The sequence below is a fragment of the Neobacillus cucumis genome (assembly GCF_016908975.1).
GTDB classification, from domain to species: Bacteria; Bacillota; Bacilli; order Bacillales; family Cytobacillaceae; genus Neobacillus; species Neobacillus cucumis.
Genome location: NZ_JAFBEX010000002.1, coordinates 346,028 through 403,698, shown reverse-complemented (window position 1 = coordinate 403,698; position 57,671 = coordinate 346,028). Strand labels below are relative to the sequence as shown.

Below are 57,671 nucleotides of genomic sequence, written 5' to 3'. Positions count from 1 at the left end.
TTGTTTGAAGGCACGGTAATAATCGGTCCTTCTCTTCCCTATGTTTTATTCGAACAAAAAATCAATGGGTTAATCAATGATTTTCATGTTTTTGCTCAGAGGGAACAGGTATTCCATTACTATAAATCCACTCCTGTTATATCCAATGAAAAGCTATTAAAAGTAAGTGTTATGGCATTCTACCTTATCACTCATACTCTGATTTCTGCAGAAACGGTAACAAAGGAAAACTCGAAACATATACAACTAGGAGAAAGTAAGGATACTGAACTATTTACGAACACAAAAAGGGAACAGCCAGCAGCGGTCCACCACGATCCACTACTAGAAAAACAGCTGTTAACGATTATTAGAGAAGGACGGCTAGAGGAGCTAAAAGGATTTACTCAAATGGAAGAAGAAAGTACTGGGGTTTTATCAAGGTTCAGCTATATTCGTTCGAAAAAAAACATCGCGATTGCTGGAATCACTTTAGCTACACGAGCTTCAATAGAAGGTGGCCTCCATCCAGAGATTGCATTTTCCTTAAGCGATGTATACATTCAGCGTCTAGAGGACTTAAAAACAATAAAGGAAATTGACCAATTATCAGGGGAAGCATTCTTTACCTTTACAGAAAAAGTTCAACAGGTAAAAGGAGAGCAATTCTCTAAAACGATTACCAACTGTCAAAACTATATTTATAACAATCGATATGAAAAAATTACCCATGACGATGTAGCAAAGCAGGCAGACTTAAGCCATAGCTACTTATCCATTTTGTTTAAAAAGGAAGTTGGCATTTCAGTTACCGACTACATTCAATTAGTTAAAATAGATGAGGCTAAAAATTTAATCGAATTTACCCAAACCCCTCTCTCGGAAATAGGTTCGTTGTTAAACTTCTCTGACCAAAGCTACTTTACGAAGGTTTTCAAAAAACATACAGGCATGACGCCAAAACAATATAAAGAAAAGTATCATTTACTAGACCAATAACCCGGCATCTGCCGGGTTATTTCCTTTCGATTTAATTTGATTTATTCACAGCTTGCAGGATTCCTTGCAACGTTTCTTCAGTAAATTGTCCATTGCTCATGATCGATGCATTATGAAGTGTGGTGCCTAATATCATCTCCTGCATACCAGCCCCTAGACTGCTTTCCCCTTCAAATTGCCCCTGCCCCATAGCTTTCATGATTTCCGCTCCAATCGGATGTTCTAGCAAATCTCCGAACGTAGAATTTCTTGTTAATACTTTTTTTATAATGACAGTAGATTCTACCTCCACAGTTTCTTTAAGAAGAATATCTCTCGATGATTTTCCAACTAAGAGTTCAAAAGTTCCAGTTTCCACATGCCAATCCTTCAACTTCACATTGTAATAAGCAAATGCACGTTTAGCTAATTCAAATGTAACGGTCGTTTCTTCACCGGGTTGAAGAGAAACTTTTTCAAATCCTTTCAGTTCCTTTTCTGGACGTGGCATTGTACTCTCTACATCTCTTATATAAAGCTGTACAACTTCTTTACCTGCCATACTGCCTGTATTTTTAATTTTGACTGTAACCATAATGGTATCATCGTCCTTGATTTGTTTCTTATCCACCTGTAAACCACTGTATTTAAAACTGGTATAACTCAACCCATAACCAAAAGGAAATAAGGGCTCCACATCCCTAGTATCGTAATGTCTATACCCTACAAAAATTCCTTCCCTATATTCAACGCTTTCTCCATCTCCTGGAAAATGTAAATAAGAAGGATTATGGACAATCTTTTTAGGGAAAGTCTCTGCGAGCTTGCCGCTTGGGCTTACGGATCCAAATAAAATATCGGCAATTGCTCCACCTAATGCTTGACCGCCAAGATAACCCTCCAATACACCTTTCACTTTATCCAGCCACGGCATTTCGATTGGAGCTCCATTACTTAGCACCACAATTACATTGCTTTGCACTTCTGCCACCGCTTCAATTAAAAATCTATGATTATCCGGGATAAGGAGATGCTTACGATCAAATCCTTCCGATTCATATCGTTCCGGTAGTCCAGCAAATATGACAGCCACACTAGCCTGTTTTGCAGCTTGAACGGCTTCCTCTATTAAACTATCATTTACTTCATCACTTTCGAGGTCATATCCCTCAGAATAAGTGAAAGATGTTGTTTTTCCTGCCATTTTTGTAAGATCTTCATATATATTATCCACCTTAGTAGGATTGATATGAGAGCTACCTCCCCCTTGATATCTTGGAGACTGAGCAAAAGCACCAATAACGGCAACTGATTCTACTTCCTTAATAGGCAATATATGGTCTTCATTTTTAAGGAGAACCATGCTTTCCCTTGCTACTTCCCTTGCCAAAGCATGATGATCCTCCTTACTATAATAAGCATTTTCCTGTTTATACTCTGCTGACTTAAACAAAATCTTTAATATTCTTTCTACCGCTTGATCGAGTACCTTCTCAGAGAGCTTACCCTGTCTGACTGCCTCGATAATCTTGTTCTCTCCGATGTCGCCGCTCGTTGGCATTTCAAGTTCAAGACCAGCTGCAAGCCCTAGGTCTCTTTCGTTGACAGCTCCCCAGTCAGAAACCACCAAGCCATTAAATCCCCATTCATCCTTTAATATTTCTGTTAATAGTTTTTTGTTTTCAGAGCAATACTCCCCATTTACCTTATTATATGCAGCCATAACGGTCCACGGCTGTCCCTCTTTAACTGCTTCTTCAAAACTGGCTAAATATATTTCTCTTAACGTCCGTTCATCGACTACTGCATCAATGGACATTCTTTTATATTCTTGATTGTTTACAGCAAAATGTTTAAGGGACGTTCCTATACCCTTACATTGAACTCCCTTGATATAGTTCGCTGCTAGTTTGCTTGAGAGATAAGGATCTTCTGAAAAATATTCAAAATTTCTTCCACATAACGGAGATCTCTTAATATTGGCTCCTGGACCAAGAATAATCGACACATTCTCCGCCTGGCACTCCTCACCAATGGCAGCTCCCACTTTATATAACATAACTTTATCCCATGAACAGGCAAGTCCCGCAGCTGAAGGAAAACATGTTGAAGGTATGCTTTTTTTTATACCGAGGTGATCAGCATCTCCTTCTTGTTTTCTAAGTCCATGAGGGCCGTCCGTCATCATGATGGACGGAATCCCTAATCTTTCAATTCCCTTTGTATTCCAAAAATCTAAACCTGAACAAAGACCTGCCTTTTCTTCCAGGGTCATTTCATTTATTAGTTCTTTAATATTTGCACTCATCCTCTTCTCTTCCTCCTTAAGCTTTACAAAAAAAGATACCGTTTTCTACTTCATCTTAAGGAAGTTTTGAATATTTTTATGGTAATATCATCTTATTTTTTGTAATTTTAATTAAAAATCAGTATTTATTATAAAATAATCCTTTATTTTGAATTCAATCACCAATCACTTATTTATTTCTTCCGACAATAATATAATAAAGTCTTTACTTACATTGCATTCAATAGCTTCTTTATATATTTTAAGCAATTGTTCTGTACTAAGTTTATGCATAAATTCCCCACTCCAATTAATCTAAATACTTTATAAAATCAATTTACCATCTATCTACAAGGAATATTTCAAAGGCTCCAATAGGTTTATCTAAATCAAACCTTCTACTAAAAATGTTACTTTTTCCCCCTTCTTGCCTTATTGATTAACAACAGACAAACCTATTTTCCTACTTCTAATTCAAATATAAGATTAAAATCAATTTGAATATGGTAATATGATTAGAAAATTTGTATTTTAATAATCAAATAGTAATAAAAGATGCTCCCATTAAAGAAGACAGATGTAAATTCTACTTGATGATTAGAGTTATTTTTTTCAAAAATCTAAAAAAGTTTACTAGTGTATCTCCATAACAAAATTAAAGCAGGCTCACTAACTAAAAGCTCTGTTTATAAAACCACCTAGATCCTGACTGGACATTCCCTCCAATCACATGAAAAAGGAACTAGCGTGAAAGAAACTTCAAAATATTCAGTATAACATTATGAATTCCGCGTATTCTTAAATTAGAAATCTAATATGTAAAGGATGAGTAATATAGTACAGGATTTTGGAAGTTTAATTTCAAAATTAAATGAATTGACCTTTTCCATATTATTAGCAGGTTACAAAACATTTCCGCCTAGTTGGAGTAAAAGAGGAAAAAAAAACCTTTACCATTCACTTTGGTTTATTACAAAAGGTACTGGTGATATCGTCATAAATGGAAAAAAGTGCAAGCTTTCCCCAGGAAAACTCGTAGTTTTTACTCCCGGTATGACATGCGACAATAAAACTAATTCCTCCGAATCCCTTGAGTTTTACTTTATCCGTTTCACTCATGCTGGCGCATTTGAAAAGAAGGAACAATGGCACTTTATAAATCCGGAGGAAATCAGTTTTCCACTGCAAGGAGTGTATACAATCAAAAACAGCCCAGGAGTTGCTTTTTTATTAGAAAAAATCATTTCTCTATCAAAACGAAGAGGGGCAGTCATTGCCTTTAAGAAAAAAATCTTATTCCAAGAACTGCTGTTAATGTTTATTCAAGACTTTCATACGCAAACCATTTCTAAGGACACCAAACAAGTAATTGAAGAAACGATTGACTACATTAGTCATCACTATCAACGGACTATCACTCTAACAGATTTGGCAAAGATGGCCGGTCTAAGCAATAGTCATTACTCGAGGCTCTTTAAGAAATATACTGGCTATAGTCCAATCGAATACTTAACGCATCTGCGGATCGATCTTGCTAAAGAACTTCTCGCCCATTCTGATATACGAATCAAAGAAGTGAGTCAAAGTGTTGGGTATGAAGATGAACTTTATTTCAGCCGAATTTTTAAAAAATTCGTGGGGGTCTCTCCTACTCAGTTTAGTAATGAAAATAAGATGGCTAATCAATAAGATTACCCATCTTTTAAACTTTCTCCCTTACACCTTTTTCTTTGTTTTGATTCAAACACAATTGAAAGTAAAAGGAATGGTTCCTTATGAGCTGCTGATGATTTCCCATTTCTACTATTCTTCCCTTATCTAAGACAATGATTTTATCCGCATGTTGGATGGTGGAAAGCCGGTGAGCAATGATAATTGTTGTCCGGTCCTTTGACATTTCCCTTAAAACTTCTTGTACCGCTTGCTCTGTTTCTGTATCGATGTTGGCTGTCGCTTCATCTAGAATCAGAACATCTTGATTGGTCATCATCGCTCTTAAAAAAGACAGCAGCTGTCTTTGTCCAGCCGACAATACCGTTCCTTCCTCGCCTAGCATTGTTTCATATCCCCTCGGCAGCATTCGAAAAAAAGCATCAATCTTTAAAGATTTGGCTGCTTTTACGATTTCATCATCCGTCACATGATGATGATTTAAACGAATATTATCCAAAACAGTACCTGTAAACATAAATGGATCTTGTTGAATGATGCCAATGTGCTTCCTGAGGTCGTTTAAATGAACCTCTTTTATATTGATTCCATCGAGAGTAATCGTCCCCTTTTGGTTATCATAAAACCGGTTCAACAGTTGAATGATCGAGCTTTTACCCGCCCCGGTTGCTCCTACAATTCCAACTGTTTCCCTTTGATTGATCCTAAAATGAAGATCTTTTAGAACCCACTTTTCCTGATGGTAGGAAAACCAAACGTGTTGAAAAACAATGTCACCGCGAACTTTTTCAGGAAGCTGCTTTGGTTGTTCAGGGTTTAAGATAGTTGGTTCTGTTTCCAAGGTCTCAAAAATCCGTTCAGCTGATGTCAGCGCAGCCTGGATTTGATTGAACCTGTCTGCGAGGCCCCTAAGTGGTTCAAAAAATTGCCTAACATAACTGGTAAAGGCATAAACGGTACCAAAGGTAAGCGTACTGTCCAGGACACTTCTTCCTCCATACCAAACCAAAAGTGCCAACGAAATATTTCCAAAGAAACCAATAGACGGGTTAAAAATTGAATTGATGACGGTTTGCTTCATTCCCGCCCGGTAATGCTCTTCGTTTAACTCATTGAACTGCTCAAGCTGCTTTCTTTCCCGTGCAAATAATTGAATCACACTCATTCCGGAAAGATTTTCCGCCAGATTAGAAAGAAGCTTAGATAGAATCGTCCGAAGATGCCTTTGTGTTTTTCGCAACACACTTTTAAAATAAAAGGTCACTACGGCGATGACAGGTATGACTAAGAAGCACACCAAAGTGAGCTTTATGCTCATGTAAAGCATGAGAAAAATGATTCCCATGAGAATCAGAACTTCTTTTATCAAGTTGACAATCACTTGGGAATATAGTTGGTTGAGTGATTCAACATCATAGGTAATCCTTGTGACTAATCTTCCAGTCGGGTTTTGCCGGTAAAACGACATCTCCATCTTGGCAAAATGCTGAAAGATGGCCTGCCGGAAATCATATATGACATACTGACCCGTGAATTGAAGAGTATTATTTTGAAAATAAGTACTGACTGAAGAAACCAAAATCAAGAGGAAATATACAATACCTAAATTCATTAATCCTTGATAATCGTTCTTCATGATGTGGGAATCAATGGCGAGTTTGATGATATAAGGCTGAGCCAGGCTTGATATCACAATAAAACCGGTTAAAGCGAGCGAAAATAAAATGAGCTTCCAGTAAGGTTTGGCAAATGTAAGCATTCCCTTGGCCAGTTGACAATCAACGATTTTGGGAAGTTTCCCCGCTGTTCCCTTTTGAATTATGTCCTCCTCCTTCTTTTTATGAGGATATTTTGTCGATGTATGTATCGCAATGGTTGTAGCTCCAAAGAATGTTGCGTGGTCTGTTGTTCAAGCATTTTTTTATAAATCCCATTTTTGTTTATCAGTTCTTGATGTGTGCCTCTTTCCACGATTTTCCCTTCATTAAGTACGATAATTTGGTCCGCATGTTGGATGGTGGAAATCCGGTGACTAATCATGATGGTCGTTCGACTTTTCATCTCGCTTCTAAGTGTTTGTAATATACCAGTTTCTGTCTTGGAATCAACCGCTGAAAGGCTGTCATCAAAAATGATAATCGGCGAAGGTTTCATCAAGGCCCTGGCAATACAGACACGTTGCTGCTGTCCCCCTGATAAGGAAAGTCCCTTCTCCATCAACACGGTATCAAATTTTTGAGGAAGTTCGGTAATATCATGATAAACATGTGCCTGCGTTGCCGCGTGAAAGATTTGTGGATCCTCATATGGATTTGGGTCAAAGGCAATATTTTCTTTAATCGTGGTGGAAAATAAAAAATTTTCTTGCGGTACGTAAGCAATTGAGGTACGAAGTGTTTTTAATGGAATATCCCTTATATCTTGATGATTAATAAAGATTGTATTTTTTGGAGGATTATATAACCTAAGAAGTAAGTTAACCAAGGTTGATTTTCCGCTTCCTATTTTCCCGACAATCGCCAAACTGGTTCCTTTGGGGATTGAAAGATTAATATTTTGCAAGGCGTATCGTTTGCTTTTGTCATACTTGAAGGAGAGATTTTTGATTTCAATATCACCGGTAATGGATGTAATCGGTCTAACGCCTTCCTCGTCTTGAATTTCCGGTTCGGTCGTTAATACATCACGAATCCGGTTATCAGCCGCTTTTCCCTGTTGAAGTAGATTGATCACCTTTCCAATGTTCTCAATCGGGGTAATCAGCAAGGACAAATATGTGTTAAAGGCAACGAAATCCCCGAGCGAAATGGTGTTACGCATGACTAAAATGGAGCCCAGTACGATGGAGAGTAGATAACTAAGACCAACAATGCCTTGACTTAACGAAGTGAACAACGAGTTGGTACGTATTAAATGTTTATTCACCTCCACATTCGAATCATTTTCTTCCGTAAACTTTTTCAGTTGTTCTTCTTCTTGTACATATGTTTTGAAGACACCGATGCCCGAGCAAAATTCCTGGACCCTACTGGTCAAAACTCCGATGGCTTCTTGTACTTGTAACGAATAGGCTTGAGTCTTTGCCCGAAAACGATAGGCAATATAGGTTAATCCGGGCAGGGGTAATAAGACGAGTAACGTTAATGAGAGGTTAATCGTGCTGGCCATCATGAAAATGGCGATGGTAATCAGAACAACTGCTTCCACCGTTTGAAAATATCCCTGCATGACAATCTGCCTCATGATGTTGACATCGTTGACGGCATGGGCCATCAAATTGCCAATCCGCTGATTGTGAAAATAATTTGTCTGCATTTGCTCCCAATGAGAAAACAATGACGTCCTTAAGTCCCGCTCCAGGATTCTGGACATTTTGAAGATGTAGATGCGCCCGGATGACCGGAATACAAAGGTCCCGAATCCTGTGATGATAAACCATAGAGCCAATTTCCATAAACCAGCTGCAGTGATACTATCGTTTTGAAGTCCATCTGTGAACTCCTTTAATAAACCAGGGACCACTAATTGCAACAGGAGTGAAATCGCTAATAGGCCAGTTCCAAAAAAATAACTCCATTTATGTAAGTAGAAATGCTCTCGAAAAATAGATCGATTCCTCATCAGATCCCCCTCCCTCATAAAGGAATATGCTTAGAATACCTTACCGATTATCCAATAACAATGGATTTACCCATCATCTTTCATGGATTATCTTGCTTTAATCCAAATTATGTGAAAGAAGATTTCACTTTTAAGAAGATAGCTGCTAAGAAACCATTCCAAAGGTTCCCCATCAAACAGTATTTATGAAAAAAATGCTGGAATATTTCTATCATGGTTAGATATTCGGTAAACTTTTAGTTGTTAAAATGAGGATGGAATAGTGTACCTTCTTAAACTCTAGCCTCCTTTAGTATAAGGAAATGATTTCACAATCTAAAATATAAAAGACATGAGAATTTCCCATGCCTTTTATAAGCTATTTCCTTAAATGATAAGGTACTGTTGTAATAACAACATCTTTATGTCTATATAACCATAATCCAAGTAATAAAGCCGTTTGATTGTACAGTATGTTATGCCACCCCTTCTTAGGTATAAATTGAGGTATAATAATCTGGATCTGTGATTTAAATTCTTCTTTTTCATCAATCATTTTAATTAACCTGACAAATGGCTCTAAAACGGACCTATATCTTTTTTTAAAAGTCACCAATCTACATGGGTTTCCCCATTCCTCCCATTTTCCCTCCATCTTTTTTATCGAGTCATCATTAAAACCTACATAGACCGCTAATAAGTTTTCCTGACCTATACCTAAGGCAAAAAGATAAGGTGTTATGGACAACTCGATGGACGCCTGAAACTAGGACAATGGTGATAACCTTGTTTACAACAGCTGACTTGATATGGCTAATCCCATAATGGTTTACTTACCCTAACTGCCGTTTAAATGCTTGACTGGCGAAGAAGTAAGCGATGGCCATGATGCCGACACACCAGGCAAGCGCGATCCAGATATCGTTGCCAACAGACCCTTCATACAAGAGGGCACGAATCGCATTCACGATTGAAGTCACGGGCTGGTTCTCAGCAAAAGCACGGACAATTTTAGGCATGGTTTCGGTTGGGACAAATGCCGAACTGATAAACGGCAGGAAAATCAGCGGGTACGAGTAGGCTGTCGCCCCTTCCATAGACCCCGCTGTCAACCCGGGAATGACCGCCAGCCATGTCAGCGCCAGCGTAAACAGCCCGAGTATCCCAGCTACCGCGAGCCAATCCAGGATATCAGCGCTGGATCGGAAGCCTATTAAGAGTGCGACAAGGATAACAACCACGATAGTTAGTGCATTGGATACAAGTGAGGTCAATACGTGAGCCCACAATACCGATGAGCGCTTGATGGGCATGGTAATGAACCGCGCCATTAGACCACTTTTTACATCCGTAAACAGCCGCACGGAGGTGTAAGCGACGCCGGATGCGATAGCCATCAGCAAGATTCCCGGCAATAAATAATTGACGTAGTTTGCTGTGCCTGTTTCTATGGCGCCACCAAATACGTAGACAAACAGCAGCATCATCATAATCGGCGTAATTGCCACCGTAATAATCGTATCCGGGCTGCGCATGATGTTGCGCATTAACCGTCCTAGTAATACCCCTGTTTTGCTTTTCATTTACATCTCCTCCTTTTTGCCGATGATCGCTAGGAAAATTTCCTCCAATGTCGGCTGCTTCTCGGTGTACTCCACTTTGGCTGGCGGGAACATCTCTTTGAGTTCTTTTAAGGAACCGGTTGTGATGATTTTTCCGCCATGCAGGATGGCGATCCGGTCCGCCAGCTGTTCGGCTTCCTCCAGATACTGGGTCGTCAGCAAGATGGTCGTGCCTCCGCCGGCAAGCTCCTTGACCTTACCCCAGACTTCAATCCGGGCTTCGGGGTCAAGCCCTGTCGTCGGTTCGTCGAGAAAAATGACTGCGGGCGTCCCGATCAGGCTCATGGCGATGTCAAGCCGGCGTTTCATCCCACCGGAATATTGGTCCGCCCGGCGGTTGCCCACATCGGTCAGGCTGAATCTTGCAAGCAGATTGTCAGCTACTTGAGCGGGATTGGAAACTCCCCGCAACTTGGCGATCATCTTCAGGTTTTCCCTTCCTGTGAGAATGCCGTCTAAAGCTGCGAACTGTCCTGTCAGGCTGATGCTCTGACGAACATGATCCGGTTGACGCCGGACGTCAAAACCGCAAATACCTGCTTCACCGCCATCGGGCTTCATCAGCGTTGAGAGGATGTTGACCGTCGTCGTCTTGCCCGCTCCATTTGAGCCCAGCAAGGCGAAAATTTCGCCACGCCCCACCTCAAAATCCACCCCCTTTAAGACTTCCTTATCTTTAAAGGATTTTTTTAACCCTTTTACAGAAATCGCTGCATTGCTCATACTTTCTTCCTCCTTATCATAAGCGCAGCAAGGCGCTAGATTGGCTATACCTCACTACTCTGTCTGACTGATATTCTGTATTACTTACTACTGGGTTAAAAATATAACTGAATAGTGAAGGAGACACATTTCATTTGTAACCAGCTATTCAGTCGATATTATCTATTGAATTTACTTTTTTCCAATCGTTTCATGATATGGTGATTCAAATCTTCACCATACTTGTCGACATTGGTTTTAGGTAACCACTAGTTCGACGGAAAGGAATCCAAGTCGTCCCCAGAGACGGTTTGCGCGGTTATTGTCGGTGCTAGGCGACAAGCCACTAGGATTTCGTCGTTAGCCACGATCAATGGTATCGTTCAACTTCTTACGATATTTGTCCTTCCACGTTTGCTCATCCTTCACTAGCTCGTCGCAGAAAGCAGCTACGTCTTCGCCCGTAAGGTCAGTGACTTTCTTGCCTTCCGCTGCTCCTTCCTCGAAGAGGTCGAGAATGCCGACAAAGATACGGCTGCTGTCCTTCCAGTCGGTGGGACCACCACCAGCAGTCCACATATATTTTTGCATAGCTTTGTAAGCGTTGCGGTACTCACTTGGAAGTGCCTTCGCTCGGGCCTCCATCGCCCTCCATTCCCGCTTGTCATCCAGACTTCCGATAATTTTTTCAAATATATTCATTTTACTTCTCCCCCTGATCTTGTTTTGAGTTCGTTAATTTTGCTTGAGACGAAATCCCATTTTTCCCAAAAAACCCTAAGTTTCTCTTGACCTGCTGCGTTGAGTGTGTAAAATTTTCTCGGCGGTCCCATAGTGGAAGGCTTTTTCTCGATGTCCACCAGATTGTTTTTCTCAAGCCTCATTGTTATCGTATAAACTGTGCCTTCAACCACATCAGTGAAGCCAAGTTCTCGCAGATGTTGCGTGATTTCATAGCCGTAAGTTTCGCCACGGCCGATGATCTCAAGCACACAACCTTCAAGCACCCCTTTCAACATTTCCGTGATATTTTCCAAATTTTTTCCTCCATTTGTATTTCGTTTTAATTTTTTCAGTACTCTGTATTACAGGTATTTTGTGTTGCTGATATTCAGTATTACTGACTACTAGTATATAGTATTACCAAATAGCTTCAATTGTCAATAAAACTTTTCGTCAAAATTTTTACTCAATGGTCTTTCGTTTATTAGAATTCAAAAAGGCACTAATGCTAGTGCCTTTTCTTTATATAAGTGCAATGCTGCCAACTCCTAGTTCGTACAATAAACAAAATACTCCTTTATCCACGTATAATCAGCGTACATATAGTTTTTCGAATAATTTCATCTATACATCCTTCATCAATGTCCAGTATTTATTTCGTCTTCAGCCGTTTTGCCCCAATGGCTTGTCAGTTGATCTAGGTGTTCCATACAAGTTTAAATTCGATGAACCTCAGCATGTCTTTCCACAATCGCCCGCCTATTTCCTCTGGTGCTGGTCCGCCAGGCAGTGTCCGAATTTTAACAAAGTGTTCGGGGTCCATAGCTTCTCCTTCTCCCCTTGGGTGATCCCCTTAAGTTATCCCTATCCTTCAGCAAACACTTGGAAGATTCAATTTATTTATTCCAATATATCCAAGATTCAAGATGATTTAGACTCCCAATTTGATCAAACTCGCTTATGTGCCAAAAAACCTTGGTTGACTATCTTTTTATTATTTAAGAAACGTGATAATCCAAATGTTGTAATACTTGCAAACACAACACTTAACAAACTGAACCATGTAATTGAGGATAATGATACTTGCCCCACAATTACTCCGCCTAAACCTGCCCCAACAGCAAAACCTAATTGCATTATCGATTGGTTCAAACCTAGCAACACATCTGAGGATTCAGGCGCTATCGTTGCTAAATTATATTGCTGAGTTGCACCTGATGACCATCCTGCAAATGACCAGACGGTCAATATAATAAATACTGCTATAATTGAATGTGATATGAATGAAAGCACGACTAAAGATGTTCCGTTTACAAGTAACCCTCTTTTTAATGTAAAAATTACGCCTTTTTTATCTGCACTTATACCACCTAGTTTAGAACCAAATAAGCTTGCAACTCCAAGAACAAGTAAAGTAATGCTCAAAAGATGATCACTCATTCCTACGGTAGTTACAAGGAATGGAGATAAATAAGTAAAAATAATCCCGTACCCTGTCATTAAAAAGAAGGTGATTGATAATGCTAAAGCAATTTTTGGTTTTTTGAACATTGCAATTTGTTTCGTTAAAGGAATTGAAGCATCACCATTCATTTTTGGTATTGTATTTAAAACAATAAAAATGACAAGTAAAACTAATAATGCGATACCGATAAATACAAATTTCCAGCCATACGTAGATGTAATAAAACGGCCAATAGGAACACCAATGATTAATGATGCGGTAAATCCCATGACAACAGTTGCAATTGAACTTGCCTTTTTATTAGCCGGTGCAATCTTTGCTGCGATACTTAAAACTGTCACGACCGCTACACCTGCACTTAAAGCCATAATAATACGAGCAATCATAAATAATCCATACCCTGGAACAATGACTGAAAGTAAATTTCCTATAATAAAAACAAATAACGTATAGATCAGTAATTTACGTCTTTCCATTTTAGCCGTTAATACCATTAATATAGGTGTACCGATTGCATAAGATAATGAAAAGACTGTAATTAATTGACCAGCCGCTCCAATTGACACTCCTAGGGCATCTGCCATTTTATCCAAAATACCTGAGATGATGTACTGTGAAGTACCAACTAAAAAACTTATCAATGCTAAAATATAAATCTTTGCTGTATTTGACATGTGAAATTTCCTCCTCAATATCACTATTAATTTCTATATTTCTATAAACACTGAAATAATATATAAAATGAAAGAAGCTATATAAGCTTCTTTCTATTCTAGTGCTTTAAATTAATGTATTAAGATGCTTCTTAACATTGTACTCTTCCAATTCTTCACCATTTTTTAAACGATGAATAAAATCAGGATTAGAAATTAATGGACGTCCGAAAGCAGCGACATCAATTATTCCTTCTTCAATCGCCTGATTCGCCATTACTGGATTTAATGTACCTACCCCAATAATGACACCATCCCAGTATTTTCGGACTAATTGATGCATCGTTTTTCCATTTGCAAGTACTCGATCAAATTGCATAATCGATGGGTGAATCATGGTTGCACCCGCTTCCTTAAATGCCTCAACAAATGTACGAATAGCCTTTTCTGGTTCTTCCCACATGTAATTTGGTATATCTGCTTTATGAGCAGAGAATCGAATCATTGTTCGTTCTGTACCAATTGCGTCGATAACTGCTTTAATTACTTCCTTCATGAACGTTAATCTTTGAGCAAGGTCACCACCATATTTGTCTGTTCGATGATTTGTTATATCTGAATTAAATTGGTCAATCAAGTATCCATGGGCACCGTGAATTTCCACACCATCAAAACCTGCTGCTATTGCATTTTTCGCAGCTTGCGCATATAAATTGATTACTTCATTAATATCTTTAATCGTCATTTCTTCAGGAACATCATATGGCTTACGGAAACGAGAAACAAGGCCTTCAGCTGGAATAGCTGATGGTGCTTGAGGAGGCAGATTTCCAGCAAGCTCGTGATGAGATAAACGACCAACATGCCATATTTGAGCAATCATTGTTCCTCTCTCTTTATGCACAGCATCAGTTACTTTTTTCCATCCCTTAATTTGTTCATCTGAATAAATGCCAGGAATTCCAGGATAGCCTTTTCCACGAGGACTAATGACGGTACCCTCTGAAATGATTAAACCAACTCCATCGGCAGCACGCTTTCGATAATATTCAACAATATCCTCTCCTACAACGCCTGTCTGATCATCTGCAAAGGATCTGGTTAACGGTGCCATTGCGATACGAGAGCGTAAATTCCAAGCTCCGATTTTTACCGGTTCAAACAATTTACTTTCTAAACCATTTTCTAAATTTCCCCAAGAATTTGTTTCTTTGCTAATTTGACCCATACATTTCCCCCGTTCAATTCAATTATTCGGTATTTCTATAAATACTGAAATTAAAATTAAAATATTACCGCTTTAACATTAAAGTAAAGCGGGAGCGTATTGTTCAAGGACTTCTCGTTGTAAACTGTAATATCTGAAGGTTCCCTCTCTGCGAACTGCTAATAATCCGCAATCGAGTAATGGTTTTAAATGATGCGTTAATGTTGAATTGGCAGGGACTTTTAATTGATTTGCCATTTCCAGGCAAGCTAACTCTGATTGTTGAGCAAGTAATTTTACGATTTGTAAACGAGTCGATTCACCTAGTGCCTTATAGACTTTTACTGCAATATCATCACTCACCGTTAAAAACCTCCTTTCAGCAATGCTTATTTCAGTATTTATAGAAATATTGTATTCAATCAGAGATGCTCTGTCAAGAGAGTGCTTTTCATTTTTTAATTTAACTTTCCCTCTTAACAAAAAAATCCGATATATGGCCCTACACGATGCTGTCGATTTAACTAATGGTTTGATTTACCGAACCTTGGTCAGCCATTTGTAGAGCGATGAATCATTTCTAAACTGACATGTAACTGATGACAGAAATAAATTGAATGAGAATGCTGATGGATTAAATGTGTGAAATGAACATGGATAATATGAAAGATCAAATGATGGGTAATCATTGTATGGGGAAGTCAAAAAACCAAAACAGGTCTAATTTCTAATTAATTTCGTTTATTGGTTTCCAAAACATAATTAAAGTCAATGGAAGTAGCCCCTGATTTCGTTAAGGGAATTTTGTAGTTTTTCAATAATTTCTTGTTGCCACAAATAATCATTCATGCTTTTTGCATAAAGGTACAAATCTAAATAATCATTTATCCACATTTTTACCTCATTATGATCCATAATAATGCCCCTTTCAGATACTCTCCTTTTTTCAAATTTATTTACATAAATCCCCTCTAAAATGAAGAGGCTCCCTATATCGGCAAATAAATCATCCTAAATAAAGAGCCTCTGGTTGACCAGTCATATATTACTGAATTTTCCATTTAGTAATTAAAATTATAAAACTCACCTATAAATCAAGTAGGATTTTATTTAAATTAAATTAACGAAATTTAATTGTTTCTTTTTCCGACTCAATAAGTGTATTAACTGGCCGTTTTAAGCCGAGATTCTCCCTTAATGTGCTGCCTGTATATTCTTTACGGAACAATCCGCGTTCTTGTAGCACTGGAATAACCAGATTTACGAAATCATCCAGACCACCAGGCAAATAAGGAGGCATCACATTGAATCCGTCCGCTGCACCATTTTCAAACCATTCTTGCATTTGATCCGCAATTTGTTCTGGGGTACCTTTGATCTCCCGATGTCCGCGGGCACCAGCTATCCGTTGATACAACTGACGAATCGTCAATCCCTCACGGTCTGCAAGATCCTTTAATAATTGGAAACGACTTTTCCCGCCATTTATCTGACTCACTACAGGCAAATCAGGGAGTGGTCCATCCACCGGATATCCTGATAAATCAACACTTATCATGCCAGACAAAAGAGAGATCCCCGCTTCTTCTGGTATAAGCTCCTCAAGCAGCCTCTTATTTTCTTCTGCTTCTTCCTCCGTCCTTCCGATAACAGGGAAGATCCCAGGCATAATTTTCAGTTCCTCTGGTGAGCGACCGTATTTTGCCATTCTTCTTTTTACATCCGCATAAAAGGCTTGTGCTTCCTCAATAGTTTGCCAAGCTGTGAAAATAACCTCTGCAGTTCGTGCGGCAAGCTCCTTCCCTGCCTCAGAAGAACCCGCCTGGATCACTACCGGATGCCCTTGTATCGGACGGGAGATATTTAATGGACCCGTAACGGAAAACCATTCTCCTTTATGATTAATCGCGTGTATTTTGGAAGAATCCGCAAATTGGGCTGCCTCTTTATCAATAATTAACGCATCATCCTCCCAACTATCCCATAGCTTCTTAACTACATCTACAAACTCTTCGGCCCGTTCATAGCGTTTTTCATGAAGAAGCTGGTGCTCTAAATTAAAATTTTGGGCTTCTACGTCAGTGCTCGATGTGACAACATTCCAACCTGCACGGCCACCACTTAAATGATCGAGTGAGGCGAACCTGCGAGCAACATTAAATGGCTCATTAAAAGTAGTGGATACCGTTCCGACAAATCCGATATGATTTGTTACCGCAGCAAGAGCTGATAAAAGAGTAAAGGGTTCAAATAACGTATTCACGGTTTGGCCTAGGACCTTCTGATTGTTCCTTCTCACCGCGTAGTTATCCGCAAGAAAAACCATATCAAACTTTCCACGCTCTGCTGTTTGGGCTAGTCTTTTGATAAAATCAAAACTCATGGTTTGATGAGATTCCGCTTTTGGATGACGCCAAGCTGCCACATGATGTCCAGGAATCATAAAAAATGCACCTAGTTTCATTTCCCGATTATTTTGAGTCATATTCATTCCTTCTTTCTCTTATTGTTGATTTGAATTTGTTTTCCAACTTGAAAATTTTCTTTCTAAGAAAACTAAAAGATAATTTATGGCCACACCAAGCAATGAAATCGTAATAATACCGGCATACATTTGCGGTATTTGGAAGTTCTGTTGCGAATAGTTTATGAGATATCCCAAGCCTTCCTTCGCTCCAACCATTTCGGCAGCAATCAACACAAGAATGGAGGATGATCCAGCCATACGTATTCCGGTAAAAATAGTCGGAATGGAAGCTGGCAAAATTACTTTATAAAATAATTTGTAGGAGGGCAGAGCCATGGATTTTGCAGCCTTTATGAGCAATGGATCGACATTTCGAACAGCATTGATCGTATTTAAAAGAATCGGAAACGTACAAGCAAAAAAGACGATGGAAACTTTGGATGTTTCTCCAATCCCAAGCAGCAAAATAAAGACAGGTAATAACGCTAAGGCAGCTGTATTACGAAACACCTCTAGCACCGGATTTAACAATTCGCTTGCCAGTGGATACCACCCAATAATAAGCCCCAAAGGAATGGCAACAAGGATCGCCAACCCAAATCCGAAAAGCGAACGGAGAATACTGGCCTGAAAGTGGGCATACAGATCACCCGAAATCACTAATCCCCACCAACTCTCTGCTACTTTTGAAAAAGGCGGAAAGAATGTGGGATCCACTAACCCCATTCGGGGAGCTGTCTCCCAAAGGATTAGTAGAAGCAAAATGACAATAGATTGTTTGACAAGACTTTGCACCCAATGAAAAGAAAAACGAATCCGATGGGATGTTTGCATTGGCGCTGTGAATGATTTACCAAAATCAGACATTTTCTCACCTCTTCTATAAAATAATTAAACTTTGTTAAGCTGATTGATCCTTATTCTCGACTGTTTGCGCTTTGACTACCTCTTCTCGAAGCAAATCCCAAATTTGGTGACGTGCCTTTGCAAATGCTGTTGTTGAACGTATGTCCTCTTCGTGACTTGTTAAATGAAGCGGGTTATCAATAATTTGTTTTATCGTTCCCGGGCGGGAAGTCATTACGGCAACACGCTGACCCAAATATACTGCTTCGTCAATCCCATGTGTAATAAACACAATCGTCTTTTTGGTATGTTCCCAGATTCGAAGTAATTCTGTTTGCAAGGTTTCACGGGTCTGCGCATCGAGGGCAGCGAACGGTTCATCCATTAGCAGCACGTCAGGATCAAACGCCAAACTTCTGGCAATAGCCACACGCTGCTTCATTCCACCTGAGAGTTCGTGCGGATAACGATCTTCGAAACCTGATAATCCAACCAGTGACAAAAAGTGCCGAGAAATTTCAGCCCGCTCCTTTTTAGGAACACCTTTTGACTCTAAGCCAAATTCAATGTTTCCTTTGGCCGTCTTCCAAGGCAGTAACGCATACTGCTGAAAGACAATCCCCCGATCTAAACCGGGTCCCTCTATCGGTTTTCCATCTAGCAAAATCCGTCCTGTGGTTGGTTTCGTCAAACCGCCTAAAAGGTCAAGCAAAGTTGATTTTCCACATCCCGATGGACCAACTAATGAAAGAAACTCTCCACTGTTCACCGAAAAATGGACATTTTTAATGGCTGTGAATTCTTTAAACGCTCCCTTTCCTTGATTTAAATCCCTTACTTTAAACACTTTACTGACATGTTCAAACTGAATTTTTGCTGTCATCCTCTCACCCCATTACTTTTTATCAATTTCACCCTTATATGGATTAAATTCATTGGTATATAAATCATTTACTTTTACTTGGCCATCTTTGAACTCCCCATTTTTCTTCAGCCAATCGACCCAGATTTTAAATTCCTTTTCCTGAATAACTCCACCTTTCTCTGCAATACCTGTACTTTTCCAATATTGCACCGTGTTTGTATCTTCCTTGCGGCCACGCTTCTTAATAATAGATTCATAACGGGCTATCACTTCATCTCGTGAATGGGTCTGTGCCCACTCAATCGCTTTTGCTGTGGCCTCAACAAACTTTTTCACCGTATGCGGATTTTGTTTGATAAATTTGTCGGTAAACACATAGCTGCCTGCTGTAAAGGGCCCCAACAAATCATAATCACTAAATAGCTTTCTGATCCCCCCATTTTTTACTGCCAAATCCCCTAACATTCCGGACAAAACAGCGACATCAATTTGTTTTTGGCGGAGTGCTTGCTCTGTACTTACCGGTGGCAGGACAACTAAAGTCACTTTCTTAATTTCCTCGTCTGTTAATCCATTTTGTTTTAAATATTCTTTTAAAACAAATTCAGCATGCGCTCCCATTGTGTTCATGCCAACTTTTTTTCCAATCAGGTCACGGGCATTTTTTATCGAACTGCCATTCAATACATAATAGCCGGTATATGTATCCTTATCACTACCGTAATAACCAATGACCGATTTAATAGGTGCACCGCTCGCTATCAATTTTGCAATGGCCCCGTTAAATGCACCGCCAAAGTCGGTTTGACCGGTAGCTGCGTTTTGAATTGAGGCAGGCCCGCTTGTTTGATTTCCGATCCAATCAAGTTTAATCGGACCAAGATAACCTAAATCCTCTGCTAATTCTGGATAAGTAACCGAACCCACTGATCCTTCATACCTGAGTTTCAGTGTTTCATACGCGCCATTTCCTTTTGTTCCTGTAGCTTCTGTCTTCCTCTCCTGGCATCCAGCAGATACAACGATTGATAATACTACTAACAATAAAAGTACTTTCCTTTTCCAAAACTTCATAACATTCCCTACCTTCTCTTAAGATTAAAACCAATCCTCCAATCGAAAAATCCTATTCTAACAACGAGAAATAATTTTTGTTTAGGGCACATTTCTATTTGCTTGCTTATTTCTCGAAAAAAAACCGGAGACATCTCTCTTTTAAAAGAAAAGTCTCCGGTTGTCCGGCAGATATATTTATTTCCTATTGGATTACTTAGCTTTCACCAATCCTATCAGCTCTAATTTTAAACGTCAATGGAATATTCAAAAATTTCTAAATAGTATTTTTCTATTAGCATTTTTTCGATTATTGATTGACAGTTTTTTTTTGACCATTTAAAATCACATTTAACCGATAGGGATTACATACATAATATTCAAATGAATTGCTGACCAGTCACCTGGAAGCCAGAGCATATGCTCTGGCTTTCTTTTGTCTTATCGGTCCACTATTTAAGCGCCGCTTTTGCGGCGAAAAACAAGGAGGAAATAAAATGAGTAATGTTAAAGAAGTGCAAAATGGATCAGCGATTGTAGTAACACCAGTGGCTGGACGTATTGGAGCAGAAATTTCAGGAGTGAAACTTACCGGTGAACTAGACTCCAATACAGTTAAATCAATCCGTGAGGCCATTTTAAAGTATAAGGTTGTTTTCTTCCGAGATCAGCATCATCTGGACGATCAAGGACAAGAAGCTTTTGCACAACTACTTGGTAACCCAGTTGTTCATCCAACTGTTCCAACAAAAAATGGAACAAACTTTATTTTAGAACTTCATTCTGATCATGGCGGTCGTGCCGATTCATGGCATACAGATGTAACGTTTGAAGCGGCGTACCCTAAGTTCTCCATTTTACGGGGAGTAGTGATACCAGAGGCAGGAGGCGATACCGTCTGGGCAAATACAGCTACTGCCTATGAAAATCTGCCAACAGAATTAAAGAATCTAGCAAATCAGTTATGGGCAGTCCATACCAATGCTTACGATTATGCAGCTAAAAAAAATAATGTTTCTGCTGAAGCGAAAAAACGCCATGATGAGGTCTTTACTTCCACCATCTATGAAACCGAACATCCCGTTGTCCATGTACACCCTGAAACAGGAGAGCGCCATCTCCTACTCGGTCATTTTGCAAAAAACTTTATCGGGCTTTCTTCCACTGATTCTGCACATATATTCTCAATACTGCAAGGACATGTTACACAACTCGAAAATACAGTCCGCTGGAAATGGAAAGCGGGGGATGTCATCATTTGGGATAATCGCGCAACCCAACATTATGCAGTGAATGACTATGGCAATGCACAAAGAGTTGTCCGAAGAATTACCATTGATGGAGAGAAACCTATTAGTTTAGATGGTTGCCGTAGTATTACAAAAACAATAGAAAAAAAGATTCAATAAATTCATCTTCCTGCCATTATGGCAGGCTAACAGAAGCAAATAATCCTAAAAGTAAGTTTGCGTAAGGAAACGTCATTTCAACGCTAAGATATCCGAAAATAAAAGGCCTAATTCCTCCTGAAAATAGTGAGAAATTAGGCTAAATTTATTTTTTTAAAAGAAGACGAACAAAAATTGTCCGCCTCCTACACAATATAGCTTCCCCATTGAACAGCCTCATTACTTTCTAAAACTGTTTAATAAGTTACGTGTTCTAGAAAGCTATGGATTCCCAGTATTGTTATTATCTTCATCCTTTTTGCCCCAATGGCTTGTCAGTTGATCAAGTTTTTCCATACAAGCTTGAATTCGATTAACCTCAGCTTGGTGTGAAGAAATATTCTGATGTAAACTAGCTTCTCTTTCCACAATCGCCCGCTTCATTTCCTCTGGTGCTGGTCCGCCAGGCAGTGTCCGAATTTTAACAAAGTGTTCGGGGTCCATAGCTGTGCGAATAATCTCCTCCGGTAAATTCAACGGAAATCCAATAACCGCATTTGCCGCTTCATCTACAAGCACAGATGTGACATGAGTAGCATTCAGTCCTCTATCCAAAGCTATTTCTACCACCTGACTAGCAATGGAATGAGAGGTTCGAAACGGGATGTCGGCTTCCCTAAACAGAGTGTCAGCTAATTCCGTGATCGTCGCAAAACTTTCTTGGGCCCTTCTTTTTAACAGTGCTTCGTTTACTTCAATCGTTCCAACCACCACATTCGTTAACCGAAAAACTTGATCAAGGAGGTGCAGACCCTTCCATAGATAGGGCTGAAGGTCATCCTCAGTATCGTTTATATCACCATATGGTGTGTTGTGTAACATTTGAAGGACAGTTTGGGCATTTCCAATACCGCTTGAGCTTAATGCACGAATATGCTCTAGTGAAACAGGGTTTCTTTTTTGCGGCATAATGGAGCTCGTTTGAACATAGGGGTCTGCCACACGAATTGCTGAAAATTCCTGGCTGGACCATAGGAGAAAATCTTGTGAAAATCGTCCGAGGTTGATAAAGGTTAATTGAATGGCTGTGGCAATTTCGCCTAAATAATCAGCACCGCTTATCGAATCATAAGCACTCTTGATGATTTTCGGAAATCCTAATAGCTTTGCGACTGTATTTCGGTCAATTGGAAAGCCGGTCGTTGTAAGTGCCGCCGCACCGAGAGGACTGGCATTGCATGTATCATAGGCTGCCTTCAATCTTTGTAAGTCCCGGTCAAGACAATCGAACATTCCCAGAAGATAATGGGAGAATGTCATCGGCTGGGCTTGTTGCGTATGAGTATGCCCCAGTACAATGGTCCCTTTATAGGTGTCAATCACCGTCAAAAGTGTTTCTTGAAAGGAAAGCAGCGACTCAATGGCAAGTACAAGCTTGTCTCTTAGAACCATTCTGTACATGGCAACACCCATATCGTTTCTGCTTCGGGCAAGGTGCAAATTTCCAGCAATTTCGCCGGCAACATTCATGATTTGATTTTCTACAAGGAAAAAGAGATCCTCATACGTTCCATCATAGGTGGATTGAAGGAGTGCCTCCTTATCTACTGCGGAAATACCTGCTAGGATTTGGGAAGCTCCACTCACCTGCAATAACTCTTGTTCCACCAGCATAATCAAGTGGGCTTTATGTACCGCTATCATCGGCTCAAGTAAAGTTTGCTTGGCGTGCTCATAAGCAGGTGCCAATACTACCTCTGAATACGTATGCCCTGGAAATTTCTGCCCTTCTTTATTCAAAATGCTTTTCCGAATATTCATAACCATCCCCCCTAAAAATCCCTGTCATGGTTATTCAGTTATTTATAATCAAGCCCCTTATCCTCAGGATCATTTACCATTTCATTTCTTAATATTTGCTCCATATCTTCAACTGTACGGTTTAATAACTTTCCGTGGTATTTTGAAAATAATTTATTTTGTTCACTCTTCAAAATGGAAAGAATTAATTGCTTTTGTGATCTAGAAAGTATCATAAACATCCCTCCATTAATGTTTTACTTTCAATTGAACTCAGAGTTTTGTCGTTGTAGATACCATATTCAAGAGGTATTAATTTTGTGTGCTATTATTTCTTAGGCGGTGTTAAACTTGAATGTTGATTTCTGCTACAGGCGCTCGCTTTCCTCGGGCGTGCCGGGGAGCCTCCTCGACGCTGAAAGCGTCTGCGGGGTCTCCCCCTCCCCGTACTCCCGCAGGAGTCGAGCGCCTTCCGCTCCAATTAACATTGTTATAAAATCAACATTGCTTTTAACACAGCCATATCTTAAAATGATCATTATTAAAAAGAGGGTCTATTATATTTTACCTAGTCATGTCTTTCTATTTAATAAGGTTCTCAAGTAATAAAGGAAAAAGGTTATTTTAGAGTATTCGAAACATCAGGCGACTGAAAGTGTATAGTTAGCTCGATAATCTCAGAACGGCTTGCAATTCGAATCGGTGGACCCCAAGTTCCATAGCCTGATGAGACGATTACATGTAAAGAGCCTTTTCTCATGTATCCCCAATCCAATTCAAACATTCGTTTCGTAATCCAATGATTCGGAGCAAACTGCCCTCGATGTGTATGACCTGAAAGCAATACGTCAACACCTGCAGCTTGTGCTAAGTCAAATTGAGTGGGCTGATGATCCATCATAACCACTGTGTGACTAAGATCCAAATCTTTCAGCAGTGATACAACTTTTAATCGACCATTAGGGTCAGAATGTTCTGCTGTTTTATCTTTTCGCCCAACAACGTACATTACATTCGCAATAGAGACAGCTTCATCACGCAACACCCGAATGCCAATTGCGCTCATTTGCTTAACGTACTCCTCGATGTTCCCACCATAGTATTCATGGTTGCCAAGTACGGCATATATCCCGTGCGGTGCAGAGAGTTCCCGCATTACCTGAGACATTTGATTTCTCAGAAACGGCTCAATGTCATCATCAATGATGTCACCTGGTAATAATATAAGGTCAGGCTTCATATCATTGATACGCTTTACCAATTTTCTCAAGTGCCGATTTCCAACAAGATTCCCTAAATGCAAATCAGAAGCTATGGCGATCCTTATTTGAGAAAAAGGAGGAGCAGATTTCGCAATATCAATTTTATATGTACGGGTAACAGGTGACCAAGCATTCCAAGACCCGCGCAACAAAAATATGACAAGTAAAAGGACGATTGCACTACCCGTTATAGAGATAACATGATTCGCCTGCTGCCCCGCTTGCAAAAGAATCCAACATACAACATCCGCAATCGGAAGCAATATAATAGCAAACTCGAAAACTGCAAAATAGTATGAACCTATTACTTTAAATAACCTACCAACTGGTCCCCGTAAAACAGACAGTCGGCCGATAAAATACGAGAGCGAAATAAGGCAGAAAAATATCCAACACATCAAAGAGGGAATTTCAGGGATTGCAAATGACAGATATACATGAAGATTCCATCCAATATAAAAATTTATTGCTATATAAATGACTAAAAATACCATTATCATTCCGTAATCCCCCTCCAATACCAAATACTAATGGCAGCCGTTATATAAAACACAAAGCCTACTACTGAAGATATAACTTCTGTAACTCATAATGTCTTCCTATTTCCATTTTACGCAGCATCAGTAAAAAAAGAGCAAGCAAAACATAAGAATGTGAATAGTTTCTGACATACCTTAAACACCTCTACAATATCGAGATTTGCGAGGTAAAGAGAATTTCACTTTTTCGAATTTGAGGGCAGTTTTTTGATTTAACATCAAAAAACGCCTTCAAACTCGAAATTTTGAAGACGTTTTTTTAAATTTGGGGAGATTTTATCGCTTATTTGTTTGAAGACTTTGATTTTATATTAAAACCGTTCTCCTGTTTCCACTATTAATTAGTTCGTATGTTTTTATTAACATTAACTCCCTAAAATGGGGAATTCAATTAAATTAACCCTAGATCACGTTTTGTTTTTCTTTTCGCTTTAGGATTTGTTTCTTCTTTTGAGAGGGTTGAACATTCTGCAAAAGAAAAATGTTTACATCCTTTACATCTCTTTTCGTCCAAATTTGAGAGAGCATGATTGATAGCAGCTCCTGTATGTGCAAAGAAATTCTCCTCACCGGCTAATTGATAAAAACTAGTTTTCTTAAATAAATCTTCCAACTCTGGCTGAATACCAGAAAATATAACTTGTTGATTATTATCCTTGAATTTTTTTACAAGATTCATGAGGAGCGCCTCCCCTGACGAATCCACGATGGAAACTTTACTCATCCTTAACAGAAGCACTCTTGGTTTTAAACGCAGAATTTGTTCCATTTCCTCCTCAAACTGCTCGGTGGTGCCAAAGAATAATGGACCTTCCACTGTGTAAATATTAATTTGCGGGCAGTTTGAACCCTGCTTTACCATCTCGGGTTTTACAAGTTTATCGTTTGGATCCGGTAAAACCTTTGATACTTTTAACGTACTGCTTATTCGGACGACAAAAACGAGGAGAGCTAAAACCAGGCCTGCTCCAACGCCTGTAGTTAAATCTATCAAAACGGTTAGTAGAAAAGTAGAGACTAAAACAAGGGAATCCATCGTTTTTAATTGTAAGATATGGGCAAATTCCTTACGCTCACTCATATTCCAAGCGACATACATAAGAATGGGAGCCATACTGGCCAATGGAATAGCAGATGCATATGGTGCTAAAATTACGATCACCAATACTACGACTACACCATGAATGACACCTGATAATGGGGAGAAGGCACCGTTTTTAATATTCGTTGCCGTTCGTGCAATCGCTCCAGTGGCAGGAATTCCTCCGAATAATGGAGTAATGATATTGGCAAGTCCCTGTCCAATCAACTCTTTGTTACTGTCATGCTTACTGCCGGAAAGGTTGTCTGCTACTAATGCAGACAATAAAGATTCAATCCCCCCAAGCATAGCAATGACGAAGACAGCAGGAAGTAGTTCAATCACTACATTAATCGTTAATTCAGGGAACTCAAATTTTGGCAATTCATTGGGAATGGCTCCATAAGTTGAACCGATAGTTGCTACCTGATTTGGAAAGAACATTGCAGCAACAACAGTTGAAACCATTAAACCTAACAAAGCACCTGGAATTTTTGGCAAATATTTTGGTGCTAATATAACAATAGCTAAACATATACTCGCTGTTAAAATACTGTATAGATTGATTGTATTTAAATTGATTAAAATTTCTTTCATATTCAAATGAAAAGCTTCTTCTTTTTTTAAGTTTTCAAGCCCCAGGAAATTGGCAATCTGACCAGAAAAGATAATCACCGCAATCCCAGCTGTAAAGCCGATTACTACAGGACGAGGGATGAATTTTATATACCTTCCTAATTTAAAAACCCCCATAAGAAGAATTAAAATCCCTGCCAAAAATCCTGCAATTAACAGCTTTTCATATCCAAATTGGATCACGACACCTAATAAGACCGGAACAAAGGCTCCAGTCGGGCCAGCGATTTGAAATCTAGAACCTCCAAAAAGAGAAACAAGAATTCCAGCAATGGCCGATGTATAGAGTCCATACTCTGGCCTTACCCCTGACGCAATCGCGAAAGCCATTGCTAAAGGAATCGCAACAATCCCAACAACTAACCCGGCAATCAAATCTTTTTGAAGAGAACTTAAGCTGTATCCAGAAAATCTTTTAGATGAAATCATTTATTACATCCTTCCATTTCGATATTGTATAGTTCTTCACAATTAAAAGGGACAAAGCTAATTTCCAGCGCCAGAATGTTTCTTTTATCAGCCTTTAAAATGAGAAATCATAGTTGTAAAAAACCTCCTCAAAAAATTTTTTCTTACTCGGAATCTTCATAGAAAAGAGTTACTTGTTGCTATGTAAAATCCCTGTTTTCTCTTTCCATGTAGAGATACGCTTTAAGGGAGGAAGGGTTTCGCCCTTTTTGAATTTTGATACATATTTACCATATTATTCCGTTATGTTTTAGGGAAATGGTCCAATAAATTGTTAAAGAGATGAAGAAATATAGTAATATTTCGGTAGAAGGAAGTTTTTATGAAGATTATCTTTCCCCCAGTATTTAATCGCCCATTCTCATGTTTCGTATGGATACGGTATGTGCCTTTTCACTATTTCCCCCGGTAGTGTAACAACTACAAACTCTCTGGCAAGTGATGTTTATACATTTCTAATACATTTGTATTTTCTTTTAAAACAGACACAATTTTGGGATGAGGATTAGCATAGATAACTGGATATTCCGTTTCATCCAGTTTTTCATTAATGGGAAAAGCTAATTTTTCTTCCTCAATTGAAAATTGGGCATCAATTCCCTCTTTATTGCCACGAGCATCAACCCTTATCCATTTATTAAGTGATTTAATGAAGATTGCATTTAAAGCGTGAATACAATATCCTTTTTCTGGAGTATCAAATAACATCAATCTTTGATAACAAAAACCAGTTGGTATTCCCTGTGAACGCAATAAAGACGCTAATAGGTGTGATTTTGCATAGCAAATTCCCTCTTTAAATTCTAATACTTCCGAAGCATTACAAGTAACTCGCTTCGATTGAATATCCCAAGAATGAGAAATTCCATCACGAACAAATTCAAAAGCTATTCTTGCTTTTTCAATTTCCGTTTGAGATGGATTAAAAAGTTCATCTGCTTTCTTTTTTATACTTGAATTAGAATAATTAACTTCGTCTAATTCAAGTAAATAGTCATCTAGTTTTTCCGACTCACAAATCAAAATCATAAATCCTTCTCCTCTCAACAGCACGCATAAATATTCAATCATAAATATTATTATACATATTTTAGTAGTTGAATAGGAAATAAATGTTTTCGATATGGATTTACAAGATATTGATCAAAACGTATTAAATGGTTGGAGAAAATTAAGAAATGGAATACCATTAAACCTAAACTAGAAAAAAGGTAGTAAATATAGGAAAAATAATTCTGTTGGATGATAAATAATATAAAAGGCGTGTTAACTGTCAGTTAACACGCCTTTTATTAGTTTATGCCCAACAATTAACTCAATTTTTACCACAATGACAAACTACTGCTTCAAAGTTGTACTACTATTTATGAAGGGGTACTTATACAGATCTGCCCCGTTACTGCCTTTTTTGATTTACTAATTGCAGGAACTGTATCCTTTTTACCCGAAAACTAATTTGGCAGTTGGATGCTGCGCCAGCCGCTAACGTCGCATTGGCCATAATCATTATTACCCACAGTAACCACCGTTCCGTCCGATTTAAGTCCGATGGTATGAGCGCAACCCGCTGCAACTGCTACTATATCGCACCAGTCGCTTACATTGCATTGTCCATACTCATTCCAGCCCACAGCCGCCACAGTACCGTCCGATTTAAGACCGATGGTATGACTACTACCCACCGCTATCGCCACAATACCGCGCCAGCCGCTTACATCGCATTGGCCTACCTTATTTTGACCCACAGCAACTGCTGTGCCATCCGATTTAAGACCAACAGTATGAAGATAACCCGCCGCAACCGCCACTATGTCGTGCCAGTCGCTTACATTACATTGCTGATACCTATTATTACCCACAGCTGTAACCGTGCCGTCCAATTTTAGACCGATGGTATGCCAGTCACCCGCCGCGACCGCCACAATATCATGCCAACCGCTTATATTGCATTCACCTTCATTATTTTGGCCCACAGCTACCACCGAACCATCCGATTTAAGACCAATGGTGCGACGCCAACCTGCCGCAACCGCTACAATATCTTGCCAGTCGTTTACATCGCATTGGTCATGCTTATTCCAACCCACGGCCACCACAGTACCGTCTGATTTAAGACCGATTGTATGAGCATTACCCGTGTTCGTCGCCATATGAACATTACCAGCCGCGACCGCCACAATATCCCGCCAACCACTTACATTACATTGGCCATAGATATTATCACCCACAGCCGTAACCGTGCCGTCCGATTTAAGACCAACGGTATGACGACGCCCCGCCGCTATGGTATCTTTCGGACACCGTTTCACCCTTAACGCCGCTTCTTTCGGTGACGTGTAATCCATGTTTTACCTCCTTTAAAACAAAACCTAATTTATTATTATATCACTTCTGTCTGTTATAATGCATCTTTAGCTTAATAAGAAAAATAGTATCTATATTTATTTTTGCTGTATCAAATGAAATAGATATTATATTAACCTAATAAATTAAATTTAATTTCGTCTGAGGCTTAATCTGCGCATAGTAATCTTATAAAATTATGGAAAGAAGATTATAGTAGACAAACATTCTTTGTTATCATATAAGTAAAGATAATTAGGTATTATCTTCACTCTACATAATATAATTATTTATAACTAATATTAGGAGGTCAATAATGAATCACTTGACTCTTCTTCAAAATATGAATGGTGAACAGTACTTAACCCATTTACAGGAGAATCTAAAAGCTCGTCATCTACTTGATGAAAATCGTAACCTCACTCTTGAAAATAGTTCGGAACAGGATTTTCTTGAATTGTTTTTTCTAGAAACCCTTTCCACAAGATAAGCGGCTTTCTGTACATACGGTTAAAGCATTTCGTTCAGATGCCAAAACGCTGCTCACATTTTTAACAGACCATTCCCTTTCCTTTCGGGATATTGGATTTCCGGAAGTAAAGGCTTATAACCAATTTATTACCGAAAAGTATGCAATTAAATCTGCAATACGAAAATTGGAGTTTTTCAGAAGGCTATTGAACTTTGGTTATGAAACACAATTTTATAAAGCCCACCTTTCCACTTGGATCTCCAAACCAGTGTCTAAAAAGGAAACTATATAATAGAAGAAACTCGTCACGAAAAAGCTCAAACCCGTGTACAAGTCAGGGAATTGGATCAAAGAGAAGCTGAATTTCTTATTTCCTTCTTTCCTAAAATAGTAAAGGCAACAAGAAATCGAGAACAATTGGAGAAGAGGAATTTGCTGATTGGCTACCTACTCTATACCACGGGGCTTCGTGCAAGAGAGCTCCTGAGCTTAAATTGGGGAAGTTTTCGAAATAATCCTAAAGGATTTTTATTTGTAGATGTCATTGGTAAAGGGAGTAAACCTCGATCAATTCCTATAAGAGAGGCAACCAAAGATATTCTGTTTAGTTATCGAAAAAGTATGGGCGAAACAGTTGAAATAAATATGCAGGATACCAGCCCGCTCTTTTTCCTATACAATAAAAATGAGCCCAAAGTTAATAAAAAACGGTTAACCTACCCTTCATTGTATAAAATTGTAAAGAAAGCTGTACAACTTGCAGGAAAAACTTAAGTGTAACTCCTCATTGGTTCAGTCATACATTTGTCACTCTTTTGCTTGAGAACGACGTTCCTCTTGCAGTAGTTAAAGATTGGGTTGGCCATTCGGATATTTCTACAACCAATATATACCTAGAACGTATCAACCAAGATCACTCATATATTCATTTAAAGAAAGTTAACTTGTTTTAAAGACATTCTTTTTTATTAACGTAAAGCATACAACACAGCAGTTGAATGGTAATCTTTTGATTAGAAAGAATGATTTTGAAACTTTCTTAGTAGGAAAAATTATTGACCATTTTTATTGATCTACACACAATGGAAATTTTCAACACCGCTTTATTTTTCCCCATTTACAACGGCCAAAAATTCCCCAATTTCAGCGTTCAACCTTAGATCGGTTGAACGCCTGCCCGTTGTTTTTCTCTTAATCTATATGATTGTCCTTTAATATTAAACGTTGTAGAGTGATGCAATAAACGGTCGGACTGCAGTTGCTAAAACTGATTCAAAGTAAGATATATTAGATGTAATAATGATCGATCCGTGCCCATATCTTCTTGAAATAATCTGAAACAATAAATTTGCACTAAGTTGTATCAAATGGAAAGTATCCCATTTCATCAATAATCAACACATCAGGTCTTGATTATTTATTTACCAACTGCCAGTAGTTTTTCGCTATTCTGCATTTTACAATATAAAATAAAATCATCACATCTTGTATAATAGGCTGTATTTCCTTTTTCTATTGCTTTTATTGTTAAATCGATTGCTAGGTGAGTGGAGGGCCCAGGGAGTAATATATTCTCGCCATTTAGGATAAAACGGCAAGTCATTGTTCTTTGATTCTTCGCTCGCTTATACTAGTTTCAAAGTCCTCCATTTTTTTATAGAATGGCAATTTTGATTTTTTTAGCCTTCTATCTAGATTTATTCTCTATTTATTTTCAATTTCTTTTATTAACACCGTGGTAAGAAAGTCAGAATATGATACATTATTTTTAGAGGCATCTCCCAAAATGCCTCCTATTAAATTTGAGGTTAAATGAAAACCTATATTTTTAAGACTTTCAGTTAAAAGGTCAAGAGGGTTTAAAACATGGAAGCCTGAAACCTTAAATTGTAACCGCTTTCTTTTATTGGTATAAGTTAGGACGTTCCTGTTAAAATTTTAATAATATCACTTTAGTTACCCCGTGAAACAGTAAACAAGCTATACATCTTGATTTTTAGAGACATTGGATTCGCCTAATATTATTCCCTTTTTAATTAAAAATGAAGATATGTGATCAATTGCTCGTTCAGCATCATTTCCGTCCGCAAAAATATTCAGCGTTTCTCCCTTTGAAATCCTTAATATCCTAATACTGAGAAAACTTTTCACATTTATTTGAAGATTTTTGTATTTCATGAGGATATAACTATTGAATCGATTAGCTTCTTGAACCAATTGTGTTAATTGATCATGATAATTAAAATCTTGTGTTAAGGTAAACGCAACCTCTTTTTTCATATTTATCACCACCTACTACATAATTTAAATTTTCCTGGTAATTCAAATAACTTTTTTGGAAGTCCATAGGTGATATTTACATATATATGTATCTATATAACACTACTATAAATTGGAAATTAATTTATAGCAACGGGGTTTTTTTGTAGAAAAATATGTTTTTTTTCCTAAACATGTATGTATTCATAGAGAATGATAACATTGAGACAAATGTTAGATTTTTCAATAGATACACTCCTCTAGCTTTGTTTGGAATCTTCTATTATCCAGTCTACCGCTGAAATAAAATCCGGGAAAACAGCATCAGCGAGTGGATCGCTTTCACCCAAGAAAACACTCTTTGTACCAGCTTCTTTCCTGCTTGAATATCTGTGTCAGTATCTCCGACCATATAGGACTTCGATAAGTCTATATTATACTTTTTCCCAATGATTAAGCTTTGGCTGCGGCGTTCTTCACTCATAACCTGCTTTTGGTTTATGTGGGCAGTAAGCAACATCATGTATTGTTGCACTTCTTTTTTTAACTGAGCAATCATATGGTCATGAATTTTGTGAAGTTGGCTTTCCTTCATATAACCAAGCCCGATTCCACCCTGATTGGTAATAACAAATATGTAAGGAAAATGTTCATTCAATTTCTTAATTGCTTGCGGGACACCAGGGAGAAAGTATAAGTCCTAAGGTTTGTTCACAAATTTCACACGATTCGTCAGCACCTCATTGATTACACAGTCACGGTCCAAAAATTTTCAGTTTCTGCCGAGTACCTATCTCTCTTTTAATCCCTTCCATTAACGCTTGTACTTCTACTTCTTTCGAGGGTGTGAGATGATGTTTCAATTTATGCGCCAAATTAATAGAAGAAACTCGTCTTCGTATGGTCGAATATTTATGTGTCGTAGCCAATTCGGATAAATAAAGGCAAAGCGTGCCAGCAGATGCCGGAAGAGAATCTCGTCCATTCAATTCACACCGTTCTGTGAAATGCTTCTAGTAGGAAGCGTAACTTATCTGGGTATTCTTACTTTTAGAGTTTTGGATGTAGAATATTATTTTTTCCAGTTTTTCTTTGTCAATCTGAAGGTATTTCCCACTTTCAGTTAACATAATATCGAACCTCCTTAACGGCTGGTTTTGGCATTTAAGTTCCGATAACTATCTATTATCGGAACTTAGAGTTGCCAATTTAATTGATTTAGGAATGGATTATGTCCTCTCTAATTATGAATGGGATGGCGATGATACAGGTTTTATTTTAGATGAAGTTAAACAATGGTCGAAGGATTTGGAAGAAAAAATGAGATCTGAATTAAAAGCATCTAAATAGGGCACATTGTAATGAGCGAAGATAATAGTCCATATCAAAGAATCGAGGGAATCCAGATGTTTATTGATGTATTTGACGAAGAAGGAATTTTAGTAATGATTAATGCGAATCAAATCGAATCCGTAAACGACAAAGGAAATAATGGATGCATGATTACTTTTACTAGCGGCCGCATCATAAATTCACATAGTAGCTATGACGAGCTTCACTATCGATTAGAGGAATTAGGATTATACCTATTTCCTGCAGATGAAACAGAAGATGGATACATACCAGCTCCAGATTCCACCCCAGAGCATGATTAGAAGTGGTTACTTGTAAAAGGCAAAATAAAAATCCCTCTGGCTAAAGAAGGGATTTTTATTTTGTATTGTCGGGGGACAATACCGTTGGTTAACTGGAGCTTTCATTATACAATTGGAGGAATTATTTTCCATAGTTACAAAAAGGTTTATCATTTTAAATAACCCCTCCTTGCTGACCGTTTGGTGGTGTTGCTTGAATTTTAAACTATACGTTGTCCGTGCGTATATAATAGTTAATGTGAATTTAGCACATATTGAAAATAGAAAATTATTCTGCAGCAACAAGTAGTCAAAAATCATATATTATATAAAATTAATAACATATATGTCGAAATATATATTATCCTTTTTAAGAAAATTAATACTCCTATCTTCACCTAGCTTGAATATAACAAAGTCAATCGATTTACAAGAAATAAAATATCTTTGCAAATACAAAAAGTCTCGAAAAGTATTTACGAGACTTTTTGATTTATTAAGAATGAATAAAATTTTTTAATCACACAGTTTTGAAGTTTGAGGGAAGGGTTCTTTTTTGATTACATTTAGTTTTATATAATACCGTATAGCCATTATTTAATGCACTTTTTATCAAGTCATATATCATGTAATTTTATCTAATTAAATATAACAGAATTTAGGCGAATTCTTACGGCTGCTCCCTTTATCCTTGAAAATTCTTCCTTATCATAATTATATGGTAAATCCACTCAGCCCAAATAATATGATCCTGGTCCTTTCTTCTCATGAAGTATCTGATAAGCAACTTTCACAAATTCACTTAAGTTATCCACTTCATTCTGTTGCATGAATGGTAGTGCGTTTGTATAATCAAATGAAATTGAAATTGAAATTTATTTTATCTCCTAATTTTGTATTTAACAGGCAGAGCGTAAGTTTGCTACAAATATTGGTCAATAACGTTCTATCCCTTTTTATGCATTTTTCCAGTCAGCCGCAAACTTCTCAATACCTTGATCAGTTAGTGGGTGTTTTGTTAATTGCTCGATTACTTTAAAAGGAATTGTCGCAATATGAGCACCAGCCAAGGCTACACGAGTCACATGGTCTGGATGACGAACTGATGCGGCAATAATTTGAGAATCTAATTTTTGAATACGGAACAATTCAGCAATTCTTGCAACAAGTTGTACACCGTCTTCGCTAATATCATCTAAACGGCCCAAGAATGGAGAAACATAGGTTGCACCAGCACGTGCTGCTAAAAGGGCTTGGTTCACTGTAAAAATTAGAGTAACATTTGTTTTTACACCTTTTTTAGTAAGGTAGCGGCATGCCTCTAATCCATCTAATGTCATTGGAAGTTTAATGGTAATGTTTTTATCCCCACCATTAATTTTGATCAGTTCATTTGCTTCTGCGATCATTTGCTCTGCTGTCAAAGCGTTTGGAGTTACTTCGGCAGATACAGACTCCACCTCCGGAACAGCATTTAGAATTTCTGCAATACGATCTTCAAATTTAACCCCCTCTTTTGCAACCAAGGAAGGGTTTGTAGTAACACCTGATAGAACTCCTATTTTATAAGCTTTTTTGATCTCGTCTAAATTGGCAGTGTCAATAAAAAATTTCATGATAAAGTCCTCCAATTTTTAAATTATTTGTTTGTTTTTTCAACAGCATGTCCGCCAAATTCATTTCTAAGTGCGGCTACCACTTTTCCTGTAAAGGTGTCATTCTCTAAAGAACGATATCGCATTAATAATGACAAGGCGATTACTGGTGTAGCGGTTTGAAGATCAAGGGCGGTTTCAACCGTCCATTTTCCTTCACCAGATGAATGCATAATTCCTCTAATTTCATCTAAATTCGGATATTTTGAAAATGCCTTTTCTGTTAATTCCATTAGCCATGAACGGATAACTGAACCGTTATTCCAGACTCTTGCGACTTTTTCATAGTCATAATTAAAATCACTTTTCTCAAGAACTTCAAATCCTTCACCGATTGCAGCCATCATGGCATACTCGATTCCATTATGGACCATCTTCAAAAAGTGCCCGCTTCCTGCTTTCCCAGCATAAAGATAGCCATTTTCAACAGCTGTGTCTTTGAAAAGAGGTTCAACGATTTCCCACGCATCAGGGTCTCCGCCAACCATATAGCATGCCCCGTGACGAGCACCTGACATACCGCCTGAAGTACCTGCATCCATAAAACGGATACCCACTTCCTTTAATTCGTTATAACGTTGAACGGACTCCTTGTAATGTGAGTTACCCGCTTCAACCACAATATCGCCTTCATTTAAAAATGGTAGAACTTCACCAATTACGTTATCAACAACCGCGTGAGGTACCATAACCCAAAGGACCCTTGGCTGCTCCAAAGATTGAACCAGTTCTTTGAAGCTTGAAACACCTGTCGCTCCATACTTTTTCATTTCTTCAACAGCAGTCGGATTTACATCGAACGCTACCACTTCATGATTGTGCTCCACTAAATTTTGTCCTAGGTTAAAGCCCATTTTTCCTAGACCAATTAATCCTACTTTCATTATTAATTCCCCCTAGGTTCACTTATATAAAACTTTTTTCGTGATATTTACGACATTTTCAGTTGTAAATCCAAAATGCTTCATAACTGCTCCGCCATCTCCAGAAGCGCCAAATGTCTCAATAGAAAGCACTTTTCCTTCAAAGCCAACAAATCGTTCCCAACCTAATCGGATTCCCATTTCAATTGCGACACGCTTTGTCACAGAAGATGGGAGCACGGCCTCCTTATACTCAGCTGATTGCTTTTCAAATAGCTCCCAGCTTGGCATTGCAACGACACGGACAGAGATATTTTCTTTTTCCAGTTCGTTTTTCGCATTAACAGCCAAAGACACTTCGGAACCAGTTGCAATTAAAATTACGTACGGTATCGAATTGGTTTCTGTCAATACATAAGCACCTTTAGATAAGTTTTCTAGATTTGCTTTTGTTTCATTAAATACCGGTAAATTTTGACGGCTTAAAACTAATGCGACTGGTCCTTCTGTTTGTTGAAGAGCGTAGGCCCAGGCACTCGCTGTTTCATTTGCGTCCGTTGGTCGAATAACAGTTAGCCCTGGGATTGCACGGAGAGCAGCTAAATGCTCTACTGGCTCATGAGTTGGTCCATCTTCCCCAACTGCTATTGAATCATGTGTAAACACATAGGTCACTGGAAGCTTTGATAAAGCAGCTAAACGAATAGAAGGACGCAGATAATCATTAAATACAAAGAATGTACTAACAAATGGTTTTAATCCGCCGTGATAAGCCATCCCGTTTGCTACTGCACCCATCGCATGCTCACGAACACCAAAATAAACATTCCGTGCTCCGAATGATTCGACCGCGTAAATTTGTTCTCCTTTAATCTCGGTCATCGTCGAATGAGAAAGGTCTGCGCTGCCACCAAAAATGGCAGGCACTGATTTCACAAAATGGTTGATGGCTTCCCCGCTTGCAACACGAGTTGACATAGACTTACTGGTTTCAAATGTTAAAATATCGTTTACATCAATAAGTACGTTTCCGGAAAAAGCATTAGACAGCTGTTTTGCTAAGTCTGGATTCGCATTTTTGTATGATTCGAAAAGTTGATTCCAACTTTGTTCCTTATCGATTCCTTTATCTTTTAATTGTTCAAAATGAGCTTTCACTTCTTCCGGTACGTGGAAATCTTCTTCATAAAGCCAATTGTAAGCTTGTTTCGTTGCTTTTCCCTCTTCGGCTCCAAGCGGTGCACCGTGGGCTTTATTCGTTCCTGCTACTTTGGGACTTCCATAACCGATGATCGTTCTGATTTCAATCAAACTTGGCTGTTCAGTATTTCCTTTGGCTGTTTGGATGGCATTGGTAATCGCTTCAATATCGTTGCCATCCTCTACTCTTAAATACTGCCAGTGGGCGGATTCTGCTCTTTTCTTGATATCCTCTGAGAAGGATACGTTTAATACTCCATCTAGGGAGATATCATTTGAATCATATAGCACAACAAGCTTATCCAGTTTCATATGACCTGCCATTGACATTGCTTCGTAGGAAATACCTTCCATAAGGTCGCCGTCCCCCACTAATGCATAGGTATAATGATTAATCACAGGAAATCCTTCTTTGTTGAACTTCGCTGCTAGGTGTGCTTCCGCCATTGCCATTCCCACTGCATTTGCAATTCCTTGCCCTAGAGGACCTGTTGTCGCTTCTACACCAGGGGTATGACCAAATTCCGGATGACCCGGAGTTTTGCTATTTAATTTTCGGAATTGTTTCAAATCATCCATTGAAACATCATATCCAAATAAATGAAGCATGCTGTATAATAAGCTTGAACCATGTCCAGCTGATAAAACGAATCGGTCACGGTTAAACCAGTTTGGGTTTTTAGGATTATGATTCAAATGGTTTGCCCATAATGCATAGGCCATAGGTGCAGCTCCCATGGGGAGTCCTGGATGTCCCGAATTAGCATTATTTACCGCATCGATTGATAAAGTCCGAATTGTTGTTACTGCTATATTCTCAATGTTCTGTGACATGTGATTTCCTCCAAAGAATTTTTTATTTCTGAAGTGCCGGCTGTTTCTCTTCTTGATTTTTTTCATCCAACCACCATATGAACCCATTTTCAGTCAATAGGGAATCCGAGGCATCTGGCCCAAATGAGCCTGAACGATATTTATGAAGTGGTACCAGATCCTCTTTAAATGCGTCGAGTATAGGCTGAACCCACTCCCATGATAATTCAACTTCTTTCCAATGGGCAAAGAATGTCGAATCGCCAATTAATGCATCATAGATTAGTCTTTCATAAGCTTCAGGTATTCCGGACCCATCGCGTAAGGTATCTTCACAGGAAAAATTAATTTTCACAGGTTCAATATTGCCGCTGAATGGATTTTTACCATTCAATCTAAGAATGACATTTTCATTTGGACTGATTTCAATAATCAATAAATTAGGTTCCATTTTTTGTTCTTTGTTATAAAGAAGCTTTAAAGTATTTTTAAATTCGATGACGATACGGGTAGACTTTTCTTTCATTCTCTTTCCAGTCCGTATATAAAACGGCACTCCACTCCAAAATGGATTATCAATCCACAAACGGGCAGCAACAAAGGTATCAGTTTGAGAAGAAGGATTCACACCTGGCTCTTCTCGGTAACTTGATACCGAATTACCATTAATCTCACCGGGAGCATATTGCCCACGGACAATATGGAAATGTACATCTTCCTTTTTTAACGGGCGAAGGGCTTCCATTACCTTACGTTTTTCGTTTCGAATTCCGGTTGCGTTAATCTTCTTGGGCAAATGCATACCCGTCATCATCAGCATTTGTAACATATGGTTTTGCACCATGTCGCGAATGGCACCTGAATGGTCATAATACCCTGCTCTTTGTTCCACACCAACTGTTTCACTTGCTGTTATTTGAACATTAGCAATGTGATCCTTATTCCAGATGGACTGGAGAACCGGGTTCGCAAATTCTAGGGCTTCTAGGTTTTGAACCATTGGCTTCCCTAAGTAATGGTCAATTCGATAAATCTCCTCTTCATCAAATGCCTTGCTAAGTTTTTGGTTCAGCTCGCGGGCTGATTGTAGGTCATGCCCGAATGGTTTTTCAATAATCAATCGTTTCCAGCCATTCGTTTCACCAAGCCCGCTATTTTTAATATTTAAAGCAATAATGTCAAAAAAATCTGGCGCAACCGAGAGGTAAAACATCCGATTCTTCGACAATTGCAATTGTTCTTCTCTTTCCTTTACCAACTGGATCAATTTTTGATAATCCTCTGGTTTATTTGCATCTAATGTGCTGAAGCGAAAAGCATCTAGAAACTCTCCCATTTGATTTGCTTCATGCTCTAATCGACGCGAGAACTCTAATACTGATGCTTTTACTTTTTCCTGATAGTCAAGATGTGATAAATTACCTCTACCAAGTCCAATAATCGATATAGGTTGAGGCAGCTTTTGATCAATAAAGAGATTGTAAAGAGCTGGGTATATTTTGCGCTTAGCTAAATCGCCCGTTGCTCCAAATAACACAAAGGTCATTGATTCCATGTTTCATTCTCCCATCTTTTAAAATCATAAAAGTGGACTATCTAATTAATTTTTCCTTGTTATGTTCCAACCTATTTTGGCAAATTAATGTTAATTTCTTTATTTTTATCCAATGTAATGACTATGGTGGCCATTCCGATAAATAAGCCATTATCTACAACACCAGGTATGAGATTAAGTTCTCTCTCCAAATCCGCAGGATAAGTGAGGATAAGTGATTTCTGGGAAGATGTAGTCAAAAATATAATTTCTGTTATCTGTTTGATAAGGAATCCTGTTATTTTGCCTTATCCTCGGAGAGGCCCCAAGCTTTTGAATAAATTTACCTGTCATTTCTAAACCAAATGGACCACTTCCATTGGAACCGGAAAGCTCCCTAATTTTTCGACCATTTTGTGAGAGTCGGCAACGACTATAAAAGTATTAGCGGCTTTCGCAATGATTTTCTCTCTTAGAACGGCACCACTGCCACCTTTAATCAGATGTAAATCTGGATTTACTTCATCGGCACCATCGATTGCTAAATCTATTTGGTCTATTTCAATTAATTAACAAATTGAATTCCTAAATTTCTTGCTAATTGTTCTGTTTGAAAAGGGGTAGGAATTCCTTTTATAGAAAGTCCCTGTTGGATTAATTCTCCAAGTTTATTAATGGTGTAGTATACAGTGGAACCCGTCCCAAGACCGATGACTATTCCATCTTTCACATATTGGGCAGCTTTTTCACCGACTATTTTTTTCATTCAAGTCCTTTACTCCTTTCATTTAAAGACCAGAAGATTTCTAACAATAGTTAACTTGCCCATTGCTTCTTGATTTGCTCTATTGCGATATGGAAAATTTGTTTTTAGAGTGTATTTTATGAGCTATTAAATTTTTTTGATGATTTTTATCGGTATAATTAAGTTTTAAATTAGCGTTCTTTTGTTGGATTGGTAACTGCAATGCTCAATTTTAAAACTTCCTCGAGTTCGGAGAGACCACCCGCTCCAGGCGCTTGGTGTTGATGTATATACGTAAAAGTAAAGTATTGTACGATATGCCATCCTCTATTTCCCCCGTACAAATTCCCGAACTATTTCCACATATTACCCAATTAATCGCAATCATTCCGACTTTCTTCTGTTATATAATCCTGGTATGTATATACGAAGGTAGACAATGTAAAAACTCAGTGAAGAACTCCGTTATCTACATTTTTCTCGATTTGTTTAACATAAATAACCTATATTTTCTCCAATAACAAAGCCCACCTTTCCACTTGAATCTCTAGGCCCGGTGTCTAAAAAAGGATACAAATATAATATAAGAAACTCGTCACAAAGAAGCACAAACCCGTGTACAAGTCAGGGAATTGATCAAAATGAAGCTGAATTCCTTCTTTCCTAAAATTGTGAAAGCAACACGAAATCGAGAGCAATTCGAGAAGGAATCTTGCAAGCCAGGAAGGTGGCTTATTTGAATCCAAAAGGTGCTAGAAGGTGCTAATATTAAACTTTCTTCAGTTGCGACTGACATTATGGGTGTCTCAGGTCGAGCAATGATTGAAGCGCTTATTAACGGTGTAAATGATCCACAAACATTATCAAGCTTAGCTAAGAGGGGCTTGATGAAAAAAAGGATGATTTAGAACGTGCTTTAGTGGGATACGTAGGACCCCATTAAAAGATGATGTTAAAAACCCAACTTTCACACATTGACTTCTTCACTTAACAGATTGATCTGTTAAGTGAAGAAGTCCAGCAACGCATGCAGCCTTATGAAAAAGATATTGAATTGCTTGATTTTATCCCTGGAATTGGCAGTAGTCACTCCGAACAACTTTTGGCTGAAATCGGAATTGGGATAGATATTTCAAACCAGTTTCCTTCGGCTTCTTATTTATATTCATGGGCTGGTATGGTTCCAGGTAACAATGAAAGTGCTGGCAAAAAAAGTCCGGAAAAACGAGAAAAGGCAATAAAAAATTGCGAGCCGCACTTGTTGAAGCAGCACATTCGGCAGCCAGGACAAAAAACACCTACCTATCTTCCCAATACCAACGTTTGGCGGCAAGAGTTGGTAAAAAACGCGCAGCAGTTGCGGTTGGACATACCATATTAACAATTGCATATCACATGTTAAACAGAAGAGTACCGTATATTGAGTTGGGTGCAGATTACTTTGACCAACGAAAGAAAGAAATCGTGATCAAGCAATCTATCAAACGGATTAGAGACTCTTGGTTGTAAGGTAACAGCTGAAGCTATCGTGTGATTATGAGCAGAAAAATATAGTTAAAATCGAATACCCAGATCTTTTTTTAAAATGGATCTTATAGGGTTTAGTTTTGCATTGCCAAAAATACCCTTTTAACATTACTTTTTTTCAGGATGGTTTAAGTGAAATCTCATTATTATCGGACAAGGGGAAGAAGTTCTTACAGATAGTAATATTTAGTAATTGCAATTTTTAGCTTATATGCACAAAAGAGGTGACGAACGAATTCGCCACCACTTTCATTACTTATACTGCTCTTTCACCTCAACTAAGACCCCAAGCGCTTTTGATGTGTCAAAATATTCATACGCCTCATAGCCCTTTTCCTGTTTAAAAAGTGATTCAAACCCTTTATTTTTCATAGTTTCTTCGTCATCTTCTAAAGGTCCATCTGACAACAAACAAATTGAGCAAATTGACGTGCCATGTTCTTTTAACCAATCTGCCCATGGGTCATTATTTCCTAGAGGCTGGATAATTTCAAACCAGAAATTATCGCTAAAAACACTCTCTACCTTCATTGGGGTATCAGTGATGTCGGCACCTTTATACTTCATAAAAGGTGTTCTTACCTCTTTATGCTCTGTGTTCTGCTCTGCAGGCTCTTTCCCTGTGCCCAGCAAAGTTTTATATGCAGAAACTGTTTTTTCTAAATCGTCTGTTACGACAATAACCTTAACTATATTCGTTGATGATAATGCCATTTTTTTCTCTCCCTTATATTTTCTATTAATCACTATTTGTTTATCTATTGGTGAAACCGCCGTCAGCAATAATTTCAGCACCTGTCACATAAGAAGATTCGTCGGACGCTAAGAACAATGCAACCGCCGCAATCTCGCTAGGCTTTCCAATATGCCCTATTGGAAGTTGCGAAACTATATTGTTTCGTCGTTCGTCATCGCCGCGCACAAAATCTGTAAACGCCTGTGTTTCCGTTGGACCAGGGCTTATAGCATTTGCTCTAATGCCCTTTTCCGCAAGCTCTCCTGTGAACGAACGTGCCATAGACCTGACCGCTGCTTTCGCCGCATTATAGACAATGGCGTTTTTCCCACCCTGAAAACCTGCAATTGATGATATGAGAACAATTGAAGATTTATTAGACATAAAAGGAATTAACTTCTGAACCGTGAAAAAAGCTGAAAAAACATTAAGGTTCATTGTCAAATGAAACTCCTCAGGTGTTATTTCTAGAATCGGGTTTTGTGGCCCGTTACCAACAACTGGTATCACCGCCTTTAATTTACGCCCTGTCCTTTTAACGGATTCTGCTATTTTTTCCAAATCCTTTACATCTGTCGCGTCAACCTTTAGAATGTCAACAACCTGACTGTTTCCCTCATATATTTTTTTTGCGGTTTCAACATTTCTCGTTGCCACAATCAAATCGGCACCTTCCCTTATGAAACGTTCTGCGATTGCTCTGCCAATTCCATTCCCCGCACCCGTGACAACACACAATTCTTTATCCAATAATTTACTCATAAAAACCTCCATTCCGCCGCTACCGCCTGCAGTGCAAATAGTAATGAAAAAATGGTGTGCGGTTTTCGCCATTTAGTTATTATATTTGAGGTGAAGATATACTACTAAGCACGGTGAGGTGAGTCGTAGACTGCTCTTCTCAGCTTAAATCAGTATAAAAACCAGTTTAAGAATCATCTTTCAAACAGTGGCTGATTAACAACAACTGCTAAGTGTCGGCTACCCTAATCATTGACAGGTCACCATGAAAACCCGAAAGAACTGGATTTATGATTTTTATAATGTTTCTCCCTCATATTTAAAATCAAGTTGTCGTCTAATTTCATCCATTATTTTCATCACAGATAATGTATCTTCCCAAGGTATAACTGAAGATTCAACCTTGCCTTCTAAAAGACACCTTTGCACCTCAGCAGCTTCAAAGTGCATGCCAAAAAGCCCGTCGCGACCACCTTCATGATTTTCATGCGTTTTTGAAACATACTCAAATGTTGAACCGTCATTATAAAAAACAGTGAAGTCTGACGGCCTGTAAAATTGTCTTTGTATTTCTATTCTCCCTTTTGTTCCGCAGATTGCAGCGGTGATAGGAGATGACGCAAGTGAGCCAAAGGCTAACATCGCAAGTGCACCTTTACCATTTTCATATTCAAAAATGGCAGCATCATTTGAGTCTACACCTGTTGGCGTTGCAGAGCCAGCTGCGATTATTCTCGTTGGGTTTCCAAGCAAAAACTGCACGAATGAAATTGGATATACTCCCAAGTCTAAAAGAGCTCCGCCTGCAAGCTCAGGTGCATATAAGCGATGTTTAGGGTCAAAAGGAAAGCAAACCCCATGGTCAGCAATTATCTGTACAATGTCCCCTATTTCGCCCCTATCAATTAACTCTTTTACCTTGATGATATGTGGCAGAAATCGTGTCCAATACGCCTCCATAACAAATAGATTTTTCTCTTTTGCTAAATCAAAAATTTCTTTCGCCTGCTTATAATTTTGTGTAAATGCCTTCTCAACTAAAATAGGCTTATTGTGTTGCAAGCACTTCATCGCCCACTCATGATGCTGTGCATGTGGAGTTGCAACATAAATCACATCAATGTCAGGATCTTTTATTAGCTCTTCGTAAGAACCATACGCTTTTTTTATTGACGGAAACTCACTTTGAAATGCATGTGCCTTTTTTAAGTCACGGGAACCAACAGCAGCGATGTTTCCACCGGCTTTGATCACCTGTGTGGAAAAACAACTTGCAATCCAGCCAGAACCAAGGATACCCCATTTATGCGTATTAGGCATTTTTTCATCTAGTTGAACAGGATAAGACCTACCCAGCAGAAATTCTTTTTTTACATTTTCTATCATTTTACAAAATCCCTTCTGTAAACATGGTTTTTCTTCGCTATTCAAAACCTATAAGGTCTTTGCAAAACATCCTCTGATTAATCCAGAAACCTTTCTCGGTGATTCTGCGTTTGATACAGTGAAAATTTATACATCTTTATTTCACGACCTGTATTTTCAAAAAGCCTATATACCACTTAATTCCCGTTCTCATCTCGAGAACTCCAACTATACTTTAAACGCTGATGGTATTCCCAGTTATCCACATGATTTGAAGCTCTACATGAAACCAGAGGGTAATACTTCGCATTTACGCTGTGGCATTAAAATTTGTCTGTCCTAAGATGACCTTTACGTATAAATTAAGGGTTGTTGTTGAAAAAGCCATCAAATTACCTATTTCTTTTACTTAATTTAATCAAACTTCTCTTTCGCCAAGCGACCAATTTTCAGCACTATTTTCAACAACACAAACTAAAATATCATCGCGCCTGATTCCAATATCAACAAGCCTCTTTGTTAGTTCTTTATATGTTTTTTTCTTTTGCTCAAGTGAAAACATATTAACCATTGTAATTCTAATGATTATCAAATCGTGCCTTTCGCGATTGTCATAAGTTGGCGAAAAAATAATCTCCCCTTCATCATGCGGTCTAAACACGTGGAAAAGATCGGTTGTATCCATACCTAGACCTGCAACCAGCGAATTATGAATGGCATTTGATATTTCTTTTCCTTTATCCTCAAACACTGACCTTTTTAAGTCAACTTGAATCAACGGCATAATTATCTCCTTCTTTTCACTATGATTCTGCTCTTGTTTCGATTATTTTAGAGCACCAGCACTCATGCCGTTTTCAAAATTCTTCTGCATGAACAAATAAACAATAATCTCAGGAATTGCAGTGAGCACAGCTGCTGCTAATATCTTCGTCTGGTCATTTGTAAACTCACCTTGGAAGTATTGTGGAAGCAGCGTTACCGTCTGCATATCTGGGCTTTGTAAGAACAAAAGTGGCAGGAGATATGTGTTCCATGAGTTGATGAGTGTCAAAACAATAATTGATGATGCAATTGGCTTTGTAAGCGGAAGGATGACATGCCAAAACATCGAAAAAACACTCGCACCGTCAATTCTTGCTGCCTCCATTAACTCATTCGGGATTCCACTGACAAAATTTCTAGTAAGTAGAATTGTAAATGGCAGTTGCAATGCTGCGGTAGGTAAAATTACAGCCACTAAGGTGTTAAATAAATGCAACTTTTGGAATGTTACAAATAATGGAGACAACAAAATTACTTCAGGTAAAGTTAACGCAACAAGAATCAACCAAAAGTACACTTCTTTTCCAAATATGTGTAATTTTGCAAACCCAAAGCCAGCTGTCATACTGAATATATAAACCAATAAAATTACGCCAGCTGATATGATGAGTGAATTTCTAAAAAAGATTGGAACTACACCTGTGTCCCAAACCGCCTTATAATTTAAAAAACCTGTTCCACCGAGAGAGCCAAGGAACATTTGAACAAGTGGAATCACATATGGGATCGTTAGTATTAGTAGAATGATTTGCAAAATGACTTTACTTTTTAAACTTCTAATTTCAAACATTTTATCTCTCATCTCCTTTATTACCCCTATTAACAAGTATTGCACCGCAGATTGCGAGTATAAGGAGCATTACTGATATGGCAGCTGCATAGCCAAGATTAGATTTCGTTATTCCCTGTGTATAAATATATGTGCCTAAAAATTCTGTTGCGTGATTTGGCCCACCGGTTGTAATCAGATAAGGAATATCAAATGTTTTCAAAGCACCTATGATTCCAAGCATTCCAAGAGAAACTGTCGTGCCTTTGCAGTTTGGCAATACCATGCTAAATAAAGTTCTAAAGTTTCCTGCTCCATCTAGGCGCGCCGCCTCAAGCATTTCTTTATCTATTTGGCTCATTGCCGCATAATATAGAATGAAACTCATTCCTGTGAACTGCCAAATCGCAACAACCATGAGAACGAAAAGTGCCGAATTTGGTTTTGCCAACCAATCAACAGTTATGCCTAAATGAAGTGTGTCAAATATATTTTGCAGCATTCCCTGAGGCGAGAACAGCAATCTAAACACTGGCGCCATAGTTGCAGGTGCTAAGATTGTTGGTATAAAAATCAAGCACTTGTGCAATGTCGCAAGCTTTACTTTTGTATGCAAAATTGCGGCAAGTATAAAACCTAAAAAGTTTTGAATTAAAAATGTACTAATGAAAAAAACAATTGTGTTTTTTATAGCTTTCCAAAAAACCCAGTCGGAAAATGCCTCAGTATAATTACTTATCCCCGCTTTTTCCTGAATTGGATCAAGCCCATTCCAATCTAGAGTTGACAAATTGAATGTATAAAAAATTGAATAATATATAAGCCCTACAACAAAAGCAAATGCTGGAAGAATCCACGGAAGTCCGTTTATCTTCGTGGACCTCAATGGTTTAATCTTTTGGATCTTTTTGATGTTTTCCACGTTTATAACTTTGGTGTTTTCCATGTTTATATGTCTCCTCAACATTTAATGATAGGGGACACTTGACAAAATAGCCCCCTATCAAACTATTATTCTTTACTTACTATTAGCTTGAGTCGTTGCAAGTTGAACAGCACCATCTTTAGGGGTGATAGTTCCTCCTGCCACGCCAGCCAATACATCTGTCAATGCTTGGTTCATATCTGCATTTATTCCTCCAAAACGAGGGTTATCACCACTAGCCATTGCATTTTTAATAAATTCTTTGATTGGTTCGTTTTGTTTCTCAGGATTTACAAGTTTTACATTGTCCCAATTCGGAGTTACTGATTTTAGATTAGGAACAAGGTTTAAGGAATCTGCAACCATCTGTTGACCACTTTGAGAGGTTGCAAGCCAAACAGCAAATGTAGTTGCAGCCTTCTTATTCTTTGATGTTGCAGACACTGCGTCTGCATAGTCTGTATCGCCAAACATAGATCCTGTATGTCCTGTTCCTGCAATGTCAGGGAAATTAATTGGAACCATTGTGAACGGCTCTTTTGTTGAAGCTGCAGACGCAATATTAGCCTTCATCGTATCAGGCAAAGCGTTCATTGTATACCAAGACCCCATCATAACCATAGCAGCCTTTTGAGACATAAATAAATTGTTTGCTTCTGGATATTGTTTAATACCAAGAGCACCTTTTTGCATAATTCCGTCATCAAACAGCCCTTTCCATAGCGTTAATGCTTTGACAATTGAGCCATCAGTCCATTTAACTTGACCTCTTGTTGCTTTTGTGAAAGTACCAGGGCTTACATCATCAGCGATTGCATGGAAAGTATCGATGTTAAATGCACCTTGACCTGCTCCCTGCACAAAACCTTCGATACCGTTTTGTCTAAAAACTTTACAAGCCTCTATCCACTCATCTAAATTTGTAGGAACTTTTACATGATATTTATCAAAAAGATCTTTGTTAATCCAAAGGTTTCCTGCATATACAGTTCCGACACCCAGTGCTTTCAACTTACCATTGATAGTCATAGTGGTGATTGATGACTTGTTGAGCTTGTCTTTATAATTAGCACCTAAAGCCTCTTTTACAGCAGGGGTCAAGTCAAGTGCTTGCCCTCCGTAAGTCTTAACGCCACCATTTCCTGAACCCGGTGAAACCTGAAAAGCATCAACACCCTGGCCATTTGCCAAAGCCGGTCTAAGAGCCGCGTTATAATTATCTATTGATGTTTGTTTCCACGTAATTTTGATGTCTGGATATTTTTTGTTAAATTCCGCAATATATTTTTCGTTAACTGGGGAACCAGGCGTCCACCCCCACCAAACTACTTTGCCTTTCGTTTTAGTTGAAGTATCTACTGTTGTCTTTTGAGTGCTACCACATCCTGCTAACATAGCTGTCATCATAGCCATGGAAGCAACAAAGCCCACTGCAACTCTTCTTTTTTTCATTTTATTTTCTCCTCTCACATGTTTATACTCACTATATAAGCGCTTACATTAGTGCCTTTATGTATGCGACACTATTTAAATATTCTTCATCTGTACTAAGATGCTCTATAATAAACGGCATATTTTCATCAAAGGATAATCCTCTTTTGATTAGGTGCTTGATATTTATCCCTCCGTTTCCAGCACTAGTTTCCCTAAAAAACAGCGTATAATCGTCCTCCATCTTGACATCTTTCAGATGGCAACTTTTTATATGCTCACCTAGTTTCTCGAAGCATTCGCTTATAAATTCCTCATTAAAGAAATACCTTCTTGGTGTAGTTATCCAGTTAAAAATGTCCATATGAACAGCAAATCTATCTCTGTCCACAGACTCAAGCAACTGCAGATATTCATCCGGTCCAGTCGGGAACATCCATGGCATTGACTCGATTGTAAAATACGTGTTCTTAGGGTTTACCTCATCTATAATCTCCTGAATTGTCTTTACACCCAGTTCCCACGTTTCCTTTGTAAAATTATCTTTATAAGCACCATCCCAGCGAGAGCCTCTTGCACCTAAAATATTCACACAACAGCGAGAGCCTATCCTATCAGCAAGTTCAAGCTGCCCCACGGCGTACTTAATAGCCTTTATACGTTCATCTTCATTTAAATCCAATGTATTGCGCCAAACCCCAACCTCTGCTATCACAAGGTTGTTTTTTTTTGCTTCTTTAACATACTCGTCAATAAGCGCATCATCATTTTCGTAAGTGAGAGGGAAATTTACAGTACCAAGTCCTAAGGTTTTATGTTTCATAGCCCATTCCTTTGGACTACTGTGATTTAATGATGAAGATGTCCCAAGTCTCATATTTAGTGTCATGCCTTTCTATTTATAACTAGTGTTAAAATTACTTCTTGTAACTCTCGAGAAGCTCAACTAAACATTTTAGATCCGGAGCATCAAGATAATTATATTCGCCGCTGCCATCACCATAAACACCTCTTTGAACAAGCTTTAAACCAGCTGCTTCAGCATTTGCAACAGCAATCTTTGAATCATTAACTTGAAATGCAACGTGGTGAATGCCCTCGCCCTTCTCCTCAAGATAGTTTCTCCATGTTGAAGGTTCCTCGTTAGGCTGAATCAGTTCAAGCTGCAGTCCCGGACCAACCTCAAAGAAAGCCATCCAACAATAGGCATTTGGTGCGGGTTCGCCTTTAAACTCTGTTCCTGTAACCGTATAGTCACCAATAGGTTGCGTCTCTGGGATGTCAACTCCTAAAAATTCAGCCCACTTTTTCTTTGTTTCCTCAACATCTTTAACGATTAATCCAACCTGTGCCAATAAATTCGTTCCTAGTACTCCTGACATTTTATATCTCCTTTCAATACTTTGATCAATCAAATATTAAACTTCGTCCATATATCCACCTGGTTTTAAAGGCTCTGACCTCTCACAGGTAGTTTTCATTTTGTTTTAGGATCTTGCCTTTTTATTTATAGTTAGTGTTAATATTACTTCTTGTAACTCTCGAGAAGTTCAATTACACATTTTAGATCCGGAGCATCAAGATAATTATATTCGCCGCCGCCATCACCATAAACACCTCTTTGAACCAGCTTTAAACCAGCTGCTTCCGCATTTGCAACAGCAATCTTTGAATCATTAACTTGAAATGCAACGTGGTGAATGCCCTCGCCCTTCTCCTCAAGATAGTTTCTCCATGTTGAAGGTTCCTCGTTAGGCTGAATCAGTTCAAGCTGCAGTCCCGGACCAACGTCAAAGAAAGCCATCCAACAATATGCATTTGGAGCGGGTTCGCCTTTAAACTCTGTTCCCGTAACCGTATAGTCACCAATAGGTTGCGTCTCAGGGATGTCAACACCTAAAAATTCAGCCCACATTTTCTTTGTTTCTTCAACATCTTTAACGATTAATCCAACCTGTGCCAATAAATTCGTTCCTAGTACTCCTGACATTTTATATCTCCTTTGCTCAATCAAATATTAGACTTCAACTCTGGATCCAAGTTTACCTATTTTAAATATTCTGATAATATAGCTCCTTTCTTATTAAACTTCTATATGCAGAATATTATCAATTTTACATACAACTTACTCTTTAAAAATTGTGAATTACCTGTGCATATTTTCTTATAATTATTTTTATTGCAAATACTATGCCCATAAAAAAAACATTGATATTAAGGCATTTTGTCAATTTTGTATTCGATCCTTCCTTTAAGCTTCTCAAATATTACTATTTGCCATCTTAAATGATATAATCATATAAAAAACTTCACACATATACATAGACCCATATATAACAGTAAAGGAGATTATCGATTATGCTTATGAATAACTATTTCGAGAAGTTGAATTTTGATAGTGGGAAGAAATTTAATGTATCAAAGAAAATCGATATGAATTTTTCTCATACGATGCATTGGCATCCTTTTATTGAAATACTTGTAAGCCTGTATGATAATAATGAAGTAACGATTAATTTCACCAAACATGTCCTTAAAACTAATGACCTGGTCATAATCTACCCCGGTGACATGCATTCGATTAATCATGTAGCTGAAAATGCTTTTATTCTCGTTCAGTTCCCTCTGGACTTACTGATGATTATGAGTGAAATTAATGCTAATTTTTCTGTGTTTTCCCAGTATCATTACATTAAATATGACCCATCAAATATTGATGCCGATAGAATGATTTTTTTAATAAAAGAATTGGCCGAGCTTTATTATTCTGACACACCTTTTAATGAAGTGCGTATATATTCACTTCTTCTAGAGTTTTTTGCAAAGCTTGGAGAATACTGCGTCAATGCTAAGAAAGAAGAATTCTCTGATGATCCGAACACAGAATATAAGTCTACTAAGCTAATTACAGAAGCATGCCTTTACATGTCACAAAACTGCACTAAATCCCTTACACTCGACGATATTTCTCATCACATAGGGGTTAGCAGATCCTATTTCTCGTATTTATTCAAAAAATATACGAATATGACATTTATAGAATTTCTTACTACTGAGCGTATCAAGAGGTCAGAGTTTTTGCTTTTGGATCCAAAAGCACAAATAATTGATATTGCATTTGACTCAGGATTTTTAAGCATATCTTCATTTAACCGTGCTTTTAAAAAAATAAAAGGGATTTCCCCTAGCGAATTTAGGAAAACGATGACTAAAAACGCATTTTAGAGTCACCCATTATAATAGATACATATTTTTCAGTTAATAGTGCCTTTTTACTAAATTTTTAAGGCAAATGAGCCATTCTGCTTCTCATAAATTTTCATTTTCAAGGTTAAATCCTTGAAAATGGGCGCATTTACAGACTACGTAAAAAGTCTCAAAATCCCATCTCCGTGTATCATTTTGCTAATCTTGGAAAGTCTGTAGACAATATAAATTTGAACGCTGATCACCTTGTACGTGAAAGCGACTTTCACGCACAAGAAAACCTGTTTCTTCAAGATCATTCACCGCTCTCTGTACAATCTAGTACTGATATTGCATTCTTTAGCTATTGTTTTAGCCCTAGGTAAGCAGGTACCTTCACTATCAGCCCATTAATAAGATAAAAAGCGACAAGTGTCGCTCTTTGAGTTAGTTCTGAGGAATAAATTCTCTCTATTAAAAGACTTTTGCTATTCATACTTGACCTCCTAAATTTTAATAAATGGTTTAATTACGGATGACCATATGGATTCATTTATTTCCCCGTCAAAATTAGGTGTGTAATTTGAAAAATGAATGTCCTTATTAAGTTTTAAATATTTGTGCTATTCTGACTCTGCAACAAAAGTAAATATGGTATGTCAATTCCTTCACGTTGACGCATTCGAATTAGATCACGTTCTAATTGATTTACACCACCCATTACCTTCATTAAAAATTGGCTATAGGGATTATCTTCCCTTAGGTCTAACCATGTTTGTTTCAAGGACTTTAAGTTCGCCTTCTTTTGTTTAATGTAATCTACTAATTCAAATAGATCTCTTGTGCTGCGAGTGATTCGAGTAAGGTCAGTAACAAAAATTATGTCCCCTTGTTGAAGGGTTTCCAACATTTTTTGCAACTCTGGTCGATCTTGCGTCGCCCCAGACAGTTTCTCTTCAAAAGATAATGTCCATTCCGATTTTGTTCATACAGAGTTTATAAGGTCTCTAAAATCGAAAGAGGAACAAAATTCAGTGCCATTAAAAGTGAAATCCACTATTGGTGTATTCAAGCTAAACCTAAAATAGCAAAAAAACGCAGGTCGTTAACCAACCTGCGTTTTTTCCTTATAGATTTACCTTTTCTTTAACTTCTGGATTTGAGTTTTGGCCTTCATCCCTTTTAACGAGCTATTCTCCTCTATCCATTCCAGCACTTCAACTAGAGCATAACGGATTACCCTATAACTAACTTTATGATGTGGTAACCTGGAAAGAGAAACTTATGTTTATGAGTCACGCTCCCTGGTTTTAATGTTTCTTTTGCAACCGCTGGTAACCATGCATCTTCAAGAACTTGTTTTTAATTTGTGGACCAAAATATGGCTTACTGTTTAATTGGTTGTTAATCATTTTATTCTCTCCTGTTTTGTAAGTACATAGTAATATATATGAAAATCATAATATTTTTTAAGGGAAAGAAAAAAAGTAAAACCCATGATGATAGTACCATCATGAGTTCTTGATTCAACAATATTATTAATTTAGATGGTATACGTTAACTCTTGAAGGTATAACCATCATGGAGTATGAAATAAAAACGAGGTTCCAATTAGCTTCCACTTTTTCGTTTACTATCAATTGTGATACGGTTCACCGTAATGTGTTAGAGTGAGGTTTTATTAGTAATAAGTGAATCATGATTTCTTATTAAATATGATTTTAGTTTATCTGTAGTTTCTTTACGCTCGAACAATTTACGATCTTCAAATACAAATTCTTCAGCTACTATCATCTCTTTTATATTCTCAATTGCATTTTTAATTAAAGTATACGTAATATCCTCATCCTTGATTTTTGAACCAAAAAGGCCGACAGAATCGTCCCCATGTTTTTGTTTTTCCTTTGCCCAGTTCATTTTCCAATGCTTATTTAAAAATCTTAGAAGTCCGCCACTTTTTCGAAATCTCCGCAATATGAAGAGGTGCCGTTCTGCAGCATCCTCCTATTAAACGTGCACCTGCTTGATACCATTCTTTAGATTGAATATCAAACGAGTTACATTGTTCATGACCATGCCATGTTTTTGTTTCGGGATTATAGGTTTCTCCAGAGTTTGGATAAACAAGGAGCGGTTTATTTGTGTTTGCCCTTAACTCTTGGATAGCACCCGTTACAATGGTTACTGGTGCACAATTAATCCCTATTGCAGCAATTTGATCGTTTGTTTCAAAAACTCGCGCACATTCGGAAAGCTTTGTACCTTCACTAATCTCTTTCTCATTTTTTAAAGAAAAGGAAAGCCAAGCATATGTATCAGGAAATTCACGCAATAATGAATCTAATACTCTTGCTTCTTGCAGTGAAGGAATGGTTTCAAATGCTAACAGATCTGCCCCTGCTTCAATCAACGCTGACATTCTTGACCGGTGAAAGACTGCCAATGTATCATCTGTTACACCATAATTACCTACATATTCTGAACCATCTGCGAGGTAAGCGCCAAATGGTCCAACTGATGCCACCACCAATGGTTTAGGCCTATTCGTTTCGTTATTTTCCTGCCAAAAATCATCTCTTGCTCTTCTTGCAAGCAACACCGTCTTCTTCATTAAATCCAAAGCTTCCTGTTCTTGTATTCCACGTGCGGAAAAACCATCCATAGTAGCTTGATAGCTTGCCGTGATGGCACAGTCTGCACCCGCATGAAAATAGTCCGAATGAACCTGATAAATCAGTTCTGGATTTTCCAGTAACACACGCGCAGACCAAAGGGGGTCATCCAAATTGCATCCATGCGCCTCCAGTTCTGTAGCTAATGCTCCATCAAGAATCATAATGGAATGTTCGGATAAAATGGCTTCAATTGGGTTGATTTTGTTGGACATAATCTACGCCTCTCTTCTTACGATTATTTGTTAGATAGTAACTTCCGTAGCAAAATAAAATAAACGGTATGCCGCAATATAAGGCAATTCGTTGTGTTGGATCAAAGGCAATTCCAATACATGATGCTAAACAAAGAATAAATGAAGCAATTGGTACCAATGGATAGAGTGGTGTTCGATAGACCAAATCCTTTTCAGAATTTCCTTCTTTCAAAAATTGTCTTCGAAATAGAAATTGGGAAGCACTAATAGCCATCCAAACAACAACCACTGCTAAACCGGAAATGGAAACAAGCACGATATACACCGTATTTGGTGCCACAATACTTGAGAACAATGCCAATGCTCCACCCACCATGCTGAAAATAACCGCATTAATCGGAACACCGTTCTTATTCATTTTTCCAAAAATCGGGGATATGTTGTTCTGATTAGCAAGCGACCAAAGCATTCTAGAAGAAGCATATAGACCTGAGTTGGCAGCCGATAAAATTGCCGTCAAGATCACAAAGTTCATAATGTCTGCAGAATAAGGGAGCCCAATTCGTTCTAAGACTGCGACAAATGGGCTCTCTAATACTCCTGCATCGGACATCGGCAGTAACGCAGATAAAACAACAATCGTTCCTACAAAAAAGATGATCAATCTCCATAAGGTAGTGCGAATGGCCTTCGGTATCGTTTTTTCTGGATTTGCTGTTTCACCAGCTGCAATACCGATTAACTCTGTTCCTGAAAAAGCAAAGTTAACTGCAAGCATGGTCATAAGTATGCCAGTAACACCATGAGGAAATAAACCTACGCTTGTAAAATTCGAAAAGAAAGATGCTGGTTTAGAATGCGTTATCGGAAGAAACCCTAGAATTGCCGCTGCTCCTATAAGAATAAATAGCACAATCGCTATAACCTTAATCGACGAAAACCAAAATTCTGCTTCAGCGAAAAACTTCACTGTCAGCACATTTAATACAAAGATTAAAATGGCAAAAAGTGCACTCCATATCCAAACATTGATAGATGGAAACCAACGCTGCATAAGCAATCCTGCTGCAGTAAATTCAGAACCTAAAGCAACTGTCCATGTCAGCCAATACAACCAAGCTACTGTATAGCCCGTCCCAGGACCAATGTATTTAGCCGCATAGCTATGAAATGCACCCGTTTCAGGCATATGGACAGAAAGCTCTCCTAAACAAAGCATGACTAGATACACTACCAGCGCACCAATCAGATAGGAAAGAATCGTTCCAAACGGCCCGGCTTGTTGAATCGTATAACCCGAACTTAAAAATAAGCCTGTTCCAATTACCCCGCCAAGCGAGATCATGACTAAATGACGTGCTTGCATTGTTCTTTGAAATTCTTGCCTGTTCTCCATTACAACTCTCCTTTGTTACTATCCAGAAAAAACAAAAACACACTCTAAAAGAGTGCGCTGCTGACAAATAAAAACGGACGCTCTTATCTATCAGGATATCACCCGCTGGAATTAGCACAGTGTCTTAAACAGACCTGTTGCTGAGGTTTCATCGGGCCAGTCCCTCAACCTCTCTGGATAAGAAATATTTTTATACAAACTTATCAACCATTGTAGAAACTGTCAAGATAATTCTTCCATTTTTTATAAAAATTCAATTTAGTATCCATATTTAATAATGCTTAATAGAAACGTAAAAAGGCAACTTGCAAATGATAAGGTTCACCTCTATTTATGCTCATTTTTAATCCTCAATCCTGCCCTTTAGTGGAATAAAGATTGGCTAATTATTCACTTACAATTAATACAATAAGACCGCCCCTGTTTAAAAGGTCGGTCTCTTACACGTTTATTCGAACATAAATAAAACTGAATGATCAATTTCTTCTGTTGACTTTTCATCATCTGATTCAACTTGAGGTGCTGAAAACTTTATCTCGTTTACCTGTACTGTTTCCAGAATATATAACCCTGGTTCTAGTTTGATAATATAGGACGGATAATTCCAGCTTTAATACCAGAAATCATACTACCCTATTTCTTTCTCGTTTCTCTTTTGTTTTCTAATGCTGTATTCCATTTGGTCATAACATTCCCTGTTAAATATTCAAAATATTGGTCTACATGTGTATCCAAATGTTTTTTATAATCATTAAAAGATTCATAAGAACTTATATATCTAAAATAAGTTTCAAATGGAAGTGCATCATCAAAATATGTATCAACTATAAAACAATAGGTTGAATCATTAGGGAAAAAACGTAGAAAGCTCCTTCTGGCAAATGACAAGGCAGCAGCTGTGTCAAAAGACTTGAAGCTAACATAGGAAGGACTCGCCTTTTAATAATCGATGATCCTGTTCCACGATGTTGTTCTGATATTTAACTTTTCTTATTTGGATGCCTTCCGGCATTTTTTTTCGTTTTTTAACTGTTGAATCGCTATTGGATAAGCAGGATTTTTATCTACTGTTATGACACTAGGTCTGACAA

At 38.2% G+C, this 57,671-nt stretch carries 56 protein-coding genes, 5 pseudogenes and 1 riboswitch (2 of these 62 running past the window's edge); of the genes and pseudogenes, 11 read left to right on the top strand and 50 right to left on the bottom strand.

Annotation, left to right across the window (positions count from 1 at the left end):
* Positions 1 to 978: the 3' portion of a helix-turn-helix domain-containing protein gene (locus JOC76_RS04085; protein WP_205176288.1), read on the top strand. 264 nt of this gene lie to the left of the window's left edge; 978 of the gene's 1,242 nt are visible here — the last part of the coding sequence; the start codon falls outside the window, past its left edge; its stop codon occupies positions 976 to 978.
* Between the two features lie 31 nt (positions 979 to 1,009).
* On the opposite strand, the gene JOC76_RS04080 is transcribed toward JOC76_RS04085, so the two are convergent.
* Both JOC76_RS04080 and sda read right to left on the bottom strand, forming a co-directional pair.
* Positions 1,010 to 3,265, bottom strand: coding sequence for a glycoside hydrolase family 3 C-terminal domain-containing protein (locus JOC76_RS04080; RefSeq protein ID WP_205176287.1), 2,256 nt, complete (start codon positions 3,263 to 3,265; stop codon positions 1,010 to 1,012).
* Positions 3,266 to 3,430: 165 nt separating this feature from the next.
* Positions 3,431 to 3,538, bottom strand: a complete 108-nt coding sequence (gene sda / locus JOC76_RS30820; RefSeq protein WP_205176285.1) for a sporulation histidine kinase inhibitor Sda — start codon at positions 3,536 to 3,538, stop codon at positions 3,431 to 3,433.
* A gap of 531 nt (positions 3,539 to 4,069) precedes the next feature.
* Here sda and JOC76_RS04070 point away from each other — a divergent pair.
* A complete protein-coding gene (locus JOC76_RS04070) occupies positions 4,070 to 4,933 on the top strand; it encodes an AraC family transcriptional regulator (RefSeq protein WP_205176283.1) in 864 nt (287 codons plus the stop codon).
* A 13-nt stretch (positions 4,934 to 4,946) separates the two neighbouring features.
* On the opposite strand, the gene JOC76_RS04065 is transcribed toward JOC76_RS04070, so the two are convergent.
* The 16 genes from JOC76_RS04065 to JOC76_RS03995 form a co-directional block, all read right to left on the bottom strand.
* The gene (locus JOC76_RS04065; RefSeq protein ID WP_205176281.1) at positions 4,947 to 6,674 is read right to left on the bottom strand and encodes an ABC transporter ATP-binding protein; all 1,728 of its coding nucleotides are present in this window, start codon (positions 6,672 to 6,674) and stop codon (positions 4,947 to 4,949) included.
* 59 nt (positions 6,675 to 6,733) lie between these two features.
* Complete coding sequence (locus tag JOC76_RS04060; RefSeq protein WP_205176279.1) at positions 6,734 to 8,536, bottom strand: ABC transporter ATP-binding protein; 1,803 nt, start codon at positions 8,534 to 8,536, stop codon at positions 6,734 to 6,736.
* A 358-nt stretch (positions 8,537 to 8,894) separates the two neighbouring features.
* On the bottom strand, positions 8,895 to 9,263 hold the full coding sequence (locus JOC76_RS04055; protein WP_205176277.1) for a hypothetical protein: 369 nt from the start codon (positions 9,261 to 9,263) through the stop codon (positions 8,895 to 8,897).
* Positions 9,264 to 9,348: 85 nt separating this feature from the next.
* Positions 9,349 to 10,098, bottom strand: a complete 750-nt coding sequence (locus JOC76_RS04050) for an ABC transporter permease (protein WP_205176275.1) — start codon at positions 10,096 to 10,098, stop codon at positions 9,349 to 9,351.
* Positions 10,099 to 10,860, bottom strand: a complete 762-nt coding sequence (locus JOC76_RS04045; RefSeq protein ID WP_205176272.1) for an ABC transporter ATP-binding protein — start codon at positions 10,858 to 10,860, stop codon at positions 10,099 to 10,101.
* A 339-nt stretch (positions 10,861 to 11,199) separates the two neighbouring features.
* Positions 11,200 to 11,541: a DUF1048 domain-containing protein gene (locus JOC76_RS04040; RefSeq protein ID WP_205176270.1), complete on the bottom strand. Its 342-nt coding sequence runs from the start codon at positions 11,539 to 11,541 to the stop codon at positions 11,200 to 11,202.
* A complete protein-coding gene (locus JOC76_RS04035) occupies positions 11,538 to 11,876 on the bottom strand; it encodes a PadR family transcriptional regulator (RefSeq protein WP_205176268.1) in 339 nt (112 codons plus the stop codon). The genes JOC76_RS04040 and JOC76_RS04035 overlap by 4 nt, the downstream gene beginning before the upstream one ends.
* 383 nt (positions 11,877 to 12,259) lie before the next feature.
* Entirely contained in the window at positions 12,260 to 12,385 is a 126-nt protein-coding gene (locus JOC76_RS30410) for a hypothetical protein (RefSeq protein ID WP_275591324.1), read from the bottom strand.
* A 125-nt stretch (positions 12,386 to 12,510) separates the two neighbouring features.
* On the bottom strand, positions 12,511 to 13,701 hold the full coding sequence (locus JOC76_RS04030) for an MFS transporter (RefSeq protein WP_205176267.1): 1,191 nt from the start codon (positions 13,699 to 13,701) through the stop codon (positions 12,511 to 12,513).
* A 106-nt stretch (positions 13,702 to 13,807) separates the two neighbouring features.
* Positions 13,808 to 14,908, bottom strand: a complete 1,101-nt coding sequence (locus JOC76_RS04025) for an oxidoreductase (RefSeq protein ID WP_205176266.1) — start codon at positions 14,906 to 14,908, stop codon at positions 13,808 to 13,810.
* A 78-nt stretch (positions 14,909 to 14,986) separates the two neighbouring features.
* Positions 14,987 to 15,250, bottom strand: a complete 264-nt coding sequence (locus JOC76_RS04020; RefSeq protein WP_088087250.1) for an ArsR/SmtB family transcription factor — start codon at positions 15,248 to 15,250, stop codon at positions 14,987 to 14,989.
* 405 nt (positions 15,251 to 15,655) lie between these two features.
* Positions 15,656 to 15,802: a hypothetical protein gene (locus JOC76_RS04015; protein ID WP_205176265.1), complete on the bottom strand. Its 147-nt coding sequence runs from the start codon at positions 15,800 to 15,802 to the stop codon at positions 15,656 to 15,658.
* 205 nt (positions 15,803 to 16,007) lie between these two features.
* Entirely contained in the window at positions 16,008 to 17,372 is a 1,365-nt protein-coding gene (locus JOC76_RS04010; protein WP_205176264.1) for an LLM class flavin-dependent oxidoreductase, read from the bottom strand.
* A gap of 18 nt (positions 17,373 to 17,390) precedes the next feature.
* The gene (locus JOC76_RS04005) at positions 17,391 to 18,221 is read right to left on the bottom strand and encodes an ABC transporter permease (protein ID WP_205176263.1); all 831 of its coding nucleotides are present in this window, start codon (positions 18,219 to 18,221) and stop codon (positions 17,391 to 17,393) included.
* Between the two features lie 34 nt (positions 18,222 to 18,255).
* Positions 18,256 to 19,083, bottom strand: coding sequence for an ABC transporter ATP-binding protein (locus JOC76_RS04000; protein ID WP_205176262.1), 828 nt, complete (start codon positions 19,081 to 19,083; stop codon positions 18,256 to 18,258).
* A gap of 12 nt (positions 19,084 to 19,095) precedes the next feature.
* On the bottom strand, positions 19,096 to 20,139 hold the full coding sequence (locus tag JOC76_RS03995) for an ABC transporter substrate-binding protein (RefSeq protein ID WP_205176260.1): 1,044 nt from the start codon (positions 20,137 to 20,139) through the stop codon (positions 19,096 to 19,098).
* A 476-nt stretch (positions 20,140 to 20,615) separates the two neighbouring features.
* Between JOC76_RS03995 and JOC76_RS03990 the strand changes: the two genes are divergently transcribed.
* The gene (locus JOC76_RS03990; protein WP_205176258.1) at positions 20,616 to 21,527 is read left to right on the top strand and encodes a TauD/TfdA dioxygenase family protein; all 912 of its coding nucleotides are present in this window, start codon (positions 20,616 to 20,618) and stop codon (positions 21,525 to 21,527) included.
* 261 nt (positions 21,528 to 21,788) lie between these two features.
* Here JOC76_RS03990 and argH read toward each other — a convergent pair whose 3' ends face one another.
* The 6 genes from argH to JOC76_RS03960 form a co-directional block, all read right to left on the bottom strand.
* A complete protein-coding gene (argH, locus tag JOC76_RS03985; protein WP_205176256.1) occupies positions 21,789 to 23,327 on the bottom strand; it encodes an argininosuccinate lyase in 1,539 nt (512 codons plus the stop codon).
* A gap of 38 nt (positions 23,328 to 23,365) precedes the next feature.
* Positions 23,366 to 23,542: a hypothetical protein gene (locus JOC76_RS03980; RefSeq protein WP_205176255.1), complete on the bottom strand. Its 177-nt coding sequence runs from the start codon at positions 23,540 to 23,542 to the stop codon at positions 23,366 to 23,368.
* A gap of 383 nt (positions 23,543 to 23,925) precedes the next feature.
* Complete coding sequence (locus JOC76_RS03975; RefSeq protein ID WP_205176254.1) at positions 23,926 to 25,068, bottom strand: metallophosphoesterase; 1,143 nt, start codon at positions 25,066 to 25,068, stop codon at positions 23,926 to 23,928.
* Positions 25,069 to 25,498: 430 nt separating this feature from the next.
* On the bottom strand, positions 25,499 to 27,253 hold the full coding sequence (locus JOC76_RS03970) for a SulP family inorganic anion transporter (protein WP_205176253.1): 1,755 nt from the start codon (positions 27,251 to 27,253) through the stop codon (positions 25,499 to 25,501).
* A gap of 459 nt (positions 27,254 to 27,712) precedes the next feature.
* Positions 27,713 to 28,321, bottom strand: coding sequence for a transglutaminase-like domain-containing protein (locus JOC76_RS03965; RefSeq protein WP_205176252.1), 609 nt, complete (start codon positions 28,319 to 28,321; stop codon positions 27,713 to 27,715).
* 422 nt (positions 28,322 to 28,743) lie between these two features.
* Entirely contained in the window at positions 28,744 to 29,637 is an 894-nt protein-coding gene (locus JOC76_RS03960) for an RCC1 domain-containing protein (protein ID WP_205176251.1), read from the bottom strand.
* 314 nt (positions 29,638 to 29,951) lie between these two features.
* Here JOC76_RS03960 and JOC76_RS03955 point away from each other — a divergent pair, with 314 nt between their 5' ends.
* From JOC76_RS03955 to JOC76_RS30815, 3 genes are all read left to right on the top strand, one after another.
* Entirely contained in the window at positions 29,952 to 30,125 is a 174-nt protein-coding gene (locus tag JOC76_RS03955) for a hypothetical protein (RefSeq protein ID WP_205176250.1), read from the top strand.
* A gap of 324 nt (positions 30,126 to 30,449) precedes the next feature.
* Positions 30,450 to 30,881, top strand: a complete 432-nt coding sequence (locus JOC76_RS03950) for a tyrosine-type recombinase/integrase (RefSeq protein WP_205176249.1) — start codon at positions 30,450 to 30,452, stop codon at positions 30,879 to 30,881.
* Between the two features lie 41 nt (positions 30,882 to 30,922).
* Complete coding sequence (locus JOC76_RS30815; protein ID WP_372441900.1) at positions 30,923 to 31,060, top strand: hypothetical protein; 138 nt, start codon at positions 30,923 to 30,925, stop codon at positions 31,058 to 31,060.
* Between the two features lie 203 nt (positions 31,061 to 31,263).
* Here JOC76_RS30815 and JOC76_RS31020 read toward each other — a convergent pair.
* From JOC76_RS31020 to JOC76_RS03930, 3 genes and pseudogenes are all read right to left on the bottom strand, one after another.
* A pseudogene (locus JOC76_RS31020) lies at positions 31,264 to 31,931 on the bottom strand (ATP-binding protein).
* 156 nt (positions 31,932 to 32,087) lie between these two features.
* Positions 32,088 to 32,387, bottom strand: coding sequence for an HPr family phosphocarrier protein (locus JOC76_RS03935; RefSeq protein ID WP_205176248.1), 300 nt, complete (start codon positions 32,385 to 32,387; stop codon positions 32,088 to 32,090).
* A gap of 271 nt (positions 32,388 to 32,658) precedes the next feature.
* Positions 32,659 to 33,024, bottom strand: a complete 366-nt coding sequence (locus JOC76_RS03930) for an HAD hydrolase-like protein (protein WP_205176246.1) — start codon at positions 33,022 to 33,024, stop codon at positions 32,659 to 32,661.
* Positions 33,025 to 33,590: 566 nt separating this feature from the next.
* Here JOC76_RS03930 and JOC76_RS30390 point away from each other — a divergent pair.
* Together JOC76_RS30390 and JOC76_RS03925 are read left to right on the top strand one after the other, a co-directional pair.
* On the top strand, positions 33,591 to 33,716 hold the full coding sequence (locus JOC76_RS30390) for a hypothetical protein (RefSeq protein ID WP_275591321.1): 126 nt from the start codon (positions 33,591 to 33,593) through the stop codon (positions 33,714 to 33,716).
* Positions 33,717 to 33,727: 11 nt separating this feature from the next.
* On the top strand, positions 33,728 to 34,021 hold the full coding sequence (locus JOC76_RS03925; protein WP_205176245.1) for a hypothetical protein: 294 nt from the start codon (positions 33,728 to 33,730) through the stop codon (positions 34,019 to 34,021).
* Positions 34,022 to 34,653: 632 nt separating this feature from the next.
* Here the strand turns inward: JOC76_RS03925 and JOC76_RS29850 are convergent.
* From JOC76_RS29850 to JOC76_RS29840, 7 genes and pseudogenes are all read right to left on the bottom strand, one after another.
* Positions 34,654 to 34,869: pseudogene (locus tag JOC76_RS29850) on the bottom strand (glucose-6-phosphate isomerase); the annotation flags it as partial.
* Positions 34,870 to 34,956: 87 nt separating this feature from the next.
* Positions 34,957 to 35,616 carry a fructose-6-phosphate aldolase gene (fsa, locus tag JOC76_RS03920; protein ID WP_205176243.1) on the bottom strand — a complete coding sequence of 220 codons (660 nt, stop codon included), beginning with the start codon at positions 35,614 to 35,616 and terminating at the stop codon, positions 34,957 to 34,959.
* Positions 35,617 to 35,639: 23 nt separating this feature from the next.
* Positions 35,640 to 36,539: a phosphogluconate dehydrogenase (NAD(+)-dependent, decarboxylating) gene (gene gnd / locus JOC76_RS03915; protein WP_205176241.1), complete on the bottom strand. Its 900-nt coding sequence runs from the start codon at positions 36,537 to 36,539 to the stop codon at positions 35,640 to 35,642.
* Positions 36,540 to 36,557: 18 nt separating this feature from the next.
* Positions 36,558 to 38,552, bottom strand: a complete 1,995-nt coding sequence (gene tkt, locus JOC76_RS03910; protein ID WP_205176239.1) for a transketolase — start codon at positions 38,550 to 38,552, stop codon at positions 36,558 to 36,560.
* Positions 38,553 to 38,574: 22 nt separating this feature from the next.
* Positions 38,575 to 40,086 carry a glucose-6-phosphate dehydrogenase gene (gene zwf / locus JOC76_RS03905; protein ID WP_205176237.1) on the bottom strand — a complete coding sequence of 504 codons (1,512 nt, stop codon included), beginning with the start codon at positions 40,084 to 40,086 and terminating at the stop codon, positions 38,575 to 38,577.
* Positions 40,087 to 40,157: 71 nt separating this feature from the next.
* A pseudogene (locus JOC76_RS29845) lies at positions 40,158 to 40,568 on the bottom strand (ribose-5-phosphate isomerase A).
* A 62-nt stretch (positions 40,569 to 40,630) separates the two neighbouring features.
* Complete coding sequence (locus tag JOC76_RS29840; RefSeq protein ID WP_239557518.1) at positions 40,631 to 40,831, bottom strand: sugar phosphate isomerase family; 201 nt, start codon at positions 40,829 to 40,831, stop codon at positions 40,631 to 40,633.
* A 728-nt stretch (positions 40,832 to 41,559) separates the two neighbouring features.
* On the opposite strand from JOC76_RS29840, the gene JOC76_RS03895 reads away from it, so the two are divergent.
* The gene (locus JOC76_RS03895) at positions 41,560 to 41,718 is read left to right on the top strand and encodes a hypothetical protein (protein WP_205176235.1); all 159 of its coding nucleotides are present in this window, start codon (positions 41,560 to 41,562) and stop codon (positions 41,716 to 41,718) included.
* 119 nt (positions 41,719 to 41,837) lie between these two features.
* A complete protein-coding gene (locus JOC76_RS30810; protein ID WP_205176233.1) occupies positions 41,838 to 42,191 on the top strand; it encodes a transposase in 354 nt (117 codons plus the stop codon).
* Between the two features lie 398 nt (positions 42,192 to 42,589).
* On the opposite strand, the gene JOC76_RS03885 is transcribed toward JOC76_RS30810, so the two are convergent.
* From JOC76_RS03885 to JOC76_RS03840, 10 genes are all read right to left on the bottom strand, one after another.
* A complete protein-coding gene (locus JOC76_RS03885) occupies positions 42,590 to 43,051 on the bottom strand; it encodes a VOC family protein (RefSeq protein WP_205176231.1) in 462 nt (153 codons plus the stop codon).
* Between the two features lie 40 nt (positions 43,052 to 43,091).
* Positions 43,092 to 43,835 carry an SDR family NAD(P)-dependent oxidoreductase gene (locus tag JOC76_RS03880; RefSeq protein ID WP_205176229.1) on the bottom strand — a complete coding sequence of 248 codons (744 nt, stop codon included), beginning with the start codon at positions 43,833 to 43,835 and terminating at the stop codon, positions 43,092 to 43,094.
* 276 nt (positions 43,836 to 44,111) lie between these two features.
* Positions 44,112 to 45,245 carry a Gfo/Idh/MocA family protein gene (locus tag JOC76_RS03875; protein ID WP_205176227.1) on the bottom strand — a complete coding sequence of 378 codons (1,134 nt, stop codon included), beginning with the start codon at positions 45,243 to 45,245 and terminating at the stop codon, positions 44,112 to 44,114.
* Positions 45,246 to 45,597: 352 nt separating this feature from the next.
* Positions 45,598 to 45,963, bottom strand: coding sequence for a tautomerase family protein (locus tag JOC76_RS03870; RefSeq protein ID WP_205176225.1), 366 nt, complete (start codon positions 45,961 to 45,963; stop codon positions 45,598 to 45,600).
* A gap of 42 nt (positions 45,964 to 46,005) precedes the next feature.
* Positions 46,006 to 46,806: a carbohydrate ABC transporter permease gene (locus tag JOC76_RS03865; RefSeq protein WP_205176223.1), complete on the bottom strand. Its 801-nt coding sequence runs from the start codon at positions 46,804 to 46,806 to the stop codon at positions 46,006 to 46,008.
* Positions 46,796 to 47,719, bottom strand: coding sequence for a carbohydrate ABC transporter permease (locus tag JOC76_RS03860; RefSeq protein ID WP_205176221.1), 924 nt, complete (start codon positions 47,717 to 47,719; stop codon positions 46,796 to 46,798). Before JOC76_RS03860 ends, JOC76_RS03865 begins: the two co-directional genes overlap by 11 nt.
* A gap of 72 nt (positions 47,720 to 47,791) precedes the next feature.
* The gene (locus JOC76_RS03855) at positions 47,792 to 49,150 is read right to left on the bottom strand and encodes an ABC transporter substrate-binding protein (RefSeq protein WP_205176219.1); all 1,359 of its coding nucleotides are present in this window, start codon (positions 49,148 to 49,150) and stop codon (positions 47,792 to 47,794) included.
* A gap of 43 nt (positions 49,151 to 49,193) precedes the next feature.
* On the bottom strand, positions 49,194 to 50,018 hold the full coding sequence (locus tag JOC76_RS03850; protein WP_205176217.1) for a sugar phosphate isomerase/epimerase family protein: 825 nt from the start codon (positions 50,016 to 50,018) through the stop codon (positions 49,194 to 49,196).
* A 28-nt stretch (positions 50,019 to 50,046) separates the two neighbouring features.
* On the bottom strand, positions 50,047 to 50,511 hold the full coding sequence (locus JOC76_RS03845) for a VOC family protein (protein WP_205176215.1): 465 nt from the start codon (positions 50,509 to 50,511) through the stop codon (positions 50,047 to 50,049).
* Positions 50,512 to 50,654: 143 nt separating this feature from the next.
* A complete protein-coding gene (locus JOC76_RS03840) occupies positions 50,655 to 51,119 on the bottom strand; it encodes a VOC family protein (RefSeq protein WP_205176213.1) in 465 nt (154 codons plus the stop codon).
* A gap of 368 nt (positions 51,120 to 51,487) precedes the next feature.
* Between JOC76_RS03840 and JOC76_RS03835 the strand changes: the two genes are divergently transcribed.
* Complete coding sequence (locus JOC76_RS03835; RefSeq protein ID WP_205176211.1) at positions 51,488 to 52,354, top strand: AraC family transcriptional regulator; 867 nt, start codon at positions 51,488 to 51,490, stop codon at positions 52,352 to 52,354.
* A 325-nt stretch (positions 52,355 to 52,679) separates the two neighbouring features.
* Here the strand turns inward: JOC76_RS03835 and JOC76_RS30385 are convergent, their stop codons facing one another.
* The 6 genes and pseudogenes from JOC76_RS30385 to JOC76_RS03810 all read right to left on the bottom strand — a co-directional run.
* Positions 52,680 to 52,811: a hypothetical protein gene (locus tag JOC76_RS30385; RefSeq protein ID WP_275591320.1), complete on the bottom strand. Its 132-nt coding sequence runs from the start codon at positions 52,809 to 52,811 to the stop codon at positions 52,680 to 52,682.
* A gap of 159 nt (positions 52,812 to 52,970) precedes the next feature.
* A pseudogene (locus JOC76_RS03830) lies at positions 52,971 to 53,304 on the bottom strand (recombinase family protein); the annotation flags it as partial.
* A 676-nt stretch (positions 53,305 to 53,980) separates the two neighbouring features.
* Positions 53,981 to 54,232 (bottom strand): hypothetical protein, encoded by a 252-nt coding sequence (locus tag JOC76_RS03825; protein WP_205176209.1) that lies wholly within the window; start codon positions 54,230 to 54,232, stop codon positions 53,981 to 53,983.
* Between the two features lie 10 nt (positions 54,233 to 54,242).
* On the bottom strand, positions 54,243 to 55,202 hold the full coding sequence (gene mmuM, locus JOC76_RS03820; RefSeq protein WP_205176207.1) for a homocysteine S-methyltransferase: 960 nt from the start codon (positions 55,200 to 55,202) through the stop codon (positions 54,243 to 54,245).
* Positions 55,177 to 56,580: an S-methylmethionine permease gene (mmuP, locus tag JOC76_RS03815; protein WP_205176205.1), complete on the bottom strand. Its 1,404-nt coding sequence runs from the start codon at positions 56,578 to 56,580 to the stop codon at positions 55,177 to 55,179. Before mmuP ends, mmuM begins: the two co-directional genes overlap by 26 nt.
* 80 nt (positions 56,581 to 56,660) lie before the next feature.
* Positions 56,661 to 56,764, bottom strand: a riboswitch (SAM riboswitch).
* A 701-nt stretch (positions 56,765 to 57,465) separates the two neighbouring features.
* Positions 57,466 to 57,671 (bottom strand): annotated as a pseudogene (locus JOC76_RS03810) (IS6 family transposase); its annotated part runs 385 nt beyond the window's last position; the annotation flags it as partial.

Coding starts and splice junctions, on each gene's coding strand:
- JOC76_RS03960 (WP_205176251.1), bottom strand. CDS start 29,637: ATGGATTACACGTCACCGAAAGAAGCGGCGTTAAGGGTGAAACGGTGT.
- fsa (WP_205176243.1), bottom strand. CDS start 35,616: ATGAAATTTTTTATTGACACTGCCAATTTAGACGAGATCAAAAAAGCT.
- JOC76_RS03845 (WP_205176215.1), bottom strand. CDS start 50,511: ATGTCAGGAGTACTAGGAACGAATTTATTGGCACAGGTTGGATTAATC.
- JOC76_RS03880 (WP_205176229.1), bottom strand. CDS start 43,835: ATGAGTAAATTATTGGATAAAGAATTGTGTGTTGTCACGGGTGCGGGG.
- JOC76_RS03955 (WP_205176250.1), top strand. CDS start 29,952: ATGAATCACTTGACTCTTCTTCAAAATATGAATGGTGAACAGTACTTA.
- JOC76_RS04015 (WP_205176265.1), bottom strand. CDS start 15,802: ATGGATCATAATGAGGTAAAAATGTGGATAAATGATTATTTAGATTTG.
- zwf (WP_205176237.1), bottom strand. CDS start 40,086: ATGGAATCAATGACCTTTGTGTTATTTGGAGCAACGGGCGATTTAGCT.
- JOC76_RS04045 (WP_205176272.1), bottom strand. CDS start 10,860: ATGAGCAATGCAGCGATTTCTGTAAAAGGGTTAAAAAAATCCTTTAAA.
- gnd (WP_205176241.1), bottom strand. CDS start 36,539: ATGAAAGTAGGATTAATTGGTCTAGGAAAAATGGGCTTTAACCTAGGA.
- JOC76_RS30810 (WP_205176233.1), top strand. CDS start 41,838: ATGCAGCCTTATGAAAAAGATATTGAATTGCTTGATTTTATCCCTGGA.
- JOC76_RS03995 (WP_205176260.1), bottom strand. CDS start 20,139: ATGAAGTTTTGGAAAAGGAAAGTACTTTTATTGTTAGTAGTATTATCA.
- JOC76_RS04060 (WP_205176279.1), bottom strand. CDS start 8,536: ATGAGGAATCGATCTATTTTTCGAGAGCATTTCTACTTACATAAATGG.
- JOC76_RS03980 (WP_205176255.1), bottom strand. CDS start 23,542: ATGATACTTTCTAGATCACAAAAGCAATTAATTCTTTCCATTTTGAAG.
- JOC76_RS04025 (WP_205176266.1), bottom strand. CDS start 14,908: ATGGGTCAAATTAGCAAAGAAACAAATTCTTGGGGAAATTTAGAAAAT.
- JOC76_RS03835 (WP_205176211.1), top strand. CDS start 51,488: ATGCTTATGAATAACTATTTCGAGAAGTTGAATTTTGATAGTGGGAAG.
- tkt (WP_205176239.1), bottom strand. CDS start 38,552: ATGTCACAGAACATTGAGAATATAGCAGTAACAACAATTCGGACTTTA.
- JOC76_RS03850 (WP_205176217.1), bottom strand. CDS start 50,018: ATGACACTAAATATGAGACTTGGGACATCTTCATCATTAAATCACAGT.
- JOC76_RS03885 (WP_205176231.1), bottom strand. CDS start 43,051: ATGGCATTATCATCAACGAATATAGTTAAGGTTATTGTCGTAACAGAC.
- JOC76_RS04010 (WP_205176264.1), bottom strand. CDS start 17,372: ATGACTCAAAATAATCGGGAAATGAAACTAGGTGCATTTTTTATGATT.
- JOC76_RS03870 (WP_205176225.1), bottom strand. CDS start 45,963: ATGCCGTTGATTCAAGTTGACTTAAAAAGGTCAGTGTTTGAGGATAAA.
- sda (WP_205176285.1), bottom strand. CDS start 3,538: ATGCATAAACTTAGTACAGAACAATTGCTTAAAATATATAAAGAAGCT.
- JOC76_RS30410 (WP_275591324.1), bottom strand. CDS start 12,385: ATGGACCCCGAACACTTTGTTAAAATTCGGACACTGCCTGGCGGACCA.
- JOC76_RS29840 (WP_239557518.1), bottom strand. CDS start 40,831: ATGAAAAAAATAGTCGGTGAAAAAGCTGCCCAATATGTGAAAGATGGA.
- JOC76_RS03825 (WP_205176209.1), bottom strand. CDS start 54,232: ATGAACTGGGCAAAGGAAAAACAAAAACATGGGGACGATTCTGTCGGC.
- JOC76_RS03855 (WP_205176219.1), bottom strand. CDS start 49,150: ATGAAAAAAAGAAGAGTTGCAGTGGGCTTTGTTGCTTCCATGGCTATG.
- argH (WP_205176256.1), bottom strand. CDS start 23,327: ATGAATATTCGGAAAAGCATTTTGAATAAAGAAGGGCAGAAATTTCCA.
- JOC76_RS03840 (WP_205176213.1), bottom strand. CDS start 51,119: ATGTCAGGAGTACTAGGAACGAATTTATTGGCACAGGTTGGATTAATC.
- JOC76_RS30385 (WP_275591320.1), bottom strand. CDS start 52,811: ATGAATAGCAAAAGTCTTTTAATAGAGAGAATTTATTCCTCAGAACTA.
- JOC76_RS04065 (WP_205176281.1), bottom strand. CDS start 6,674: ATGCTTACATTTGCCAAACCTTACTGGAAGCTCATTTTATTTTCGCTC.
- JOC76_RS04005 (WP_205176263.1), bottom strand. CDS start 18,221: ATGTCTGATTTTGGTAAATCATTCACAGCGCCAATGCAAACATCCCAT.
- JOC76_RS03970 (WP_205176253.1), bottom strand. CDS start 27,253: ATGATTTCATCTAAAAGATTTTCTGGATACAGCTTAAGTTCTCTTCAA.
- JOC76_RS04000 (WP_205176262.1), bottom strand. CDS start 19,083: ATGACAGCAAAAATTCAGTTTGAACATGTCAGTAAAGTGTTTAAAGTA.
- JOC76_RS04050 (WP_205176275.1), bottom strand. CDS start 10,098: ATGAAAAGCAAAACAGGGGTATTACTAGGACGGTTAATGCGCAACATC.
- mmuM (WP_205176207.1), bottom strand. CDS start 55,202: ATGTCCAACAAAATCAACCCAATTGAAGCCATTTTATCCGAACATTCC.
- JOC76_RS03860 (WP_205176221.1), bottom strand. CDS start 47,719: ATGGAAAACACCAAAGTTATAAACGTGGAAAACATCAAAAAGATCCAA.
- JOC76_RS04030 (WP_205176267.1), bottom strand. CDS start 13,701: ATGTCAAATACAGCAAAGATTTATATTTTAGCATTGATAAGTTTTTTA.
- JOC76_RS03925 (WP_205176245.1), top strand. CDS start 33,728: ATGAGCGAAGATAATAGTCCATATCAAAGAATCGAGGGAATCCAGATG.
- JOC76_RS03965 (WP_205176252.1), bottom strand. CDS start 28,321: ATGATTTTGATTTGTGAGTCGGAAAAACTAGATGACTATTTACTTGAA.
- JOC76_RS04070 (WP_205176283.1), top strand. CDS start 4,070: ATGAGTAATATAGTACAGGATTTTGGAAGTTTAATTTCAAAATTAAAT.
- JOC76_RS04040 (WP_205176270.1), bottom strand. CDS start 11,541: ATGAATATATTTGAAAAAATTATCGGAAGTCTGGATGACAAGCGGGAA.
- JOC76_RS03935 (WP_205176248.1), bottom strand. CDS start 32,387: ATGAAAAAAGAGGTTGCGTTTACCTTAACACAAGATTTTAATTATCAT.
- JOC76_RS30390 (WP_275591321.1), top strand. CDS start 33,591: ATGGATTATGTCCTCTCTAATTATGAATGGGATGGCGATGATACAGGT.
- JOC76_RS03990 (WP_205176258.1), top strand. CDS start 20,616: ATGAGTAATGTTAAAGAAGTGCAAAATGGATCAGCGATTGTAGTAACA.
- mmuP (WP_205176205.1), bottom strand. CDS start 56,580: ATGGAGAACAGGCAAGAATTTCAAAGAACAATGCAAGCACGTCATTTA.
- JOC76_RS03865 (WP_205176223.1), bottom strand. CDS start 46,806: ATGAGAGATAAAATGTTTGAAATTAGAAGTTTAAAAAGTAAAGTCATT.
- JOC76_RS03975 (WP_205176254.1), bottom strand. CDS start 25,068: ATGATAATGGTATTTTTAGTCATTTATATAGCAATAAATTTTTATATT.
- JOC76_RS04080 (WP_205176287.1), bottom strand. CDS start 3,265: ATGAGTGCAAATATTAAAGAACTAATAAATGAAATGACCCTGGAAGAA.